General features: G+C 68.6%; 50 protein-coding genes (2 of these 50 cut by a window edge). 25 read left to right on the top strand and 25 right to left on the bottom strand.

Annotated features, from left to right (window positions below):
• A protein-coding gene (locus GQ57_RS00945; protein WP_034196790.1) for an aminotransferase-like domain-containing protein crosses the window boundary here: on the top strand, positions 1-953 show its 3' portion. It extends 532 nt beyond the left edge of the window; 953 of the gene's 1,485 nt are visible here — the last part of the coding sequence; its start codon lies beyond the left edge, outside the window; it ends in the stop codon at positions 951-953.
• Positions 954-1,035: 82 nt separating this feature from the next.
• On the opposite strand, the gene GQ57_RS00940 is transcribed toward GQ57_RS00945, so the two are convergent.
• The 3 genes from GQ57_RS00940 to GQ57_RS00930 form a co-directional block, all read right to left on the bottom strand.
• Complete coding sequence (locus GQ57_RS00940; RefSeq protein ID WP_031396917.1) at positions 1,036-1,314, bottom strand: hypothetical protein; 279 nt, start codon at positions 1,312-1,314, stop codon at positions 1,036-1,038.
• 97 nt (positions 1,315-1,411) lie between these two features.
• Positions 1,412-2,740, bottom strand: coding sequence for a cytochrome-c peroxidase (locus GQ57_RS00935; protein ID WP_081896549.1), 1,329 nt, complete (start codon positions 2,738-2,740; stop codon positions 1,412-1,414).
• 53 nt (positions 2,741-2,793) lie between these two features.
• Positions 2,794-4,257, bottom strand: a complete 1,464-nt coding sequence (locus tag GQ57_RS00930; protein ID WP_034196788.1) for a metallophosphoesterase family protein — start codon at positions 4,255-4,257, stop codon at positions 2,794-2,796.
• 189 nt (positions 4,258-4,446) lie between these two features.
• Here GQ57_RS00930 and GQ57_RS00925 point away from each other — a divergent pair, with 189 nt between their 5' ends.
• Positions 4,447-5,295, top strand: a complete 849-nt coding sequence (locus tag GQ57_RS00925; RefSeq protein ID WP_034196787.1) for a class I SAM-dependent methyltransferase — start codon at positions 4,447-4,449, stop codon at positions 5,293-5,295.
• Positions 5,296-5,385: 90 nt separating this feature from the next.
• On the opposite strand, the gene GQ57_RS00920 is transcribed toward GQ57_RS00925, so the two are convergent.
• From GQ57_RS00920 to GQ57_RS00900, 5 genes are all read right to left on the bottom strand, one after another.
• Positions 5,386-5,697, bottom strand: a complete 312-nt coding sequence (locus GQ57_RS00920; RefSeq protein WP_031396833.1) for a hypothetical protein — start codon at positions 5,695-5,697, stop codon at positions 5,386-5,388.
• Between the two features lie 58 nt (positions 5,698-5,755).
• Positions 5,756-7,777 carry a BCCT family transporter gene (locus tag GQ57_RS00915; protein ID WP_031396832.1) on the bottom strand — a complete coding sequence of 674 codons (2,022 nt, stop codon included), beginning with the start codon at positions 7,775-7,777 and terminating at the stop codon, positions 5,756-5,758.
• Between the two features lie 317 nt (positions 7,778-8,094).
• Positions 8,095-9,282 carry a porin gene (locus GQ57_RS00910; RefSeq protein ID WP_081896554.1) on the bottom strand — a complete coding sequence of 396 codons (1,188 nt, stop codon included), beginning with the start codon at positions 9,280-9,282 and terminating at the stop codon, positions 8,095-8,097.
• A gap of 107 nt (positions 9,283-9,389) precedes the next feature.
• A complete protein-coding gene (locus GQ57_RS00905; protein ID WP_034196785.1) occupies positions 9,390-11,819 on the bottom strand; it encodes a glycoside hydrolase family 31 protein in 2,430 nt (809 codons plus the stop codon).
• A 27-nt stretch (positions 11,820-11,846) separates the two neighbouring features.
• Positions 11,847-13,118: an MFS transporter gene (locus GQ57_RS00900; protein WP_031396829.1), complete on the bottom strand. Its 1,272-nt coding sequence runs from the start codon at positions 13,116-13,118 to the stop codon at positions 11,847-11,849.
• Between the two features lie 470 nt (positions 13,119-13,588).
• On the opposite strand from GQ57_RS00900, the gene GQ57_RS00895 reads away from it, so the two are divergent.
• The 8 genes from GQ57_RS00895 to GQ57_RS00860 all read left to right on the top strand — a co-directional run bounded on the left by GQ57_RS00895 (position 13,589) and on the right by GQ57_RS00860 (position 22,948).
• Positions 13,589-14,533 (top strand): MurR/RpiR family transcriptional regulator, encoded by a 945-nt coding sequence (locus tag GQ57_RS00895; protein ID WP_031396828.1) that lies wholly within the window; start codon positions 13,589-13,591, stop codon positions 14,531-14,533.
• A complete protein-coding gene (locus GQ57_RS00890; RefSeq protein ID WP_031396827.1) occupies positions 14,530-15,522 on the top strand; it encodes an isoaspartyl peptidase/L-asparaginase family protein in 993 nt (330 codons plus the stop codon). Before GQ57_RS00895 ends, GQ57_RS00890 begins: the two co-directional genes overlap by 4 nt.
• Positions 15,523-15,550: 28 nt before the next feature.
• Entirely contained in the window at positions 15,551-17,449 is a 1,899-nt protein-coding gene (locus tag GQ57_RS00885) for a dipeptide ABC transporter ATP-binding protein (RefSeq protein ID WP_034196784.1), read from the top strand.
• 129 nt (positions 17,450-17,578) lie between these two features.
• Positions 17,579-19,141, top strand: a complete 1,563-nt coding sequence (gene gsiB / locus GQ57_RS00880; protein ID WP_034196783.1) for a glutathione ABC transporter substrate-binding protein GsiB — start codon at positions 17,579-17,581, stop codon at positions 19,139-19,141.
• A gap of 79 nt (positions 19,142-19,220) precedes the next feature.
• Complete coding sequence (gene gsiC / locus GQ57_RS00875; RefSeq protein ID WP_031396824.1) at positions 19,221-20,141, top strand: glutathione ABC transporter permease GsiC; 921 nt, start codon at positions 19,221-19,223, stop codon at positions 20,139-20,141.
• A gap of 7 nt (positions 20,142-20,148) precedes the next feature.
• Positions 20,149-21,042, top strand: coding sequence for a glutathione ABC transporter permease GsiD (gsiD, locus tag GQ57_RS00870; RefSeq protein WP_031396823.1), 894 nt, complete (start codon positions 20,149-20,151; stop codon positions 21,040-21,042).
• A complete protein-coding gene (locus GQ57_RS00865) occupies positions 21,042-22,124 on the top strand; it encodes a DmpA family aminopeptidase (RefSeq protein ID WP_034196782.1) in 1,083 nt (360 codons plus the stop codon). The genes gsiD and GQ57_RS00865 overlap by 1 nt, the downstream gene beginning before the upstream one ends.
• Positions 22,121-22,948 carry a M55 family metallopeptidase gene (locus GQ57_RS00860; RefSeq protein WP_031396821.1) on the top strand — a complete coding sequence of 276 codons (828 nt, stop codon included), beginning with the start codon at positions 22,121-22,123 and terminating at the stop codon, positions 22,946-22,948. The genes GQ57_RS00865 and GQ57_RS00860 overlap by 4 nt, the downstream gene beginning before the upstream one ends.
• Positions 22,949-22,983: 35 nt before the next feature.
• Here the strand turns inward: GQ57_RS00860 and GQ57_RS00855 are convergent, their stop codons facing one another.
• A complete protein-coding gene (locus GQ57_RS00855; RefSeq protein ID WP_034196781.1) occupies positions 22,984-23,763 on the bottom strand; it encodes an alpha/beta fold hydrolase in 780 nt (259 codons plus the stop codon).
• A 142-nt stretch (positions 23,764-23,905) separates the two neighbouring features.
• Between GQ57_RS00855 and GQ57_RS00850 the strand changes: the two genes are divergently transcribed.
• Positions 23,906-24,685, top strand: coding sequence for an AraC family transcriptional regulator (locus GQ57_RS00850; protein ID WP_031396819.1), 780 nt, complete (start codon positions 23,906-23,908; stop codon positions 24,683-24,685).
• 139 nt (positions 24,686-24,824) lie between these two features.
• Here the strand turns inward: GQ57_RS00850 and GQ57_RS41240 are convergent, their stop codons facing one another.
• From GQ57_RS41240 to GQ57_RS00835, 4 genes are all read right to left on the bottom strand, one after another.
• Positions 24,825-25,118, bottom strand: coding sequence for a hypothetical protein (locus GQ57_RS41240; protein ID WP_152603156.1), 294 nt, complete (start codon positions 25,116-25,118; stop codon positions 24,825-24,827).
• A gap of 28 nt (positions 25,119-25,146) precedes the next feature.
• Positions 25,147-25,740 (bottom strand): protocatechuate 3,4-dioxygenase subunit alpha, encoded by a 594-nt coding sequence (gene pcaG, locus GQ57_RS00845; protein ID WP_031396818.1) that lies wholly within the window; start codon positions 25,738-25,740, stop codon positions 25,147-25,149.
• Between the two features lie 3 nt (positions 25,741-25,743).
• A complete protein-coding gene (gene pcaH / locus GQ57_RS00840; protein ID WP_031396817.1) occupies positions 25,744-26,451 on the bottom strand; it encodes a protocatechuate 3,4-dioxygenase subunit beta in 708 nt (235 codons plus the stop codon).
• Positions 26,452-26,725: 274 nt separating this feature from the next.
• Positions 26,726-27,292, bottom strand: a complete 567-nt coding sequence (locus GQ57_RS00835; protein WP_034196780.1) for a YiiX/YebB-like N1pC/P60 family cysteine hydrolase — start codon at positions 27,290-27,292, stop codon at positions 26,726-26,728.
• A 120-nt stretch (positions 27,293-27,412) separates the two neighbouring features.
• Between GQ57_RS00835 and GQ57_RS00830 the strand changes: the two genes are divergently transcribed.
• From GQ57_RS00830 to GQ57_RS00815, 4 genes are all read left to right on the top strand, one after another.
• The gene (locus GQ57_RS00830; protein ID WP_031396815.1) at positions 27,413-28,150 is read left to right on the top strand and encodes a helix-turn-helix domain-containing protein; all 738 of its coding nucleotides are present in this window, start codon (positions 27,413-27,415) and stop codon (positions 28,148-28,150) included.
• A gap of 81 nt (positions 28,151-28,231) precedes the next feature.
• Positions 28,232-29,218: a pca operon transcription factor PcaQ gene (gene pcaQ / locus GQ57_RS00825; protein ID WP_034196779.1), complete on the top strand. Its 987-nt coding sequence runs from the start codon at positions 28,232-28,234 to the stop codon at positions 29,216-29,218.
• Positions 29,219-29,340: 122 nt separating this feature from the next.
• Entirely contained in the window at positions 29,341-29,700 is a 360-nt protein-coding gene (locus GQ57_RS00820) for a type II toxin-antitoxin system RelE/ParE family toxin (RefSeq protein ID WP_031396813.1), read from the top strand.
• Positions 29,701-29,774: 74 nt separating this feature from the next.
• Positions 29,775-30,071, top strand: coding sequence for an XRE family transcriptional regulator (locus tag GQ57_RS00815; RefSeq protein ID WP_031396812.1), 297 nt, complete (start codon positions 29,775-29,777; stop codon positions 30,069-30,071).
• A gap of 322 nt (positions 30,072-30,393) precedes the next feature.
• Here GQ57_RS00815 and GQ57_RS00810 read toward each other — a convergent pair whose 3' ends face one another.
• A complete protein-coding gene (locus tag GQ57_RS00810) occupies positions 30,394-34,923 on the bottom strand; it encodes a DEAD/DEAH box helicase (RefSeq protein WP_034196778.1) in 4,530 nt (1,509 codons plus the stop codon).
• Positions 34,924-35,124: 201 nt separating this feature from the next.
• Positions 35,125-35,649, bottom strand: a complete 525-nt coding sequence (locus GQ57_RS00805; RefSeq protein WP_031396810.1) for a metal-dependent hydrolase — start codon at positions 35,647-35,649, stop codon at positions 35,125-35,127.
• Positions 35,650-36,023: 374 nt separating this feature from the next.
• Here GQ57_RS00805 and ggt point away from each other — a divergent pair, with 374 nt between their 5' ends.
• A complete protein-coding gene (gene ggt / locus GQ57_RS00800) occupies positions 36,024-37,745 on the top strand; it encodes a gamma-glutamyltransferase (RefSeq protein ID WP_034196777.1) in 1,722 nt (573 codons plus the stop codon).
• Positions 37,746-37,831: 86 nt separating this feature from the next.
• Here the strand turns inward: ggt and GQ57_RS00795 are convergent, their stop codons facing one another.
• Positions 37,832-38,755 carry an alpha/beta fold hydrolase gene (locus GQ57_RS00795; RefSeq protein ID WP_031396808.1) on the bottom strand — a complete coding sequence of 308 codons (924 nt, stop codon included), beginning with the start codon at positions 38,753-38,755 and terminating at the stop codon, positions 37,832-37,834.
• A gap of 323 nt (positions 38,756-39,078) precedes the next feature.
• Between GQ57_RS00795 and GQ57_RS00790 the strand changes: the two genes are divergently transcribed.
• On the top strand, positions 39,079-39,528 hold the full coding sequence (locus tag GQ57_RS00790) for a winged helix-turn-helix transcriptional regulator (RefSeq protein ID WP_031396807.1): 450 nt from the start codon (positions 39,079-39,081) through the stop codon (positions 39,526-39,528).
• Between the two features lie 21 nt (positions 39,529-39,549).
• On the opposite strand, the gene GQ57_RS00785 is transcribed toward GQ57_RS00790, so the two are convergent.
• The 7 genes from GQ57_RS00785 to GQ57_RS00755 all read right to left on the bottom strand — a co-directional run bounded on the left by GQ57_RS00785 (position 39,550) and on the right by GQ57_RS00755 (position 47,177).
• The gene (locus GQ57_RS00785; RefSeq protein WP_031396806.1) at positions 39,550-40,161 is read right to left on the bottom strand and encodes an ANTAR domain-containing response regulator; all 612 of its coding nucleotides are present in this window, start codon (positions 40,159-40,161) and stop codon (positions 39,550-39,552) included.
• Positions 40,162-40,167: 6 nt separating this feature from the next.
• Positions 40,168-41,310, bottom strand: coding sequence for a transporter substrate-binding domain-containing protein (locus GQ57_RS00780; RefSeq protein ID WP_034196776.1), 1,143 nt, complete (start codon positions 41,308-41,310; stop codon positions 40,168-40,170).
• Between the two features lie 32 nt (positions 41,311-41,342).
• Positions 41,343-42,902 carry a nitric oxide reductase activation protein gene (locus GQ57_RS00775; RefSeq protein WP_034196775.1) on the bottom strand — a complete coding sequence of 520 codons (1,560 nt, stop codon included), beginning with the start codon at positions 42,900-42,902 and terminating at the stop codon, positions 41,343-41,345.
• Positions 42,899-43,738, bottom strand: coding sequence for a CbbQ/NirQ/NorQ/GpvN family protein (locus GQ57_RS00770; RefSeq protein ID WP_034196774.1), 840 nt, complete (start codon positions 43,736-43,738; stop codon positions 42,899-42,901). Before GQ57_RS00770 ends, GQ57_RS00775 begins: the two co-directional genes overlap by 4 nt.
• Positions 43,738-44,220: an AmiS/UreI family transporter gene (locus GQ57_RS00765; protein ID WP_031396802.1), complete on the bottom strand. Its 483-nt coding sequence runs from the start codon at positions 44,218-44,220 to the stop codon at positions 43,738-43,740. The genes GQ57_RS00770 and GQ57_RS00765 overlap by 1 nt, the downstream gene beginning before the upstream one ends.
• A gap of 68 nt (positions 44,221-44,288) precedes the next feature.
• On the bottom strand, positions 44,289-45,326 hold the full coding sequence (locus GQ57_RS00760; RefSeq protein WP_034196773.1) for an aliphatic amidase: 1,038 nt from the start codon (positions 45,324-45,326) through the stop codon (positions 44,289-44,291).
• 435 nt (positions 45,327-45,761) lie between these two features.
• Positions 45,762-47,177, bottom strand: a complete 1,416-nt coding sequence (locus GQ57_RS00755; protein ID WP_034196853.1) for a TolC family protein — start codon at positions 47,175-47,177, stop codon at positions 45,762-45,764.
• A gap of 281 nt (positions 47,178-47,458) precedes the next feature.
• Between GQ57_RS00755 and GQ57_RS43250 the strand changes: the two genes are divergently transcribed.
• The 7 genes from GQ57_RS43250 (at position 47,459) to ppk2 (ending at position 55,035) form a co-directional block, all read left to right on the top strand.
• Positions 47,459-47,632: a hypothetical protein gene (locus tag GQ57_RS43250; RefSeq protein WP_006495012.1), complete on the top strand. Its 174-nt coding sequence runs from the start codon at positions 47,459-47,461 to the stop codon at positions 47,630-47,632.
• A gap of 225 nt (positions 47,633-47,857) precedes the next feature.
• Positions 47,858-48,043, top strand: a complete 186-nt coding sequence (locus GQ57_RS00750; RefSeq protein WP_031396799.1) for a hypothetical protein — start codon at positions 47,858-47,860, stop codon at positions 48,041-48,043.
• Between the two features lie 143 nt (positions 48,044-48,186).
• Positions 48,187-50,307, top strand: coding sequence for a peptidase domain-containing ABC transporter (locus GQ57_RS00745; protein ID WP_031396798.1), 2,121 nt, complete (start codon positions 48,187-48,189; stop codon positions 50,305-50,307).
• A complete protein-coding gene (locus GQ57_RS00740) occupies positions 50,304-51,308 on the top strand; it encodes a hypothetical protein (protein ID WP_031396797.1) in 1,005 nt (334 codons plus the stop codon). Before GQ57_RS00745 ends, GQ57_RS00740 begins: the two co-directional genes overlap by 4 nt.
• A gap of 12 nt (positions 51,309-51,320) precedes the next feature.
• A complete protein-coding gene (locus tag GQ57_RS00735) occupies positions 51,321-52,616 on the top strand; it encodes an HlyD family efflux transporter periplasmic adaptor subunit (RefSeq protein WP_031396796.1) in 1,296 nt (431 codons plus the stop codon).
• Positions 52,617-52,620: 4 nt separating this feature from the next.
• Entirely contained in the window at positions 52,621-53,997 is a 1,377-nt protein-coding gene (locus tag GQ57_RS00730; RefSeq protein ID WP_034196772.1) for an OmpW/AlkL family protein, read from the top strand.
• A gap of 87 nt (positions 53,998-54,084) precedes the next feature.
• The gene (ppk2, locus tag GQ57_RS00725; protein ID WP_031396794.1) at positions 54,085-55,035 is read left to right on the top strand and encodes a polyphosphate kinase 2; all 951 of its coding nucleotides are present in this window, start codon (positions 54,085-54,087) and stop codon (positions 55,033-55,035) included.
• Positions 55,036-55,312: 277 nt separating this feature from the next.
• Here the strand turns inward: ppk2 and GQ57_RS00720 are convergent, their stop codons facing one another.
• On the bottom strand, positions 55,313-55,900 hold the full coding sequence (locus GQ57_RS00720; RefSeq protein ID WP_034196771.1) for an IMPACT family protein: 588 nt from the start codon (positions 55,898-55,900) through the stop codon (positions 55,313-55,315).
• A 33-nt stretch (positions 55,901-55,933) separates the two neighbouring features.
• Here GQ57_RS00720 and GQ57_RS00715 point away from each other — a divergent pair, with 33 nt between their 5' ends.
• On the top strand, positions 55,934-56,137 hold the full coding sequence (locus GQ57_RS00715; RefSeq protein WP_034196770.1) for a hypothetical protein: 204 nt from the start codon (positions 55,934-55,936) through the stop codon (positions 56,135-56,137).
• 258 nt (positions 56,138-56,395) lie between these two features.
• Here the strand turns inward: GQ57_RS00715 and GQ57_RS00710 are convergent, their stop codons facing one another.
• Positions 56,396-56,904, bottom strand: the 3' end of a protein-coding gene (locus GQ57_RS00710; RefSeq protein ID WP_052000969.1) for a M48 family metallopeptidase. It continues 3,304 nt past the right edge of the window; 509 of the gene's 3,813 nt are visible here — the last part of the coding sequence; the start codon falls outside the window, past its right edge — the gene reads right to left on this strand; the stop codon is at positions 56,396-56,398.

The raw sequence follows: 56,904 nt of genomic DNA, 5'->3' as shown, positions 1-56,904 counted from the left end.
GGCGCGCGTTGTCCTACGGCGTGACGGTGACGCCGGACGACGTGCTGTCGACGAGCGGCGGCGTCGACGCGGTGAATCTCGCGCTGCGCGCGGTGGCGCGCCCCGGCGACACGATCGCGATCGAATCGCCGGCTTTCTTCGGCTTGATCCAGTTGCTCGAAAGCCTCGGCCTGCGCGCGCTCGAAATCCCGGCCAGCCCGACGACCGGCCTGTCGATCGAAGCGCTCGAAGTGGCGCTGGCCGCCTATCCGGATCTTCGGGCCGTGGTCGTCGTGCCGAACCTGCAGAACCCGCTCGGCTGCGTGATGCCCGATGCGCGCAAGGCCGCGCTCGTCTCGCTGTGCTCGCGCCACGGCGTGGCCGTGATCGAGGACGAGCCTTATCGCGAACTCGTGGAGGCGCAGCAGACGGTCAAGCCGGTCAAGGCGTGGGACCGGGACGGCACGGTGATCTACTGCCCGTCGTTCAACAAGGTGCTGGCGCCCGGGATGCGGCTCGGCTGGATGAGCGCGGGGCGCTGGCATGCGCGCGTGAGGATGCTGAAGTTCGCGCAAAGCCGGCACAATGCCGCGCTGCTGCAGGCCGTGGCGGCCGAATTCGTCGGTTCGGGGGCGTTCGATCGCCATCTGCGCAGGTTTCGCGAACAGTTGCGCGTGCAGCGCGACGGCACGATCGATGCGATTGCGCGCCATTTTCCGGCCGGAACCCGGCTGAACCAGCCGCCGGGCGGCATGCTGCTCTGGATCGCGTTGCCGGACGGCGTGCGCTCCGATGCGCTGTTCGACGCCGCGCTGGCGCACGGGATCAAGATCGCGCCCGGTTCGATCTTCTCGAATTCCGACCGCTTCGACGGCTATATCCGGCTCGCCTGCACGCGCGTGTTCGATGCCGGGCACGAGGCGGCGTTCGAGACGCTCGGCCGCCTGATCCGCGACGCCGCGGCGGCCGCATAGCGGCGACACCTGCCCGCCGGGTACGCGCACTGGCGAGCGGCGCCGGCTCGCCGCACCCTTGCGGCGGCCGGCCGCCACGCCTTCAGCGACTGGCCGAGTGTGTGGCGAGGTGCTGACGGATCAGCGACAGGTAGCGATCGCCGACCGAGAAATCGCGTGCGGCGCGCGGCCGCTCGGCCTGGCGCAGCAGCGTGGCCGGCGCGCTCATGCCCAGATACCGGCATACCGCGGACGGAAAGGGCTTGCGCGTATGCCCGAGCTGGCGAGCCGCGCGCTCGACGCGGGTATCGCCGACCTGGGCGCGAAGCCACGCCAGTACCTGGCGGTCGGTTTCGTTGACGATACGGACCAGATGTTCCATCGCGCACCTCACTGTTCATAAATACAGTACTGTAAATATAACCAGTGTTCGCGACAGCCGCAAGCAGGCGCGCATCCGGCTGGCCGTTCGGCCAGGGTCAGCGCGCCGGCGCGGCGGTTCGTGCGATCCGGGCGGCGGGGGCGGGCGGCGCGGCAGCACCCGCGGGACGCGCGTCGGTCAGCGTGCCCAGGAAGGCGACGATGTCGTCGATTTCCGCGTCGGTCAGCGCGGGCGGCGTGCCGGGCCGGCGGTTCATCGGCGTCGAGTTGACGTTGATGTTGCCGCGATAGGCGGCGGGCACGTCGTCGAACGTACTGGCCCCGTGATACCAGAAGCCGGGATCGGTCGAGCGCGTGTTGTAGAACGCGACCGCGTCGCGCAGCGTCGTGAACACGCCGTTGTGCATGAACGTCTGCTTGAGCGCGACGTTGCGCAGCCCCGGCGTGCGCAGGTAGCCGCACCATTGCGTCGGGTCGGGCCAGCGCAGGCGCCGCGCGGTGTCGCACAGCCCGTTGTCGAAATGGCGCGGATCGCGGTTCGCCGGCAGCGCGCGGTTGCGCGGCACGGCGATCGCGTCGTAGCCGAAATCGGTGAAGAGCGAGCGTTCCGGGCGGCTCGACGTTTCCGACAACGTGTGGCAGCTCATGCAGTTGCCCTTGTCGGGATTCCGGAACAGCGCAAGGCCGCGCATCTCGGCCGGTGCGAGCGGCGTGCGGGTGCGCAGGAACGTGTCGAAGCGCGACGTGAACGGCGCCATCTCGTCGCTCTGCAGGTAGGCCTCGACGGCCAGACCGAGCGCCCGCACCAGTTGCTCGGGATCGCGCCGCACCGGCGCGCCGAAGCGCGCGGCGAGATCGGGCGCGAGTTCGGTTGCGTCGATCTTGCGCAGCAGCGCGGCCGGCGACCGGTTGTTCATCTCGTCAGGATCGAACAGCGGCCCGCGGATCTGTTCGGCGAGCGTATCCGCGCGGCCGTCGCTGAACAGCCCGCCGAACGGCGACGGCGCGGGCGCATCGTCGTCCTGGTAGAAGTGGCGGCGCGGCACGTAGCGGACATAGAGCAGCGACGGCGCGTTGCGCCGGCTGAAGCGTCCGTGCCGGCTGCCTTCCGGTACGCCGGGGCCCGCGAGCGACGCGGCCGACAGCGTCGGCGCGAATGCGCGGCCCGGGTCGTGGCAGCCTGCGCACGACATGCCGCGCGGCTCGGACAATCGCTGGTCGAAGAAGATCCGCCGGCCGAGCGCGACGAGCGTCGGATCGGGCGCGAAGCGCGCGGTCGCCGCATCGATCTTGCCCGTGACCTGCGGCGTGCCGCTGCCGATCGTGGCGACGACGCGCGACGGCGGCGCGCCGGGAAGCAGCACCGTGTCGGCCGGCGCGGCGCGGGCCGCGAGCGTCAGGCCCGCAAGCGCGGCCGCGGCCAGCATGCGCCGCGTTCGCCGGCCGCGTGCACGGCCGGCGTCACATCGAACCTCGTCGTTCACGGTGCAATGAACCCCGTCTTGTCGCAAGCGAGCGTCGTGCCCGACTGGTTGCACGACGCGAGCAGCTTGCCCGCCGCCGAATACGCATGGAACACCCAGCCCGTGGCCGGCGCGGCGCGACGTTCCATGATCAGGAAACCGAAGCTGTTGTTGTGCGACAGCCGCTCGATCACGGCGCCCGGCGCGGGCGTCAGGCCGGCCGGAAACGGGTCGGGCAGCGCGACGTCGAGATTGTCGCCGCCGTTGCCGGACACGATCGTCGCCGGGTGCCCGGACGAGAAGTTGATCGCCTGGAAGTCATGCACGTGCCCGTGCAGCGCGACGTGCACGCCGGGCGGGTAGTACGCCTGTGCGTTGAGGCTCGACATCACCGACTGCAGCGCGAGGTTGCCCGGCGCGGGCGTGCTGCCGGCGATCGGCGCGAACGCCAGGATCGGGTGATGGTTCGTGAAGATCGTCGTCGTCATGCCGCCCTTCGACGCGAGCGAGGCGACCGTCTGGAACTGCTTCTGGTAAATGCCGAATTGCGCGTCGGTCGTCTTGAGCGGCGTGCGGCCGACCTTGGCGGTGTCGAACACGATCACCTGCGAGCCGCCGCCGAGCGATACCGCATAGGGTTCCGAATAGTTCGCGTTGTTGTCGTTGGCCGGATCGTCGCACGAGCGTGCGGCGGAATACGGGCGCGGATCGAGGAAACGGAACCAGCCCTGGCCCGCCCGCGCGCATTCCTCGTGGTTGCCGCGCACGACGATCCACGGCGCCTTCGCGAGCAGCGGCGCGGCCGGGCGGAACAGGTCGGCCTGCCACGTATCCCAGCCGTAGCCCCACGGGCTGTCCTTGCAGCCGGCGATGTCCGGCGGGCACGCGTTCTCGCGATAGTGGTAGTCGCCGATGTGCATCACCAGGTCGGGCGACAGCTTCGCGACGCTCGCCGCGATCGTGTCGAACGGCCAGACCGTCGCGTCGTTGCACGCCTGCCATGCGTTGTCCGCCTTCTTCATCCGGCAGCCCGTGTCGGCGATGATCGCGATGCGCTGCGGCTGCGCCTTCGGCAGCGGCAGCGTACGGCCCGCGACGCTTGCGGCCTGTGCGCCGGCCGGCAGCGTCGCTTCGCAGACGGACACCGGGAAACTCGACGGCTTCGAGTCGGACGGATCGCTGGCGGTCGGCCGCTGCGCGACGCTCGAGGCGCCCGAGCGCAGCGTCATGCGCGACAGCTTGCCGTCGACGGCAAGCTGCGGGCACGGCGGATCGCCGGCCGACGCGGGCGTGTAGTTCGTGATGACGCGCGCGATCGCCTGGTTCGTGTCGCCGATCTCGACCCACGCGGCCTGGACGTTGGCCGACGCACTGGCCGGGTCGGCCGGCGAATCGATGTGGTTCGAGCACGCGGCCAGCGCGGCAAGCGCAACAAGGGGGGCGCAGCGCACGAGCAGCGCGCGCGGGAGGAGTCGTCGCATTGGGGTGGGGCACCGTAGGAAAGTCGTCAACGATACGCAACGCGAATGTAAGAAATATGAAATGACGGTGCGCCTGGATCTCGGCGCGCTGCGCCTCGCGGCGGCGGATCGCAATCGAGGCCTTGACCTCAAGCCGGCTTGAAGTAGCACAGTGCGGTGCATGATCAACGAACCGGAAGGAGATCGACGATGGAAACCAGTCGGCCGAACGATGAACAATCCGCGCTGTGGAACGGCCCGTCGGGGCGCGCGTGGGTCGATACGCAGGCAACGATCGACCGGATGTTCGAGCCGCTGGAGCGGCTGCTCGCGGATGCGGCGGCCGCGTCGTTCGCGCGCAGCGTGCTCGATGTCGGTTGCGGCACGGGCGGGGTGACGCTCGCCATCGCGCGCCGGCTCGGCGCGGATGCTCAATGCACGGGTATCGATATCTCGGCCAGGATGATCGACGCGGCGCGGGCGCGTGTCGAACGCAGCGGCCCGGGCCCCCGTTTCGTGTGCGCGGACGTGCAGACGCATGCGTTCGAGCCCGAGAGCGTCGACCTGATCGTGTCGCGGCTTGGCGTGATGTTCTTCGACGATCCGGTCCGGGCCTTCGCGAACCTGCGGCGGGCGGCGCGGCCGAATGCGCAGTTGCGGTTCATCGCATGGCGCAGCGCGGCCGACAACCCGTTCATGACGACTGCCGAGCGGGCCGCCGCACCGTTGCTGCCGAACCTGCCCGCGCGGCGGCCCGGCGCGCCGGGGCAGTTCGGGTTCGGCGACCGGCAGCGGATCGCGTCGGTGCTGTCGGACAGCGGCTGGGCCGACACCGCGATCGAGCCGGTCGACCTGGCTTGCGCGCTGCCCGAGCCCGCGCTGAACGACTACTTCGCGCGGCTGGGGCCGGTCGGGCTCGCACTGCTGGAGGCGGACGACGCGACGCGGCGGCGCGTGGTCGACACCGTGCGTGCCGCGTTCGAGCGCTATGTGGACGGCGGCCAGGCGCGCTTCGACGCGGCGTGCTGGCTCGTCACGGCGCGCGCGCCCTCCGTGTAACGCGTGGCGACCGGGCAGGAGGTCGGGGAGCGGGCGGCTCGTGCGCTGCCGTTCGGGCGGGATGACGCCGGGCGGCGCGCCGCATGGGCGTCAGCGTTGCCGCGCGCGCAGCATCAGCCACGCGCAACCTGCGGCAACCAGCACGAGGCCGAGCAGGACGGCTTCGGTGCCGAACGCGAAGCCGGACGGCATTTCGTTGCTGCCCGGTTTCGGCGACAGGTTGAGGCCGATCGCGACGGCCCCGCCGGCGAGCAGCGCGGCGCAGACGATCCAGTAGGCCTTGCCGCGCGGCGCCGCCGCGCGGATCCGCCACAACGCGATGCCGACTCCGCCGAGATAGAGCACGGCGAGCGTGCCGAGCGCGATGACGTCGGAGGCCCGGCTTTGCAGGAGCCCGTTCATCGCGCGGCCCCGTCGGGCGTGGCGGACCGCCGCGGCCCGCTCGACGCGGCACGCAGGCTCATTCGGCCTCCGTCGCATGCCCCGGCGCGCGGCTCAGCAGATGCGTGCGCTTGTCGGCCGCGAGCGACACGTAGCGTTCGTACTGGCGCAGCACATCGGCGATCACTTCGTCGCCGCGCAGGTATTCGACGTCGTAGCCGAGCCGCCCGTCCTCGAAGAACGTGACGATCCCGTACACGTGTGCCCGCGCCGCATCGGGCTCGGCCGCTTCGCGCACGAGAAATGCGGCGGCGGACTTCACCGTCACGCGCACGCCGTAGACGAAATCGCGGTGTTCGGCGGTCGGCACGGTGAGCCGTACGGCGTCGTCGCTGTCGCGCTGCACGTTCGCATCGACGCCGCTCGCGCGCAGTTCGTCGGCAACCTTGCGCAGCGCGGGCTCGACCGTGTCGGCGACGAACTGGCGCGCCTCGGCCTCGGTCGTCTGCCGCAGGATGTGCGTCAGGCGATGGCGCCAGTGCTGGCCGGTCCAGAAACTCGTCGCGGGCGCGACGTCCTGCGAATAGTGCGCGCGGTCGGCCGCGAGCCCGCGCCACAGCCCGTAGCAGAGCGCGAGCATGATGATCGCGACCGGCAGCGCGGCGATCAGCGTCATCGCCTGCAACGCGCCAAGCCCGCCGGCGACGAGCAGCACCGCGGCCGTCACGCCGAGCAGCGCGGCCCAGAACAGCCGTTGCCACACGGGCGAGTGCGCGTTGCCGCGCGTCGCGATCTGGTCGATCACGAACGCGCCCGAATCGGCGGACGTGACGAAGAACACGGCGATCAGCACGATCGCGACGATCGACAGCAATTGCGGCAGCGGCAGGAAATCGAAGAAGCGGAACAGCAGCGCGTCGACGTTGGTGGCTGTTTGTGCGAGCGCGCCGGCCGCGCCGTGCGTATCGAGCCAGATGGCGCTGTTGCCGAACACGGTCATCCACACGAGGTTGAACGCGGTCGGCACGAGCAGCACGCCGATCACGAACTCGCGGATCGTGCGGCCGCGCGAGATGCGCGCGATGAACATGCCGACGAACGGCGACCACGATATCCACCACGCCCAGTAGAGGATCGTCCAGCCGCCGAACCAGCCTTCCTCGCGCGGCGGCGCGTAGGCGTAGGTGCGGAACGACAGGTCGACGAGGCTCGACAGGTACTGGCCGATGTTGTCGCCGAGCGCGCGCAGCAGGAAGGCGGTCGGGCCGGCGAAGACCACGAAGGCGAGCAGCAGGAACGCGAGCAGCAGGTTCAGTTCGGACAGCCGCCGCACGCCCTTGTCGAGGCCGGTGGCGGCAGACACGCCCGCGAGGATCACGACGACCGCGACGAGCCCGATGCGGAACACGTTGCCGGTCGTATCCCAGCCGGCGACCGTATGCAGGCCGGCGCTCAGCTGCATCACGCCGTAGCCGAGCGTCGTCGCGATGCCGGCAACCGTGCCGACCAGCGCGAACGCGTCGACCGTGTGGCCGATCCAGCCGTTGATGCGCTCGCGCAGCACCGGATACAGCCCGGAGCGCAGCGTGAGCGGCAGGTTGTAGCGGAACCCGAAGTACGCGAGCACGAGCCCCATCAGCCCGTAGATCGCCCACGCATGGAAACCCCAGTGGAAGAAGGTCATCAGCATCGCCTCGCGGGCGGCGGCGGGCGTGCCGGGGTCGACGGTCGGCGGCTTCAGGAAATGCTGCATCGGCTCGCCGACGCCGAAGTACATGAGGCCGATGCCCATGCCGGCCGCGAACAGCATGGCCGTCCACGACACGAAGCTGAATTCGGGCTCGGCGTCGTCGGGGCCGAGCCGGATGTTGCCGAAGCCGCTCGCGGCGATCAGCACGAGAAACACGAGGAAGCCGGTGACGGCGAGCACGTAGAACCAGTCGAAGTGCGCGATGACCCATTGCTGGCCGGCGGAGAACAGCGCGCCGGCTTCGCTCGGGCGCAGCGCGCACACGACGAGCAGCGCGCCGATGACCGCGAGCGCGGGCAGGACGACCTGCGGCTTGAATGTCGTGCGGGGCGAGGGGCGGGGATCTGGCATGGCTGGCATCCAGTTGTGGGCGCAACGAGGCGCGACGCCGCCCGGCGCGCGTGTCGCGCGTCGGACCCTGATACGGCGTGCGTCGAGTGTACCGCGGTGTCAGGACTGCAAAAAGGGGCATGCAGCAGGGAAGAACCTGACGAATTGTAAGGTATTGAGGAGATCGAGAAAACCCGCACGTCTCGCCGGGCGTGCGGAGCGCGTGCGGAGGATGGCGCGACGGCCATGCGCGGGAAGCCCGGACGACGCGCGCGGCATGCGTGAAATGCGTGTCGTCCGGGGCGGGTGCGGCGCGCCGAAAGCGCCGCCGCGCGGGTTCAGAACGTGACGGCGATCCCGGCCATGCCGACGAACTGGCCGTGTGTCGTCGAAGGCGTGAGCTGCTGCGAATCGCCGACGATCGGCGCTGCGTCGACGATTTGTCCCGCGCCTTGCGCGCCGAGGGTCTGCCCGCTCGAATGGGTGTAGGCCTGCAACGCGTAAAGCGTCGTGCGCTTGGACAGGCTGTAGGACTCCTTCAGCGAATACTGCTGGTAGCGGGCCGCGTTGTCGATGCCGTTCGCCTTCGACGCGAGCGTATACGAGAACGCGCCGGCCACCGAGAACGCCGGCGTGAAGCGGTACGCGGCGAGCGCGCCGTAAGTGTTGAACACGGCGGTGTCGGTGAATGCGGAGCCGTTGCCGGGCAGGTATTTCACGTTCGAATAGTTGAGGCCCATCGTCAGGTTGCCGAGCGTGTAGTTGCCGGCCGTCGCGAACTGCTCGACGGCTTTCGCGGTCAGGTAGCCCTGGTTCAGCACGGACACCGCGAAGCTGCCCGACGCGGCGGTCGCCGGATTCAGGAAGCCGGCCGATGAGCCCGAGCTGTTGATGCGCAGGTAGCCGGCCGCGACGCCGATCGGCCCGTTCGCGTAGCGCAGCGCGGCGCTGAACGTGTTGCCCTTGCCGGTTGCGCCGGCAATGCCGCCGAATGCGTACATCGCGCTCCCGGTCAGGCCGGCGAAGGTCGGCGACGTATAGGTAACCGAATTGTTCACGCGAGTCGTCGTGTCGAGGCCGTCGATGTCGCCCGGATGCGCGCCCGTCGCGCCGGTCAGCCAGCTGCTCGACGCGTACGGGCCGACGAGCAGGAAGTAGGGCGTGTACTGGCGGCCGGCGGTCATCGTGCCGTAGCGATCGTTGCGCAAGCCGACGAAGGCTTCGCGATTGAAGATCGTGCCGGCGGCGGACTGCGCGCCGCTGTTCAGGTTGAAGCCGGACTGCAGATCGAAGATCGCATGCGTGCCGCCGCCGAGATCCTCGTCGCCGCGCAGCCCGAACTTCGACGCATACAGGTTGCCGTCGCGCATGTAGATGTTCGAATGGCCCTGCTGGTTGTTCACGTAAGCGAGCGAATCGTCGACGACGCCGTACAGCGTCACGCTGCTCTGCGCGTGGGCGGTGGTCGTGCCGAACGAAGCGGCCGATAAAATAAGGATTACATAACGGTTGACGGGGGCTTTCACTTTCATTGTCGATCTCCAGATCTTTTCATCTTTGCAACGGGGCGGGAGGCTGAATCGCCTCCTCTGAAGTGCGAGGCGGGCCGCGCGAACGCCCCGCCTCGCCGGGCTTACGCGGTCGGGCGTTCGAACGCGACGACGAGGCGGCGCCAGGCGCCGTCCCGCGCATCCTGTTCGACGCGCGCGCCGCGCACGGCGAGCGGGCCTTGCAGCGACGCGGGCAGCAGGATCTCGATACGGTCGGCCGGGCGGCCCGGGCGGCCGTCCCAGCGCACCGACACGCCGAGCGCGCCCGACGCCTCGCGTCCGGTCTCGATGCGCCACAGCCCGTATTCGCCGTCGCGCCATGCTTCCGTTTCGCCGTCGTCCTCGACGCATTCGCCGTACGCGACGCCGTCCTCCAGGCGCGGCGCGACGAGGAAGCCGCGCGTGTCGGCGCGCGCGCCGAAATGCTGCGCCGCGACGTTCAGCGGCAGTGCGCGGCCCTCGCGCAGCAGCATCACCGGCGAATCGAGCGGCGCCGGCAGCGTCACGTGCGTGCCGCCGTCGAACGACTGCGCGCTCGTGCAGCACATCCAGCGCGCGCCCGACGGCAGGTAGACCTCGCGCGCCGTCTGGCCGGGCTCGACGACCGGCGCGACGAGCAGCGCGTCGCCGAGCATCATGTCGTCGCACGCATCGTGGCAGCGCGCGTCGCGGGGGAAATCGGCGAAGGTCGGCCGCAACACCGGCTCGTAGCGGGTCGTCGACAGCCACAGCAGGTGATAGAGGTAGGGCAGCAGCCGGTAGCGCTGCTTGATCAGCGACGCAACCTGCGCGGCGATCTCCGGATACATCCACGGTTCGTTGACGGTGCCGTCGTCGTTCCACGAGTGAATGCTGAAGCGCGGCATGAAGATGCCGAACTGCACCCAGCGCAACAGCAGCTCGGGCGAAGGCGCGGGGCCGGAGAACCCGCCGATGTCGTGCCCGGTGTTCGATACGCCGGACAGCGCGAGCCCGAGCCCCATCTTCAGGTTGTAGCGCAGCGTTTCCCACGACGTGTAGTTGTCGCCGGACCAGGTCTGCACGTAACGCTGCATGCCGGCGCCACCGGAACGGGACACGAGGAACGGCCGCCGCGCCGGCGCATGCGCGCGCTGCGCGTCGCGCGACGCGCGCATCATCAGCATCGTCTGCAGCACCTTCGCCTCGCGCGCGGGGAACGGCTGGCCGAAGCCGTGCGCGATCGCGTCGGGCGACCAGATCTCGTATTCGTTGTTGTCGTTCCAGGTCGACTCGATCCCGTATTCGAGCAGCGCCGACGTGACCTGTTCGCGCCACCAGCGGTATGCGTCCGGCTGCGTGAAGTCGAGGTAGGCGCCCACCTCGTCCCAGAACTGCACCCACGCGGGCTCGCCGGATGCCGAGCGGATCAGCAGCCCGCGTGCCGCCGCGTCGTCGAAGGCGGGGTGGTCGCGCAGCAGGCACGGCTTGATGTTCGCGCACAGGCGGATGCCGTGGTCGCGGTAGTGCTTCACGAAACCCTTCGCGTCGGGAAACTTGTCGCGGTTCCAGTTGAACACGTAGCGCTTCGCGCCGATCGACGTATAGCCCGACGACAGGTGGAACGAATCGCACAGGACGTCGTGCGCGTCGCACTGCTCGACGAAGCGGTTCATCTGCCGCTGCGCGTCCGGCGCATCGGTATAGCTCATCGTCGAGCCCGAGTAGCCGAGCCCCCATTTCGGCGTGCGCGCGGGGCGCCCGGTGAGCCACGTGAAGCGCCGTGCGGCCGCGAGCGGCGTATCGGGCGACGCGATGAAGTAGTAGTCGAGGTCGCCGTGCTCGGCGACGAAGTAGCGGTACGGGCCGTGATAGTTGTCGAGTTCGCGGCCCATGTCGAACGTGCAGTCGGACAGCGTGTCGTAGAACAGCCCGAACCCCTGGCAGGCGTCGGGCGACCACGTGATGTAGAACGGGATGTGCTTGTACAGCGGGTCGGTGTGCTTCGCGCTGTAGCCCATCGCGTCGATGTTGCGCATCTCGAAGCGCGCGCCGGTGCGGTCGAGGTCGCCCGCGCGTTCGCCGAGGCCGAACACCTTGTCGCCGCGTTCGCGGGCCACATAGTGATACGCACGGTCGTCCCACCAGCCGAAGTTGTACGCCTGCGTCGCGCGGTCGGCGAGCGCGATGCGCCACGCGCCGTCCGCGCCGCGCAGCGACCATGTGCAGCGGCCGCCTTGCCGGTGCACCGCGAGCCGGATCTGCGCGGTCTCGAGGTACAGGGCGTCGTCGTCTTCCGAGAATGCGTACGCGGGCAGCGCGAAGCCGTCCAGGTCGAGGCGGTCGCGACCGTCGAGCGGCACGTCGTCGAGGCCCGGCGCGATCGTCCAGGTGCGCGGGTTGCGCGCCGTCGCGTCGGGCAGCACGCGCACCCGCACGATGTCGTCTTCGAGGACGAAGATATCGAGGGTGGCGCCCGCATCGGACGCGAGCAGCACGCGGTTCGCGTGCCGGCCGGCGACGCGGAACACGGGAGGATGAAGAAGCGAGGTCATGAATGCGATTCCTGGTGAGGACGAGGGTCAGGCATGCCGTGCGAGCAGGCGTTCCTGCTTCGATTGTCCGCGGATCAGCACGGCGAGCAGCGTGACGCCGATGAGGTCGAACAGGCCGAGGCACGCGAACAGCGGTGCGTAACCGATCTTGTCGGCGAGCGCGCCGACCAGCAGCGAGAAGCCGAGCCCGCCGATCCACGCGGCCATTCCGGCGAAGCCGCTCGCGGTGCCGACCTCCTCGGGGTCGAACACGTCGGCGGACAGCGTGTTGACGAGCGCGGAGATCATCTGGTGCGCGAAGCCGCCGACGCAGAACAGCGCGATGGCCGTGTACGGCGACGACACGAGCCCGATCGTCGCGGGCCCGAGCATCAGCACCGCGCCGAGCGCGACGCCGGCGACCCGCGACCACACGAGCGGCAACTGGAAGCGCTTCGCCAGATACGGCGACAGGTAGCCGCCCGCGATGCCGCCGAGGTCGGCCGCGAGAAACGGCATCCACGCGAAGATCGCGATCTGCTTGAGCTCCATGTGGCGCTCGGTCGCGAGATACAGCGGAATCCAGAAGCTGAAGGTCTGCCACGCGGGTTCCGCGAAGAAGCGCGGCAGCGCGATGGCCCAGAAGCGCCGCGCGGTGACGACGTCGCGAATGCGGCGCGCCGACACGGGCGGCATCGTCGCCTGGCCGTCGCGGATCAGCGCGCGTTCCTGCGGCGTGATGCGCGGATGGTCGGCGGGCGACCGGTATTGCGTGTACCAGAGCGCGGCCCACACGAAGCCGAGCGCACCGGTGGCCATGAACGCGGCCTGCCAGCCGAAGCGCATCGACAGGAACACGACGAGCGGCGGCGCGATCGCCGCGCCGAGCGAGGTGCCGGCGTTGAAGTAGCCGACCGCGACGGATTTCTCGCGATCGGGAAACCATTCGGCGACGGCCTTCATCCCGGACGGAATCGCGGCCGCCTCGAACAGGCCCAGAAAGCCGCGCAGGACGCCGAGCGACAGCCAGCCCGACGCGAAGCCGTGTGCGACGCCGACCACCGACCACAGCATCGCGAACAGCGCGAACCCGAGCCGCAGCCCGATCAGGTCGACGATGAAGCCGCAGACGGGCTGCATGATCGTGTAGCCGATCTGGAACGCGCCGACGATGTACGAATACTGCTGCGTCGAGATCGCGAACACCTGCTTCAGCTCGGGCGCGAGCACCGCGAGGGAATTCCGTGCGAGGTAGTTGAGGATCGTGCCGAGACATACGAGCACGATGATCCACCAGCGCAACGCCTTGACTGTCTTCACTGCTGTCTCCTGTCGGGCAGGGCCGGCGCATGGCGCCGGCCCGATCCATGACGGCCATCCGTTCGGGACGGCCAATGTTGCTTTATTCGTACGATGTCATACCTTGAATCGCGCTCATTTCCCCGGGATTGGTCGGAAAAACGGCGTTCAAGCGAACATTTCGCCTTGATTGAATCGCAATGTTATCGGACAACTGATCATTTTCGAACATCCTATGTTCGAATGCGAATCCGGTCAACGTGAATTTGCATTCGAACGAACTTGCTCGGGGTTTTCCCGGGGACGGATGCGGGCGATGCGTGCGGCGAAACACGGCGGTAGCGAGCGGGAGGCCCGCGCGGCGGGGCTGTGCGGTCGTCGGACCAGCGGCGGGCGCGCGCGGAGGCGCAACAATCCCGATGAAAATTTATTTCTTTTCGGGATCGGGATTGTGTAAATTCATTTTCACCAATCTTGCAATCACCCTTCGCATGACGCCTCTCGTACCGCACGACGCCAGTCACGACGAACCCGCGATCGCCGAGCTGATCGCGGCGGCGATGCCGTTGATGACGCCGATTCACCGCCGCATGGGCGAATTCGTACTCGCGAATCCGTTCCGCGCGGCGACGATGCGCATCGACGAACTCGCGCAGGCCGTGAATGCGTCGATCGCGACCGCGAACCGCTTCGCGAAGGCGCTCGGCTTCGACGGCTACCCGGCGATGCGCGCGGCGCTCGTGCGCGGCTTCGAGGCGACCCTCGGGCCGGTCGAGCGGCTGCGTTCGGCGCAGGAGCAGGAGCCCGGCGTACGCGGCGCCGCGTGGATCGACACGGTATTCGACCAGGCCGTCGCGAACATCGAGAGCACGCGCGCGCAACTGGACGCGGCCGATGTCGAGGCGGCGGTCGAGGCGATCGTCGGCGCGCGGCGCGTGCTGATCCTCGGCGCGGGGTCGAGCGCGTTTCTCTCCGGACTGATGGAGCACGGCCTGTCCGCGTGTCACGACAACGTGCAGTCGCTCGCGCTGCTCGGCGGCCCGTCGCACGCGGCGCGGCGCCTGTACACGGCCGACGCGCGCGATCTGGTGATCGCGCTCGCGTTTCCTCGCTACGTGAAGGACACCGTCGAGCTGGCCCGCCGTGCGGCGGCGCGCGGCGCGCGCGTGCTGGGCATTTCCGACGGCCCGCAGTCGCCGCTTGCGCCGATCGCGTCGCTGAACCTGTACGTCAAGGCCGAACGGCGTTTCGCGGCCACGTCGGAAGCGGCCGTGCTCGCGATGATCGAGGCGCTGATCGATGCGGTCGCGCTGCGTACGCACCGTTCCGCGAAATCCGCGGTCGAGATGACCGAATTCCTGCTGCCGTGGCTCGTGCAGCCGCAAGCGGCGCTGCCGGCCGCCAACCCTTCTTCCCCCCGTCCGAAAAAATCATGACTTCATCCGCGATCGTAGCGATTCACGGCGGCGCAGGCACGATCCTGCGCGAGGCGATGGATACCGACACCGAGCGCCGTTACCGTGCCGAACTGACCGCCATCCTGACGGCGGCGCAGCAGGTACTGGCCGACGGCGGCAGCGCGCTCGACGCCGTCACCGTCGCGGTGCGGATGCTCGAGGACTGTCCGCTGTTCAACGCCGGGCGCGGCGCCGTCTATACGGCCGACGGCACGCACGAACTCGACGCGGCGGTGATGGATGGCGCGACGCTCGGCGCCGGCGCGATCTGCTGCGCGACTCGCGTGCGCAATCCCGTGCTCGCCGCGCGGCGCGTGATGGAGGCGAGCGAACACGTGATGTTCGCCGGCGCGGGCGCCGATGCGTTCGCGGCCGCGCAGGGGCTCGAACTCGTCGAGCCCGACTATTTCGGCACCGAAGCGCGTCACGCGCAATGGATCAAGGCGCGCGCGGCGGCGGGTGCGATGCTCGACCACGATGCGGCGACGTTCACGTTCGGCGCATCGGCGCAGCCGGCCGAGCCGCTCGATCCGGACCGCAAGCACGGCACGGTCGGCGCGGTCGCGTGCGACCGGCACGGCCACATCGCGGCGGCAACGTCGACGGGCGGCATCACGAACAAGCAGCCGGGGCGCGTCGGCGATTCGCCGATCGTCGGCGCGGGCTGCTACGCGGACGATGCGACCTGCGCGGTGTCGTCGACGGGCACCGGCGAGATGTTCATCCGGCTCGCGACCGCGCACGACGTCGCCGCGCAGATCGCCTATCGCGGCGCATCGCTGGCCGACGCCGCGCACGACGTCGTGATGAACAAGCTGCCGCGCCTGGCCGGGCGCGGCGGGATCATCGCGGTCGACGCGCACGGCAACGTCGCGATGCCGTTCAACACCGAAGGGATGTACCGCGGCTATGCGCGCGTCGGCGAAGCGCCGGTGGTCGGCATCTATCGCGACGACGACACCGCCTGATCGCGGTCGCACGAGGAGGAGATTCACGATGTCTACGAGCCGTAACCCGTCCGGCCTGGTGCTGCCCGAGCAGCGCGTGGTTGCCGTCGACGACCTGTCGGTCGCGTTCTGCCGCGAGGGCGCGACGTTCGACGCGGTGCGCAACGTGTCGTTTCACGTCGATCGCGGCGAGACGCTCGCGATCGTCGGCGAATCGGGTTCCGGCAAGTCGGTCACGTCGCTCGCGCTGATGCGGCTCGTCGAGCATGGCGGCGGCGCGATCACCGGCGGCCGGATCGCGTTCCGCCGACGCGGCGGTGCGCTCGTCGATCTTGCCCGGGCGAGCGGCGCGACGATGCGCGGCATCCGCGGCGCCGACATCGCGATGATCTTCCAGGAGCCGATGACGTCGCTGAACCCGGTGTTTACGGTCGGCGACCAGATCAGCGAGGCGATCGCGCTGCATCAGTCGAAGAGCGCGGCGCAAGCGCGCGCGGAGACGCTGCGGCTGCTCGATCTCGTGCGCATTCCGGAGGCGCGCCGCGTGTTCGCGCGCTATCCGCACCAGTTGTCGGGCGGGATGCGGCAGCGCGTGATGATCGCGATGGCGCTGTCGTGCCGGCCCGCGCTGCTGATCGCGGACGAGCCGACGACCGCGCTCGACGTGACGATCCAGGCGCAGATCCTGCAACTGGTGCGCGGGCTGCAGGACGAAATGAACATGGGCGTGATCTTCATCACGCACGACATGGGCGTGGTGGCCGAAGTGGCCGACCGCGTGCTCGTGATGTATCGCGGCGAGAAGGTCGAGGAGGGCGACTCGGATCGCCTCTTCGCGGCGCCCGCGCATCGCTATACGCGCGCGCTGCTCGCGGCCGTGCCGAAACTCGGTTCGATGCAGGGCACCGATACGCCCGAGAAATTCCCGTTGCTGAAGGTGGAGGGCGCGAGTGCGGCCCCGTCGCCCGCGCCCGCGGCGAACGACGATGCGCAGCCGCGCGTCGATCCGTCCGCGCCGCCGATCCTGCGCGTGCGCGATCTCGTGACGCGGTTTCCGGTGAAGAGCGGCATGTTCGGCCGCGTGTCGCAATACGTGCATGCGGTCGAGCGCGTGAGCTTCGAGCTGCGCGCGGGCGAGACGCTCGCGCTGGTCGGCGAATCGGGCTGCGGCAAGTCGACCACCGGCCGTTCGCTGCTGCGTCTCGTCGAATCGCAAAGCGGCTCGATCGAATTCGACGGCCGCGACATCGGCGCGCTGAAGGGCCCGGACCTGCAGGCGCTGCGCCGGAACATCCAGTTCATCTTCCAGGATCCGTTCGCGTCGCTGAACCCGCGCCTGACCGTGGGCTTCTCGATCATGGAGCCGCTGCTGGTGCACGGCGTCGCGAGCGGTCGCGACGCGCAGGCGCGGGTCGACTGGCTGCTCGACAAGGTCGGCCTGCCGCCGGAAGCCGCGCGCCGCTATCCGCACGAATTCTCGGGCGGCCAGCGCCAGCGGATCGCGATCGCGCGCGCGCTCGCGCTGAACCCGAAGGTCGTGATCGCCGACGAGTCGGTGTCGGCGCTCGACGTGTCGGTGCAGGCGCAGATCGTCAACCTGATGCTCGACCTGCAGCGCGAGCTCGGCGTCGCGTACCTGTTCATCTCGCACGACATGGCCGTGGTCGAGCGCATCAGCCATCGCGTCGCGGTGATGTATCTCGGCCAGATCGTCGAGATCGGCCCGCGCCGCGCGGTGTTCGAGGCGCCGCAGCACCCGTACACGAAGAAGCTGATGAGCGCGGTGCCGGTGGCCGACCCCGCGCGCCGGCATGCGCCGCGCCAGCTCGCGGCCGACGAGATCCCGAGCCCGATCCGCGCGGTGGGCGACGATCCGGTCGTCGCACCGCTGGTCGCGGTCGGCCCCGATCACTACGTCGCGACGCACCGCGTCGGCGGCGCGTATTGAGCGTGCGGGAGGCGGCATATGGACCGCAGCTGCGCACGAGCGAGACAACGGCGTCTTTACCCCGAGCGGGTGCAGTCACGCCGGGAATTCCACCACGCGTTACCGAATCATCCACAGGAGCCCAACAAGATGAACAAGTCGTATTCGTTCCCGATGTTCCGACCGCGCACGCTGCTCGCCGCGGCTGCAGGCGCTTTTGCGCTGTCGGCCGCGGTGCCCGCGTTCGCGCAGCAGACCGCGGTGATGGCGGTGGATTCGACCTTCACGACGATGGACCCGTACGACGCGAACGACACGGTGTCGCAGGCCGTTGTCAAGTCGTTCTACCAGGGCCTGTTCGGCCTGGACAAGGACATGAAGCTCGTCAACGTGCTGGCAACCAGCTACGACGCGAGCCCGGATGCGAAGACCTACACGATCAAGCTGCGCCAGGGCGTGAAGTTCCACGACGGCACCGATTTCAATGCGGCGGCCGTGAAGGCGAACTTCGACCGCGTGACCGATCCCGCGAACCACCTGAAGCGCTACAACATGTTCCGCGTGATCGAGAAGACCGAAGTGGTCGATCCGTACACGGTGAAGATCACGCTGCGCGAGCCGTTCTCGGCGCTGATCAACACGCTCGCGCACCCGTCGGCGGTGATGATCTCGCCGGCCGCGCTGAAGAAGTGGGGCCGCGACATCGCGCTGCATCCGGTCGGCACCGGCCCGTTCGAGTTCGTCGAGTGGAAGCAGACCGACGACCTGAAGGTCAAGAAGTTCGCCGGTTACTGGAAGAAGGGCTATCCGAAGATCGACGCGATCGACTGGAAGCCGGTGGTCGACAACAACACGCGTGCGGCGCTGATCAAGACGGGCGAGGCCGATTTCGCGTTCCGCATCCCGTTCGAGCAGGCGACCGACCTGAAGGGCAACCCGAAGGTCGATATCGTGGAGCGGCCGTCGATCGTGCAGCGCTACGTGTCGCTGAACCTGCAGCAAAAGCCGTTCGACAACCCGAAGGTGCGGCAGGCGCTGAACTATGCGGTGAACAAGGAGGCGCTCGCGAAGGTCGCGTTCGCCGGCTATGCGACGCCGTCCACCGGCGTGGTGCCGCAGGGCGTCGACTATGCGACGAAGCTGGGCCCGTGGCCGTACGACCCGGCGAAGGCGCGCGCGCTGCTGAAGGAGGCCGGCTATCCGAACGGCTTCGAGACGACGCTGTGGTCCGCGTATAACAACTCGACGTCGCAGAAGACCATCCAGTTCGTGCAGCAGCAGCTCGCGCAGGTCGGCGTGAAGGTGCAGGTGCAGGCGCTGGAAGCCGGCGAGCGCGTCGCGAAGGTCGAGAGCGCGCCGGATCCGGCGAAGGCGCCGGTGCGGATGTACTACGTCGGCTGGTCGTCGTCGACCGGCGAGGCGAACTGGGCGATCACGCCGCTGCTGGCCAGCTCGTCCGCGCCGCCGAAGCTCCTGAATACCGCGTACTACAAGAATGACGCGGTCGACGGCGATCTCGCGAAGGCGCTGGAGACGGTCGACCGCGCGAAGAAGACCGAACTCTACGCCGATGCGCAGAAGCAGGTCTGGGCCGATGCGCCGTGGATCTTCCTCGTGCAGGAGAAGATCGTGTATGCGCGCAGCAAGCGGCTGCAGGGCGCGTACGTGATGCCGGACGGCTCGTTCAACTTCGACGAAATCTCGCTGAAATGACAGCGATGACGACGGCGGTTCGTCCGCCATGCGGTGCCGGCGGCGTTCGCCGCCGGCACGCTGATTCGATCGGTGCCCCATGCTGAATTTTCTCGTCAAACGCCTGTTCGGCCTGCTGCCCACGCTCGCGATCGTCGCGGTGCTGGTGTTCCTGTTCGTCCATCTGCTGCCGGGCGATCCGGCGCGGCTCGCGGCAGGCCCCGAAGCCGACGATGCGACGGTCGCGCTCGTGCGCACCGATCTCGGCCTCGACCAGCCGCTGCCCGCGCAGTTCGTCAACTTCTTCGTGAAGATGGCGCACGGCGACTTCGGCCTGTCGACGCGCAGCAAGCGGCCGGTCTCGACCGAAATCGGCGAGCGCTTCATGCCGACGCTGATGCTGACGCTCGTCAGCATGGCGTGGGCGACGGCGTTCGGGATGGCGATCGGGATCGTGTCGGCGGTGTGGCGCAACCGCTGGCCCGACCGCCTCGGCATGACGCTCGCGGTGTCGGGCATCTCGTTCCCCGCGTTCGCGCTCGGCATGCTGCTGATGGAAGTCTTCTCGGTGAAGCTCGGCTGGCTGCCGGTCGTGCCGGACGGCTCGTGGCGAAGCTACGTGCTGCCGTCGCTGACGCTCGGCGCGGCGGTCGCGGCCGTGATGGCGCGCTTCACGCGCGCGTCGTTCGTCGAGGTGCTCAACGAGGATTTCGTGCGCACCGCGCGCGCGAAGGGCGTGCACGAGCCGATGGTCGTGCTCAAGCACTGCCTGCGCAACGCGATGATCCCGGTCGTCACGATGATGGGGCTGCAGTTCGGCTTCCTGCTCGGCGGCTCGATCGTCGTCGAGGTCGTGTTCAACTGGCCGGGGCTCGGGCGCCTGCTCGTCGACGCGGTGACGATGCGCGACTATCCCGTGATCCAGGCGATCGTGCTGCTGTTTTCGCTCGAATTCATCCTGATCAACCTGACCGTCGACGTGCTGTATGCGGTCATCAACCCGACCATCCGGTTCAAGTGAGGCGCGCATGAATGCGACTGTCCAGACCGCGGCGCCGGCCGCATCCACCGCGATCCGCACGCCGTGGCGCGAATTCTGGCGCAAGTTCCGCAAGCAGACCGTCGCGCTCGTCGCGGGCGGCTTCGTGCTGGCGCTCGTCGTGCTGGCCTTCGTCGGCCCGCACATCGTGCCGTTCGATCCGGAGAACTACTTCGACTACGACGCGCTGAACGCGGGGCCGTCGCTCGTGCACTGGTTCGGCGTCGATTCGCTCGGCCGCGACATCTTCAGCCGGATCGTCGCGGGCACGCGCATCTCGCTTGCGGCCGGCTTCTTCTCGGTCGCGCTCGGCGCGGTGATCGGCACCTTCTTCGGGCTGCTCGCCGGCTACTACGAAGGCTGGTGGGACCGCGTCACGATGCGCGTTGCCGACGTGCTGTTCGCGTTCCCCGGCATCCTGCTCGCGATCGGCGTGGTCGCGATCCTCGGCAACGGGATGGTCAACGTGATCTGCGCGGTCGCGATCTTCAGCATCCCGGCGTTCGCGCGGCTCGTGCGCGGCAATACGCTGATGCTCAAGCACATGACCTACGTCGAGGCCGCGCGCAGCATCGGCGCATCCGACTGGACGATCATCGTGCGGCACATCCTGCCGGGCACCGTGTCGTCGGTCGTCGTCTACTTCACGATGCGCATCGGCACGTCGATCATCACGGCCGCGAGCCTGTCGTTCCTCGGGCTCGGCGCGCAGCCGCCGACGCCGGAGTGGGGCGCGATGCTCAACGAGGCGCGCGCGGACATGGTGACGGCGCCGCACATCGCGATCTTCCCGAGCCTCGCGATCTTCCTGACCGTGCTCGCGTTCAACCTGCTCGGCGACGGGCTGCGCGACGCGCTCGATCCGAAGCTGGAGCGCCGCTGATGCGTATCGCTCCGATGTGGGCGGCGACGCTGCCGGCCGGGCCGCGCGGCACGATCGCCGACGTGCCGGGCGTGACGGTCGGCCATTGCACGCTCGATGCCGGCGGCGTGCAGACGGGCGTGACCGTCGTGAAGCCGCATCCGGGCGACGTGTACCGCAGCAAGGTGCCGGCCGGCGCGGCCGTGATCAACGGCTTCGGCAAGAGTGTCGGGCTCGTGCAGGTCGACGAACTCGGCACGCTCGATACGCCGGTCGCGCTGACCAATACGTTCGGTGTCGGCGCGGTCGCGCACGCGCAGATCCGCGCGGCGATCGCCGCGAATCCCCTGATCGGGCGCGACTGGCCGACGGTCAACCCGCTCGTGTTCGAGTGCAACGACGGCTATCTGAACGATATCCAGGCATTTGCGGTGACGGCCGCGCATTACGACGACGCGTGCCGCGCGGCGTCGCGCGATGTCGCCCGCGGTGCGGTAGGCGCCGGGCGCGGGATGTCGTGCTTCGACCTGAAGGGCGGGATCGGTTCGGCGTCGCGCGTCGCCGTGGCGGCCGGCCGGCCCTATACGGTCGGCGCGCTCGTGCTGGCGAATTTCGGCCGGTTGCCGATGCTGACGCTCGGCGGCGTGCCGCTCGGGCGCATCGTCGCGCAACGCCGTGCGGCGGGGGCCGCGCACGCGATGCCGCCGGAGCAGGGCTCGATCATCCTGTTGCTGGCCACCGACGCGCCGCTCGACGCGCGGCAACTGTCGCGCCTCGCGCGTCGCGCGGGCGCGGGGCTGGCCCGCACGGGCTCGGTATACGGGCACGGCAGCGGCGACATCGCGCTCGCTTTCTCGACCGCGTACACGATCATGCACGACGCATCGACCGTTGCGCTGCCCGCCCTCGTGGCCGATGCGGCGCTCGATCCGCTGTTCATGGCCGCGGCCGAGAGCGTCGAGCACGCGATTGCCGACGCGCTGCTGCAGGCCGTGACGGTCGCCGGGCGCGACGGCCATGTGCGGCAGGCGCTGCGCGAGGCGGTGCCCGATCTCGATCGGTTGTTCAACGAAGGCAACGAAGGACGTCCTACCCAGTCATGAAGATCCTGATTTCGACCGACATCGAAGGCGTCGCGGGCGTGTTCGCCACCGAGCAGACGCGTGCCGGCAATCCGGAATACGAGCGCGCGCGCCGCTGGATGACCGCCGAGGCGAACGCCGCGATCGAAGGCGCGTTCGCGGGCGGCGCGCAGTCCGTGTGGATCAACGATTCGCACGGCGGCTTTCGCAACCTGCTGCCCGACGGTCTCGATGCACGCGCGCGCGTCGTGCTCGGCAAGCCGCGCACGCTCGGAATGATGACGGGCCTCGAACAGCGGCCCGACCTCGTGTTCATGATCGGCTATCACGCGAAATCGCAGACGCGCGGCGTGCTCGCGCACACGATCAACAGCTTCGCGTTCACGCAGGTGTGGCTGAACGGTGTCGAACTCGGCGAAGCCGGGCTGTATGGCGCGCTGGCGCGCGAATATGGCGCGCACGTCGCGCTGGCGACGGGCGACGACGTATTCGCGGAGGAAACGCAGCCGCTGTTTCCGGAGGCGCGCTTCGAGACGGTCAAGACGGCCGGCGGCGCGTCGAGCGGCGATACGCTCACGCCCGCGGCGTCGTGCGCCCGGATCGCGAGCGCCGCGCGCGAAACGGTCGTGCAGGCGCTGTCGGCCGGCTGGTGCGCCGCCGCCCGCCGGCCCACGCCGGCCGCTTGCACGCTGCGCGTGCAGACGGCGGCGCTGGCCGACCTGTTCGGCGTGCTGCCGTCGCTCGAGCGTGTCGACGCGGTGACGCTGCGCTTCGACGGGCCGTCGGTCGAGCATGTGGTCCGCACGCTGAACAGCCTGTCGGCGATGTCGTTCATGCTGCGGTGATGCGTGCCGCAACGATGCCGCCGGCGTGCGGCCGGTCAGGCGACGGCGGCAGGGCTCTCCGTCACGGCGAACAGGAACGCCTCCATTGCCGCGGCCAGCGCGAGCGGCGTCTCGTTCATCGGATAATGGCCGGCATCGTGCAGGACGTCGACGGTGGTGAGCGGATAGCGTTGCAGGTAGGTGCGGGCCATCAGCGCCATGTCGAACGCGGAATCGTGTGCACCGATCAGCACTTTCACCGGATGGATGCCGGCGATTTCGCCGCTGAAATCCGTATCGGCCCACGCGCGAAAGTACGCGCCGAACGCATGCGGCGCCGAACGGGCGGCCGAATACGCGGCTTTCCACTCGACCCAGGCGGCGGGCAGCCGGCCGCCGGTGCTGCGATCGATGATGGTGCGGCGATCGGCAACATGGCCGGCGGCGCGCTCGAATAGCGCGCGCTTCTCCGGATCGAACGGCAGGCCGCCGCTAGGTACGGGCGTGATCGCCACCAGCGCACGCACGCGTTCGGGCGCCATGGCGGCGACTTTCTCGGCCGCCATGGCGCCCATCGAGTGGCCGACGACGCTGAAGGTCGGGAAATCGAGCGCGTCGGCCAGCGCGAGCGCGTCGGCGGCGATCTCGTCGATCGTGTAGTCGCCCGCCGCGTCGCGCATGCTGCCGTAGCCCCGGAAGTCCATGAACACGTAGCTGAAGTGCTCGCGCGACAGCCACGCCTCGACGGGTTCAAACGCGTGGGCGTCGCCGAACCAGCCGGGCAGTACAAGAACAGGGTGGGGGCCGTTCCCCACGCGATGAAACGTATTCGGCATATCCGCTCCGATGCAGTTGTAATCCGGCCGATCAGGCCGGCGGGTCTTGCGGCCGTCAGGTCGCGCAAGGGTGAAGCGGATCGTAGATCGACAGAAGGAGGCCCGCCTTCGATATCGGGTCATTGATGATGGAATTCGGGCCGTGAGAAATACGCTGGTGGATCCCTACGAACACATCCCGCGAAGCGTGGTCGTGACCGCCAACGACTATGGCGCGGGCACGACGTTTCCGGAGCACGCGCACGAGCGCGGGCAATTCGCGTTCGCGTCGCGCGGCACGATCAGCGTGTCGACGCCGCACGGGCGCTGGCTGGTGCCGCCGCAGCGCGCGTGCTGGGTGCCGGCCGGCGTGCGGCACGAAATGACGATGACCGGGCCGGTCACGATGCTCAACACGTTCGTGTCCGGCGACGCCGCCCGGGAGGCCGGCCTGCCCGGGCAGTGCGGCGTCTATGGCGTATCGGCGCTGCTGCGGCAACTGCTCGACGATGCGGTCGACCTGCCGGCCATGTACGACGTCGACGGGCGGGCGGGCAAGCTGATGGCGCTGCTGGTTGCGGAGATCGCGACGATGCCGCGGCTGTCGCTGCATGCGCCGCTGCCGGCCGACGCGCGGCTGGCGAGGGTGTGCCGGCACCTGCTGGCGTCGCCGTCGATCGAGGCCGATCTCGATCAGGTGGCCGCGAGTGCGGGCTTGAGCCGGCGCACGTTCACGCGGCAGTTCCGCGCGCAGACGGGCGTGAGCTTTGCCGCCTGGCGCCAGCAGGTGTGCATGCTCGCGGCGATTGCCCGGCTGAGCGACGGGCAACCGGTGACGCGCGTCGCGCTCGATCTCGGGTACGCGAGCGCGAGTGCGTTCACGTCGGCGTTCCGCCGCATCCTGGGCGACACGCCGAGCCGCTACCTGGAGATTCGGCGCTAGCCGGACGGCAGCCGTGCGCTCAACGGCGTGCGCCGGCCGCACCCGCCAAAAAATACGCGCCTGCCAACTTCGGTCAGACGCGTTTAAAGGCACTCGGTCAGAAAAAATGCGCGAACAGCCCGTCGGGCGATGTCGCGCATTACGTGTGTAATTGTTGCTTCTCTCGATGCAATTCCGTTGTCGGGTTGCGAATAACGAAGAATACGCCGCATAACGCGCAAACGAAATCCCGCCGGCACGCCGATTCATGTGCTGTTGCAGCATGCGTTTCAAGCGTGCGTTCCATCCAGACGGCGGCAGTCCCGCGCGGCAGGCATCGGCCGCCGTGGCCCGATGCGATGCGGCGCAGCATCGGACGACGACGATGGCCCACGAAAAACGCCGCGCGGCGCGATGCCTGCCGGTATCGCGCCACGCGGCGTGACGGTTGCATGCGAAGCCGGCGCGTGCCGGCACGCGCGTCACACGTCGAAGAACACCGTTTCGTCCGGCCCCTGCATGCGGATGTCGAAGCGGTAGACGACCGGGCGGCCCGGCTGCGCGTCGCGTTTTGCGACGAGCGTCGCGCGGCGTTCGGCCGGCACCGCGTTCAGCACGGGGTCGGCCGCGTTCGCGGCGGCTTCGTCGTCGAAGTACACGCGCGTGAACGCATGGGTGAGGATCCCGCGCATCATCACGGTCACGTTGATGTGCGGCGCTTCGCCGGCGGCGATGCGGCCCGGCTTCACCGTCTCGACGACGAAGCGCTGTTGCGCATCGGTGCCGGTGCCGACCCGCGCGAAGCCCGTGAAGCCGGATGTCGCGATGTCGCTGCGCGACGCGGGGTAGCGGCCCGCGCTATCGGCCTGCGTGAATTCGAGCACCGCGTCGCCGACCACGTTGCCGTCGCCGTCGAATACCTGGCCAACCAGCAGCACGTGTTCGCCTTCGGCATGCGCGGCGGCGATCGTCGGCGTGAACAGGCTTTTCAGGTCGTAGTCGTACTGCTGCGGGCACAGGCCGTAGGCGAAGTACGGGCCGACCGTCTGCGAGGGGGTTTGCTTCAGCGTCGTCATGGTTCAGCGCTCCATCGGGGTGGCGTCGCGGCCGCGCAGCACGATGTCGAATTCGTAGCCGAGCGCATAGCCTTCTTCGGTGATGTCCATCGAGAAGCGCGAGATCAGGCGATCGCGCGCGGCCTCGGGCGTGCCCTGGAAGATCGGGTCATACGCGAGCAGCGGATCGCCGGGGAAGTACATCTGCGTGACGAGACGCGAGCCGAAATAATCGCCGAACAGCGAGAAATGGATGTGATTCGGGCGCCACGCGTTCGGATGGTTGCCCCACGGATACGCGCCGGGCTTGATCGTCAGGAAGCGGTAGCGGCCTTCGTCGTCGGTCAGGCAGCGGCCCGCGCCGAGAAAGTTGGGGTCGAGCGGCGCATCGTGCTGATCGACCTTGTGCACGTAGCGGCCGGCCGCGTTCGCCTGCCATACCTCGACGAGCGTGTTGCGCACGGGCTTGCCGCCTTCGTCGAGCACGCGGCCCGTGACGATCATGCGCTCGCCGAGCGGCTCGCCGTTCTTCACGGCGTTCTTCGTCAGGTCGTGGTCGAGCGCGCCGAGATCTTCCGCGCCGTAGACGGGCGCGTACTGGTCGCGCAGCTTCTCCTTCAGCGGGATCAGCGGGCGGGTCGGGCCGCGCTTCACGGACGAACGGTACTCGGGGTGCACATAGGCCGGATGCGACGGCCAGTCGCGCGGCGTGAGGATCGTGGGGGAATCCATCGGGCGTCTCCTGATAGGTATTTCGCGAAGTGGATGGCAGGACTTTAGCCAATCCGGAAAGTTATGCAAAATGACCTTTTTTCGTGAATCGCATAACGGTTTGTTATGTTTGAGACGCCAATGAAAATACCGCCGGACAGGATGCCTGTCCGGCGGAGAAAGCGATCGGGCTTCGCGTCGTCGGTGACGACCCCGTGCACGGCCCTCCAGCCAGCCCGTCGCTGCTTTTTGTATTGTCGTTCTTATTGTTATCCGGTCTCCCCGAGCGTGCCCGTCATGACTGGCGGTCGGGATCCAGCACGATCCCGTCGAATTCGAGCGACAGCGTGCCGCCGCGCAGCAGTGCGGCCGGTGTCGCGGCCCGGTCGGCGCCGAGCACGTCGCTCACGTACCGCGCGCAGAACCCGCGTCGCGCCTGCGGGCTGAAGCGGTGGCCGAGCAGCGAGTCGATCTGCCGTTCGGCGGCCTCATGCACCTGGCGCTGCGCGTCGGCGCCCGGTGCCGCGACGCGGCGCGCCAGGGCGATACGGCCGCCCACGGTGCGGGCGACGAAGCGCGACAGCGGCGTGAGCGTCGTCCAGGCCCACGCGGATTCGGCGATCATGGGCTCGTCGCCCGACGTATCGACGACGATGCCGAAGCGATTGGCCCAGGCGCCTGCCGTGCCTGCGGTGTCGCGCGGCGCACGCGCCGGCACCCGGATGAACACGAGATCGCCGACGTGTGCGCTGGCGGCCAGCGTGCGGACCGTGGCGAGCGACATCGTGCGACCCGTGTCGCGTGCATCGCGCGGTGCGGTGTGCTGCGGTTCGTAAGCTGCGGTTTCGGTCCGGGTGGTCATTTCGGCTCCGTCGTTGGGTGACAGGACGGAACGAATTATGCAGACAAGTACCCGAAAGTGTTCATCTGCATGCGCAGGTAGCCTAATATCTGACCTTGAGCATCATTTTTCGATACCGGAATGACCGAAACCGCCCAACTCATCGAAACATTGAAGCGCCAGTTGAAGGCGCAGGGAATGACCTACCGCGATGTCGCACGTTCGCTGGACGTCTCCGAGACCAGCGTGAAGCGGCTGTTCGCCAGCGGGCGCTTTACGCTGGAACGCGTCGCGGAGATCGCGCAGCTGCTCGGCTATACGCTGGCCGAGCTCGTGCAGGAGGCCTCGGCGTCGGCGCCGAGGCTGCGTGTGCTGACCGATCAGCAGGAGGCGCTGCTCGTGTCGGACGAGAAGCTGCTGCTGGTCGCCGTCTGCGCGATCAACTACTGGACCGTGCAGGACATCGTGTCGGCCTACCGGGTGACGCAGGCCGAGTGCCTGAAATACCTGCTGATGCTCGACCGGATGAACGTCGTTGCGCTGCTGCCGGGCGACCGGATTCGCGTGCGCGTCGCGCGCGATTTCGACTGGCTGCCCGGCGGGCCGATCCGCCGTTATTTCCATGCGCACGCGCTCGGCGATTTCCTCGACAGCCGTTTCGACGGCGAGGGCGAGACGATGACGTTCTCGCAGGGGATGCTGACGGAGGCCGCGTCGGCCGAGCTCGAACTGGAGTTGCGGCGGCTGCGCAGCAAGGCGGCGGCGCTGCATGCGGAATCGTCGTCCGCGCCGCTCGCGCAGAAGCACGGGACCAGCCTGCTGATCGCGAAACGGATGTGGGAGCCGGCCGGCTTCCAGGCGCTGCGGCGCGACGCATGACGTATGCCGTACCGGGGGCTTGGGGTGCTCCGGAAAGTTATGCAAAATGGTATTTCTTCGTTCATCGCATAACTGCCCGTTATGAATAACCGTATCGCCGACGGCCGCGTCAAGTTCCGGCACCTGCAGTGTTTTCTCGCGGTCGCGCAGTCGGGCGGCGTGCAGAAGGCGGCCGAGAGCCTGTCGATCACGCAGCCCGCCGTCTCGAAGACGATCGCCGAGCTCGAGGCGATCCTCGGCGTGAAACTGTTCGAGCGCGGCCGGCAGGGCGCGCAGCCGACCCGCGAAGCGCAGCTGTTCCTGCCGCACGCGAATGCGTGCGTGCTGGCGCTGCGACAGGGCGTCGGGCTGCTGGCGCGCGAGGGCGGGGCGGCCGCGGCGACGCTGGAAATCGGCATGCTGCCGACCGTCGCGGCGTCGCTCGCGCCGGCCCTGATGAAGGCGCTGGCCGCGCGCTGGCCGCGCGTCGTCGTACGGATCGCAACGGCCGCGAACGCCGATCTGCTCGAGCGCCTGAAGTCCGGCGCGATCGAATGCGCGATCGGGCGGCTGTCGGAGCCGGAGCGGATGATCGGGCTCGCGTTCGAGCAGTTGTACAACGAGCCGCTCGTCGCGGTCGTGCGCGCCGGGCATCCGCTGCTGGCGAGCGGGGCGCCGGCAGCCGAGCTGGCGCGTTATCCGGTCGTGCTGCCGCCGTTCGGCACGCTGATCCGCCAGTCGGCCGAGCAACTGCTCCTCGCCTGCGGCGCGCCGCCGCTGGATGCGTTCATCGAGGTGCTGTCGGTATCGGTCGCGCGCGCACTGGCGCTCGAGAACGACGCGGTCTGGTTCGTGCCGCTCTATGCGGCCGAATACGACCTGTCGGCCGGCGCACTGGCCCGCCTGCCGCTGCCGTCTGCCGGTACCGACGAGCCGGTCGGGCTCGTGCTGCGCACCGATGCACAGCCGTCGCCGGTCGCCCGCACGCTGATCGATGCCGTGCGCGACATCGCGCGGTCGCGGTTCGGCGACACCCGCGCGCCGCGGCCGCCGCGCGCGGCACGCAAGCCGGCTCGCCGCGATCGGTGATCCATCGGGCCGGGCGTCGGCCCGCGCGCCTGCCGCGCGGCCGGATCGGCCATCCGGCCAGGTAGCGCGCCTCGTGGTGCTTGGCATATTGTACCGTTTTTGGTACGATTGGTGACAAGACGATGGCGAGACAGCAGATCCAGGCCACGCTCGGCGTGCGGTTCTTCCTGACGGCCCGGGGCAACGAGCCGGTGCGCGAATGGCTCCGGGCGCTCGGGCCAGTGGAGCGCCGGGCGATCGGCGAAGAGATCAAGACCGTTCAACTCGGCTGGCCGCTCGGCATGCCGCTGGTCCGGAAGATGGCGAGGGATCTGTGGGAGATCCGCGTGATGTTGCCGGGGCGGTGCGCCCGTGTGCTGTTTACGGTCGTCGGCGACACGATGGTCCTGCTGCATGCCTTCATCAAGCAGTCGCGGGCCACGCCGCCGGACGATCTCGAGGTCGCCGTCGCGCGCCTGAAAGCGCTGACGCACGCCATCTGACATTCCCGGTTGCGCCGGAACGCGCCGTCTTCGACGGTCGGGCCGCCGGCAACGCCATGCACTTGGAGCACGACATGACGACCACCCACAACCCGCATATCGGCAGCGATTTCGATGCCTTCCTCGAGGAGGACGGCAACCTCGAAGCCGCCACCGCCACCGCGATCAAGCGCGTGATCGCGTGGCAGATCGGGCAGGAAATGAAGGCGCAGCACATCACGAAGACCGCGATGGCCGCGCGCATGAAAACCAGCCGCGCCGCGCTCAACCGCCTGCTCGACGAAACCGACACGAGCCTCACGCTCGCGACGCTCGCGAGCGCGGCCGCCGCGCTCGGCAAGCGGCTCAGCTTCGAGCTGGTGCCCGCCTGACCGGCATGCCGAACCGGCGGGCGGCCGGTTCGGCGCATCGCTTCACATGATGCGCGCCGCGCTCGGGCCGGTTATCCGGCCAGCGGTTCGGCCGGCCATCCGCCGGTTCGGCGCCGCAAGCGGGCGGACGGCAGCCCGCTTGCACCTGCCGGGGCGTCGGCACAGCCCGGTCACTTGCAGATGGCGCGGCGCGCGCCGCCCGCGAGCAGCCCGGCTGCGCGATGTGCTCATGCGGCCAATCCGATCGCTCAAGGGTACCGAAGCGCTCGCGGCCGCACGGCCCGGCGATCGCCCGTCCCTGCCGCGTGCGTGTCGGCCGGTGTCAGCGGTGACGGGCGAGCCGCAGGCGTGCATCCTCGCGTGCGGCGGGCGACAGTTCGGGCGTGTAGTGGAACGTGCCCGATACCAGCGACGCGACGGGCACGCCGTCGCGGAACAGCACGCGGTTGCCGGCCAGCGCCGGTACCTTGTCGCCGGGCAGCAGCGTGCCGGCGAGATTCAGCGGGTCCGCGCCCGTCACGCACACGTACTGCCCGTCACCCGGTTGCCGCCGCAGCTCGCGCAGGATCGGGATCGCTTCGGGCAGCGCGAACTGTTCGCCCGCGAGCCCGGCGACGAAGCGTCCGCCGCGAATTTCGCCGCGCGCCTCGAGGCGCTGCAGCACGCGGACGAGTTCGCGCCAGCTCGGCAGCCAGTCGGCTTCGCGCTCGAGCAGCCGCCAGAACACGACGCCATAGCGGCGCAGCAGCGTCCACGCGATGTGGTCGAGCGCGTCGGGGTCGGTTGGTGCCGGGCCGCGTTTCGGCGCCGGCCTGTCGTCCGGCGGCGCGCGACGTTGCACGAGCGCCCAGCGGCCCGCGTCGTCCATCCCGCCGATCAGCGCGCCGCCGCGCCGCGTGCGTGGCGCATAGGTCGCGCTGCGCTTGACGGCGGGCTTCAGCAGCGCGCGCAGGCCCGCGTAGCTGTCCGCGTTGACGAGGCCGGCCGACACGAGTTCGCCGAGCGCCTGTTCGAGTTCGACGGGCAGCATGTGCAGGTCGTCGAGCAGCGCATCGAAGAACATCGCACCGTGCGCGGCAAGCGCGTCGCGCACCTGCGCGGCCCGCGCGGACAGCGCCGGCTGCGCATCGGGGTCGCGCAGCGCCTGCCACGCATCGAGGTGGCGGCGCGGCAGCAGCACGATCGGCGTCGTCTTCACGGGCGTGCCGGCCGCGCGCGCCGGCGCGCCGATGCGCGTCCAGACGAGCTTGCCCGAGCGGCACAGCTCGTCGAGGCCGCCCGCCGTGTAGTCGGTGAGCCGCGCGGGCAGCAATGCGTCTTCCCAGGCGCTCGCCGCGGCCTCGTAGCCTTCGAGTTGTTCGACCACGGCCGCGAGCGCGTCACGGTCCGAGCCGCGCGTATCGGGTGTCAGGTGCTGCCAGTGAAACAGGAAGCGCATGAAATCGGCGCGCTCGACCGGCTCGATCTCGCGCCGCAGCCGTTTCACCGTGTAGCGATGAATGCGGGCGAGCAGGTGGCGCTCGCACCATTGGTCCGTCGTCGCGTCCGGCGTGAAGCGTCCGCACATCACGTAGCCTTCGCGCTGCAGCGCCGCGAGCGCCGTCGCGACCGACGCGGGCGTCAGCCCGAGCGGTTTCGCGATCGCGTCGAGCGCAAGCGGCCCGAAGCCGGTGAGCCGGGCGCGGATCACGTCGATGCACGCGGCGTCCGCTTCCCACGGCTGCGCGCAGGCGGCCGGCACCTTGAGCGCCGGTGCCATGCGTGCGTCGGGATGCAGCGCGCGCACGCACACGAGCCGTTCGACCGGCACCCACAGCGCCGCGCCGCCCGGCGTGACGAGCTTCGTCGCGCGCCGGCGCTCGGCAAGTTCCGCGAGCCGGTCGGGCCAGCCTTCGTGCGCCCGCGCTTCGCTGTCGGCGATGCACGCGAGCGTGAGCAGTGCATCGTGCATTTCGTCGGCGTCGCGCACGAGCGGCCATGCTTCGTCGCGCACCGCGTCGATCGCGTCGGCGTCGAGTGCGCCGAGATCGTCGCCCGATTCGGGGTCGCTCCAGCGGCGCGACTGCACGGCCTGCGTGCGGCGCTCCTCGAGCGGCGCATCGTCGAGGAACGCGTAGGGTTTCGCGTTCAGGATTTCGGCCGCGAGCGGCGACGGCGCGGGCAGGTCGCGCGCGACCAGCTCGATCGCGCCGCTTTCGATCCGGCGCAGCAGCGCGAGCCAGCCGTCGGTGTCCATCGCGTCGTGCAGGCAATCGTCGAGCGTCTGGTCGACGAGCGGGTGATGCGGGATCTCGCGCTCGCCGACGATGTTCTCGAGGCATGCGACCTGATCGGGGAACACGGTCGCGAGCAGATCCTCGCTCTTCATCCGCTGCAATTGCGGCGCGGTGCGCCTGCCGCCGGTGAAGCGCGGCAGCGCGAGCGCGGTCGTCGCGTTCCAGCGCCAGCGCACGCCGAACATCGGCGCGTCGAGCAGCGCCTGGACCAGCACGTGCTCGGCGCTGGCGGAGCGCAGGTAGCGCCATACTTCGTCGAGCGCGAAGCTGTGCGCGAGCGACAGCGACAGGATGATCGCGTCGTCGGTCGCGGCCGCCTGCAGCTCGAAGTTGAAACTGCGGCAGAAGCGCTTGCGCAGCGCGAGCCCCCACGCGCGATTGATGCGGCTGCCGAACGGCGAATGGATCACCAGCTGGGTGCCGCCCGATTCGTCGAAGAAGCGTTCCATCACGAGCGTATCCTGCGTCGGCAGCGCGCCGAGCGCGGCGCGGGTGCGGGCGAGGTAGTCGGCGATCTGGCGCGCGGCGTCGGGCGACACGCGGAGATCGTCGACGAGCCAGCGCAACGCCGGCGCGAGGCGACTCTTGGCGGTGGCGGTGACAACGGTCTCGTGCTGCACGTCGAGCGAGGCATCTGTATCGGTCTCGGGCTTGATCCCGGACTTCGATGCCGCATTCGCGCCCGCTTTGGCGTCGGCCCGGGGCATGGACTTCCCGCCGGCCCCGTCGCCGATGCGTTCACGGTTCTTGCCCTGTGCCTGCCGGTCGCCTTCGGCGAACAGCCCGTCGAGCCGTGCGCGCAGCCGGCCGACCGCCGCCGACAGCTCGTCGCTGCGCCCCGGCGCCTCGCCGATCCAGAACGGAATGTTCGGCGACTGGCCCTGCGCGTCCTCGACGCGCACGCGGCCCGTCTCCACGCGGATGATCCGGTACGACTGGTTGCCCAGCTGGAACACGTCGCCGGCCAGGCTCTCGATCGCGAAATCCTCGTTGACGGTGCCGACCTGGATGCCCTGCGGTTCGAGCAGCACCGCGTAGTCGGCCATGTCGGGGATCGTGCCGCCCGAGGTCGTCGCGGTCATCATCGCGTTGCGGCGCCCGCGCACGATGCCGCCTACCACGTCGCGATGCAGGTATGCGCCGCGCACGCCGCGGCGGCTCGTGAAGCCTTCGGCGAGCATCTTCATCACTTCGTCGAAGCGTTCGCGCGTGAGCCGCGCATACGGCGCCGCACGCGTGAAGCTGGCGTATAGCGCGTCTTCCCGCCATTCGGCGCAGGCGACTTCGGCGACGATCTGCTGCGCGAGCACGTCGAGCGGCGCCTCGGGAATCCGCAACGCGTCGAGTTCGCCGCGCCGCACGCAATCGAGCAGCGCCGCGCATTCGACGAGCTCGTCGCGCGACAGCGGGAACAGCCGGCCCTTCGGCACGCCGCCGACATGGTGCCCCGAACGGCCGACGCGCTGCAGGAACGGCGCGATCCCGCGCGGCGAGCCGACCTGGCAGACGAGGTCGACGTCGCCGATGTCGATGCCGAGTTCGAGCGACGCGGTGGCGACCAGCAGCTTGAGTTCGCCGCGCTTCAGGCGCTGCTCGGCATCGAAGCGATGCTCCTTCGCGAGACTGCCGTGATGCGCGGCGATCGCATCCTTGCCGAGCCGGTCGGCGAGATGGCGCGCCATGCGCTCGGCGGTGCGCCGCGTGTTGACGAACACCAGCGTCGTGCGATGCGCGGTCGCGAGCCCGGCGATGCGGTCGTACACCTGCTCCCACACGTCGGTCGCCATCACGGGCTCGAGCGGCACGTTCGGCAGTTCGAGCGCGAGATCGCGTTCCCGCACGTGGCCGGTGTCGACGATCGTGCAGTCGCGCGGCGCATCGGCTGGCCCGCCGACCAGGAACCGCGCAACCGCATCGATCGGCTTCTGCGTTGCCGACAGCCCGATGCGCGGCAGCGCGCGGCCGGCGAGCGCGTCGAGACGTTCGAGCGACAGCGCGAGATGGCTGCCGCGCTTGGACGACGCGAGCGCATGGATTTCGTCGACGATCACCGAGCGCACGCTCGACAGCATCTGCCGCCCGGAGGTGGACGACAGCAGCACGTACAGCGATTCGGGCGTCGTGACGAGGATGTGCGGCGCGCGCTTGCGCAGTGCGGCGCGCTCCGCCTGCGTGGTGTCGCCGGTGCGTACGGCGGTACGGATCGCGGGCACCGGCAGGCCGAGCTGCGCGAGCGATTCGGCGATGCCGGCGAGCGGCGCGTCGAGGTTCACGTGGATGTCGTTCGACAGCGCCTTCAGCGGCGACACGTAGACGACGAGCGTCGCATCGGGCAGCGCGCCGTCGTGCGACAGCGCATCGCGCACCAGATCGTCGAGCGCGCACAGGAACGCGGTGAGCGTCTTGCCGGAGCCGGTCGGCGCGGCGACGAGCGTGGAGCGGCCGGCCTTGATGTGCGGCCACGCGAGCGCCTGCGCGCCGGTCGGCGCGGCGAACGTGCGCCGGAACCACGCGGCGACGGCCGGGTGGAACACGTCGAGCGCACGGGCGGCAGGGCGGGTAGCGGTAACGTCCATCGAAGCGTTGAAATGGGGGGCGAAGGCGCGAACGCAGCGCGCGCGAATCGAATCGCCAGTGTGCCAGACGCCGCGCGTGCGTGCCGGGCAAGTGCGGCGACCCTCCGCATCGAGATGGGGGCCGGCCGCGTACTTTCAACAGACGGAAAGTTGCGTGTGTGACGGCGTGCCGGGCGCACGCCGAAATGCGCCGAATTGCAACTAAACGCGATGCAGCCAGCCGAGCCAGTGTTCGAGCCGCGGCGCGCGCGAGCACAGCAACTGCGCAAGCCACAGCGTGCCGCCCCATGCGGCGGCCACGACGAGCAGGTCGCAACGCCCGCTCTTCCACAGGTTGAGCGAGTGACGCCGCCAGATCCACGGCACGCCGAGCGGGTTGGGCCAGTCGGCGAGCAGGTGCATCACGCCGCCGCAGGCGAAGCCGAACAGCGGCGCGGCCCAGAGCGGATGCGATCGATGAATGAGCCCGTGCCAGCCGAGCGCGAGCAGCGCGAGCCAGCCGATGCCCCAGTGCGTAAGGGTGCGGTGCGTGATCCACAGGCGGCGCTTGCGGCTCCACCATGCGACCTCGAGCCAGTCGGGCGCGGTGCCGCCCGCGACGCCCGCCGCGAACGCGGCGAACATGCCTGCATGCCACGGGCCGGTGGCGCCGGTCTGCGCGACGAGGACGGCGGCGGCGACGCCGGCCGCGAAGCCGGTCGCACGATGCGCATTGTGTGATGCCATAGCAACGGAGACGAGAAAACGTGAAGCGGCGCGAAAAGGGGCGCTATCTTCTCAGATCGATCCGCGCAGCGGGCGGTCCGTTTGCAGATTTTTTTTCGCATGCGATGCGGCATGCTTCGCAGTTCGCAACTTTCGGTTTTTGAGCATGACGTGAGGGCCGATCTCGCGTGTCATTCCGGCGGCGCGCGAGCGCGTATTCGGCGCCGCAGCATGACCGCGCGCAACGTGACCGATGCGCTTTCATCGCGGCGGCGTGTTCGACCCTTTTTGTCCCCCTATACTACGTAGCCGGCACGGGGCCGCCGATGTACCGGCGGCCCCGAACGGACCAGGCGCCTTTCCTGCCTGAAGGAGATCCACATGGGGGACATGCAATGACTACGCTGAATCGCTTCAAATCATCCGCTGTCGTGCTCGCGACGGTGGCCGGCGTCGGTTTCCTGCCGAACGCGCCCGTCTATGCGAAGGGGCCGCAGCCGGCCGTCCTGACCAGCTCCGCGGTCGCGGTGGCCGACAAGTACAGCGCGGATGCCGCGGAGCGGATCTTCAAGGAGGGCGGCAACGCGATCGACGCTGCGGTCGCGATCGCCTTCACGCTTGCCGTCACGTACCCGGAAGCCGGCAACATCGGCGGCGGCGGCTTCATGACGATCTACAAGGACGGCAAGCCGTACTTCATCGACTATCGCGAGCGCGCGCCGCTCGCCGCGACGAAGGACATGTATCTCGACAAGGACGGCAACGTCGTCAAGGGCATGAGCCTGTACGGCCCGCGCGCGGTCGGCGTGCCGGGGACGGTCGCGGGCATGTGGGAAGCGCAGAAGCGCTTCGGCAAGCTGAAGTGGAAGCAGGTGCTGGCGCCGGCGATCCACTATGCGCGCGACGGCTTCGTCGTCGACGAGCAGCTCGCGCAGCGCGGCGTCGACGCGTCGAAGGAGTTCGGCGGCAAGACCAACTTCGACAAGTACTTCTCCGGGCTGAAGGCCGGCGTGAACTTCAAGCAGCCCGACCTCGCCGACGTGTTGACGCGCATCTCGAACGACGGCGCGGAAGGTTTCTACAAGGGCAAGACGGCCGAGCTGATCGCCGCGTCGATGAAGACCGGCGACGGCAACGGGCTGATCACCACCGAGGATCTCGCGCAATACCGCGCGGTGTGGCGCGAGCCGGTGCAGGCCAGGTGGAACGGCTATGACGTGATCACCGCGCCGCCCCCGAGCTCGGGCGGCATCGGCCTCGTGCAGCTGCTGAAGATGAAGGCCGACCTCAAGCAGGACTTCGAGGGCGTGAAGCTCAATTCGCCGCAATACATCCACCTCGTCGCGGAAATCGAGAAGCGCGTGTTCGCCGATCGCGCGCAGTATCTCGGCGATCCCGATTTCTACAAGGTGCCGATCGCGCAGCTGACCGACGACGCCTACATCGCGAAGCGCGCGGCCGAGGTCAATCCGAAGGAGCCGTCGGACACCAAGAGCGTGCAGCCGGGCCTCGGCACGACGATGCCGGAGAAGGCCGAAACGACGCACTTCTCGGTGGTCGACAAGTGGGGCAACGCGGTGTCGAACACGTACACGATCAACGGCTATTTCGGCTCGGGCGTGATCGCCGACGGCACCGGCATCGTGCTGAACGACGAGATGGACGACTTCTCCGCGAAGCCGGGGGTGGCGAACATGTTCGGTGTGGTCGGCAGCGACGCGAACGCGATCGAACCGAAGAAGCGCCCGCTGTCGTCGATGTCGCCGACGATCATGACGAAGGACGGCAAGGTGTCGCTCGTGATCGGCACGCCGGGCGGCTCGCGGATCTTCACGTCGATCTTCCAGGTGATCAACAACATCTACGACTTCAGGATGCCGTTGAAGGAGGCCGTCGGCGCGATGCGCTTCCACCACCAGCTGCTGCCGCCGAACACGATCTTCTGGGAGCCGTACCACCCGATCGAGGGCGAACTCGCGAAGCAGATCGAGGCGCGCGGCTACACGCTGAAGGGGCAGGATTTCAGCGGCGACATCCAGGTGATCAAGATCGACGGCAAGACGCCGGAAGCGATGGCCGACCCGCGCGGGCGCGGCGTGACGCGGATCATTCGCTGACGTGAAGCGGCGCATGCGCGTGCGCGAAAGCGGCCGCGCATGCCGTGTTCCGCCGCCGGCGCCGGGATGCCGGCGGCGGAAACCGTTCAGCCGGTGGTCCGTAGGAACGCCGCGATGCGCGCCGCAACCGCGTCGGGCGCATCCTCGAAGCAGTAATGTCCGACGCCCGCGAGCCGCTCGACCGGCGCGGCCGGAAACAGCGCCGTGAAGAGCGGCAGGAAGTGTTCGGCGCCGAGCGTTCGGTCGGCGTCTCCCCAGATCGCGAGCGCGGGTTTTGCGCGGATCGCGCGTTGCGCCGCCGCATCGGGTTCCTCGAACCGGTGCGCGCCGGCGGCAAACCCGCGCGCCCATCCGATCGCGCCGAGACAGTCGGCCGGTTGCGCGAACGGCGCGCCGTATGCCGCGATCCACGTCTCGTCGATGATCGCGTGATTCTCGAAGCCGTTGAGTTTCAGCGTGCTGAGGATGTTGAAGCCGAGCTGCCCGAGCACGGTTTCGAGCGTATCGTCCGCCGCCGCGCGTGCGATCCACTGGAACCACGGCGCGTCGCGACCGTTCGCGGCCAGGCGCTCGCCAAGGTCCGGCTGGCCGAACGGCGTCGGTCCGTTCGCCGCCACGATGCGCCGGATGCGATCCGGATGCCGCGCGGCGAGCCCCATGCCGACCGGGCCGCCGAAGTCGTGCATCACGAGCGTGATGCGATCGAGGCCGAGGGCGAGGACGAAACGCTCCAGGTTGTCGATATGGTCCTGCAGCAGGTAGCTGCGGTCCTGCGGCGTCGCGCTTTTGCCGAATCCCATGTGATCGGGCACGACGACGCGATACGTCGGACTCAGCGCCGCCACCAGATGACGGAACAGATACCCCCAGGTGGGTTCGCCGTGCAGGCACAGGACGGTTTCGCCGTCGCGCGGGCCTTCGTCCACGTAGTGCATCCGGAAGCCGGCTGCGTCATCGAAATGCGGGGTGAATGGAAAGGTGCCGTCGAACGTGGCATCGGACCGGATCATCGAACGCTCCTTCGGGTAGTCGGACATTTTGGTTTCAATATGAAACCATGCGGCAGCGTAAGTCATGAGGTTTCAAATTGCAACCAAATAGTGATCCGGTCGTGCGCGGGGTGGCATTGCCGCGGGGGGCGCAATGGCCTACCAGGGAAGAAGGGGGTGCTGCCTGAATCCACGTGACAGTGTGCCGATCCGCGCTCTCGCGCATGCTTCGGCGATTCGTTCGTCGCCAGCGAACCACCGGGTTCGCATGATTGATCTTTTGCGATCGAGGTTTTATATTGCAACCATTCATGTCAGCCGGAACGGCATCGCCGCACGTATCGATGAACAGACGCACCACGCACGAGGATTCCCCCTGCGGCGTTGCCCGCCCGCTGGACGCGATCGGCGACTGGTGGTCGCTGCTGATCGTCCGCGACGCGTTCGACGGGCTGCGCCGGTTCGGCGAATTCCAGAAGAGCCTCGGGCTCGCGAAGAACATCCTGGCCGCGCGGCTGCGCAATCTGGTCGCGCACGGGATCATGGACATCGTGCCGGCTGCCGACGGCGGCGCGCATCGCGAATACGTGCTGACCGCGAAGGGGCGCGGCCTGTTTCCGTTGCTCGTCGCGCTGCGGCAGTGGGGGGAGGCGTTCTTCTTCGAGCCGGACGAGGCGCACGTGCTGCTGGTCGACCGGAAAGCCGGGCTGCCGGTCAGGACGCTCGAACTGCGTGCGCAGGACGGGCGCGTGCTCGGGCCGGAAGATACCGTCGTGCTGCCGCCGCCGGGCTGACGGGGCGCGCACGCGCCGGCGTCAGCGCTTCAGCAGCGCATGCGCGTGCACGATCTGCTCGGCGAGCTGGTTGATCGAGATGCGCCGCTCCATCGCCTGCGAGCGGATCTGCTGGTAGGCCTCGTCCTCGGTGATCGCGTTGTGCTGCATCAGCAGCGCCTTGGCTTCCTGCAGCGTGCGCGCGGACATCACGCGCTGTTCGAGCTGCGCGATGCGGCGCCGGTATTCGTCGTGCCGGTGGCGCTGGTGGCACGCGAGCGCCATCGCGCTCAACAGGCCGAACGAACGCACCGGGGTCGTGACCGCGCTCTGCGCATCGATGCGCAGCATCAGTTCGAGGATCGTCGGGCTTTCGTAGGTCGTGACGGCGATCAGCGGCGGCCGTGCGTCGTCCTCGAGCCACGGGATCGACAGGTGCAGCAGGTCGGGCCGAACCGCGAGAATCACGAGGTCGACGCTTTCCGGCAGCGCGGCGGGCGGCGGCCAGCGCTGCTCGCTCGGGCAGCCGATGCGCGAGAGCTGCTCGACGATCAGCAGGCCGTTGTCGTCGTCCGGGTAATACACCATCACGCGGAGCGAGCGCAGTTCGGCGAGCAGGCGAGGCGTCGAGCGGATCGGGGTGCGGGCGCGCATCGTCGGTTACGCCTTCTGTTCGTCGGGCGCGTGCACGCGGTCGCCGAGCGAATGCGTGACGAGGTACGGGTCGGGATGGACGCGCCGCGTCGCCTCGCGCACGATCGTGAAATTGCCGTCGGCGGTCGCGCAGCCGATGCGCGGGTAGAGGCACGTGTGCTGCGTGAGCCGGTCGATCTTCACGCGCCCCTGCGGCGCGTCGAATTCGGCGTCCACGAGATGTTCGACCAGGCGCTCGCGCCGGTCGCTGCCTGCCCGCGCGAGCGCGTTGGCGAACAGGTGCACCTGGAAATACGCGGCTTCCCACGGCGCGGAGGCGCTCGCGTCGTCGCCGAAGCGTGCCTTGAGCTGCGCGATGCAGCGCCGGTTCACGTCCGAGTCGATGGTCTGGAAATAGGGCGACGACGTGTAGTGGCCGGCCGCGGCCGCGCCCATCTGGCCGAGCTCGATCTCGGAGGTCGTCAGGCTCGCGATCGGCATCCTGCGCGCGTCGAGTCCGGCTTGCGCGTACGCGCGGTAGAACGCGGCCGTGCTGTCGCCGACGAGCGTGCTGAACACGAAGTCGGGCGCCTTCGCGCGGATGTCCTCGATCACCGCCGCGAAATCCTGCTCGGACGCGACGAGCGGCATGTACACCTCGCCGAGGATCTGGCCTTCCGGATGCTGCGTGACGAGGTCGATCATGATGCGGTTCGACTCGTACGGGTAGATGTAGTCGGAGCCGACCAGGTACACGCGCGCGCCGAACTGCGCGGTCATGAACGCGGCGAGCTGCACGCTGTTCTGGTTCGGCGCCGCGCCGGTGTAGATCACGTTCGGCGAGAACTCGAAGCCTTCGTAGAGCGTCGGGTAGAACAGCAGCTTGTCCCACTTCTCGACGATCGGAATCAGCGCCTTGCGGCTGCTCGACATGTACGCGCCGAACAGCACGTTCACGCGCTCGGTGGCGATCAGTTCTTCGGCGAGCTCCGCGTAGACGGCCGGGTCCGAACAGGCGTCGCGCACGACCGGCACGATCTCGCAGCCGTTCGCGCCGCCCGCTTCGTTGATCTCGGCGATGGCCTGCAGCGTGCCGCGCAACTGGCTCTGGCCGAGGCGCGACGTGCATCCGCTCTGCGAGAACAATACGCCAACCTTCACACTGTTCATTCGGTCTTTCCTGTCTCTTCCGGGTGGGGCCGTCATGCGGTCAGGCGCCCGGCCGCGTACGCGACGACGGCGGGCAGTGCGTCGTCGCTCGCCGCGTGGACGCAGCCCGGTCCGACGCCGAGTATTGTAGACAACCCGGGCGGCGCGCCGAACGACAGCCCCGCGATCGTAACGCCGCGCTGCCGGCCCTGGTGTGCCGCGCGGCGCGCGTCCTCGACGAGGTAGCGCGGATCGAATACGTCGATGTCGGCGGCTTCGCCATCGCCGATCATCAGCACGGCGGCGCGCGCGCCCGCGGCTTCGCGGCGCAGCAACGCGAGCGCATGCCGCAGCGCCGCGCCCGTGCGCGTGCTCATCCCGGTGTCGGCCGCGAGCAGCGCCGCGCGGCGGCCGGCGTCGAAGGTCTCGCCGAAATCCTTGAAGCGCGCGTAGTACACGCGATGTCGGCTGTCCGACGTGTAGCCGTGCACGGCCCAGCGCCGGCGCTGCCGGTCGAACAGGTCGCCGAGCACGAACGCCGCGCGTTTCTCGAGCGCGGCGACTTGCGCGGCCGTCGATGCGGACAGGTCGAGCAGCATCAGCACGGGCCCGCGCGCGGCGTGCGGCACGCGGCGCCGGAACACGCGCGGATCGGGCGCGTGCCCGGCGCGGCGCGCGATGCGTGCGGCGATCGCCGCATCGACGTCGAGCGCATGGCCGTCGAGCTGGCGGCCGACGCGCCGCTGCAACTCCGATGCGCGCGCGGCCGGCATCCGCTTCGCGGCGCGCCGGTCGGCGTCGATCAGCGCGGCAAGCGACGGCGGCGGCGTCGACGCGGCGGGCGCGCGTTCGACGATCGTCGTCCAGTCGCGGCGTTCGCGCTGCGTGTGGCAATTCCACTCGGGATAGCGCGGCGCATCGGGCGCGGGCGGCGGTTCGTCGTCGGGATCGTCGCCGCGGCCGCCGGTCGAAGCCGACATCTCGACGCCCGCGTCGCCTGCCTGTTCGGCCGCTGCCGCGGCCGGCTGCGCCCACAGCCATGCATTGTCGTCGCGATACGGCAGCCATGCGCCGTCGTCGGGTTCGAAGCGTACGCGCATCTGGCCGAGATCGTTCGCGAGCCGCGACGCGATCGCGCGGAACGCGCGATAGTCGTCGAGCGAGTCGCGGCGCTCGGCGAACAGCTGCGCGCCCTTGTCGACCCACGGGTTGCCGTCGCGATACGACGGATCGAACAGCGTCTTCGCGAGCCGTGCGCACAGGCGGCCGAACGTGAGCCCTTCGCGCTCGATGCCCGCGAACGCGGGCGCCCAGCAGGTCGCGAGCCCCGGCCAGGTGCGCGCGAGCAGCGCTTCGACCCGCGCGTCCTCGATCAGGCCGGCCACCGCGATCCCGATCGGCGTCAGCGTGTCGACCGGTTCGCCCGGCGGTGAATGCAGCCAGTGCGCGAGCGCGTGCGCGGCCGCCGCGACGCGGACGTCGGGCGGCAGCGCGCGCGGCACGCGCAGCGCGGCGTGGCCGAGCGTCGCGCGCGGCGCCGCATCGTCGAGCCGCACGTCGGTCTCGCGCGCGGTCATCCCGTGCAGGAAGCGGGCCAGCCGCAGCGCGCTCATGTCGCGAAGTGCGCAACGGCCATCGTCTGCAGCGCGGCGCGCGTGTCGGCATCGTCGGTCGCCGCGTCGCTGATCGCGATCCGGCACGCATCGAGCGGCGCGAGCCCCGCGACGATCAGCCGGGCCGCGTGGACGAGCAGCCGCGTCGATGCGCCTTCGTCGAGCCCGTTGCCGGTGAGCGCGAGCGTGCGCGTGCGCTGCGCGAGATCGACGAGCCGGTGCGCGGTGGCCCGGTCGGCGCCGCTCTCGCGCACGATGACGTCGGCCTCGTGCGCGGCCTCCGGGTAGCCGAAGTCGATCGCGACGAAGCGCTGTCGCGTCGACGGCTTCAGCCGCCGGTGTTCGCCGTGATAGCTGGGGTTGTACGAGATCACCAGATGGAAATCCGGATGCGCATGCACGACCTCGCCTAGCCGGTCGAGCGGCAGCACGCGCCGCGAGTCGGTCAGCGGGTGGATCACGACCGTCGCATCGGGGCGCGCCTCGACGATCTCGTCGAGATAGCAGATCGCGCCATGCCGCGCCGCGAGCGTGAGCGGCCCGTCGGCCCAGTAGGTGCCGTCGGCGTCGAGCAGGTGCCGGCCCGTCAGGTCGGCCGCGGACGTGTCGTCGTTGCAGGCGACCTGGATCAGCGGCAGGCCCATGCGCCACGCCATGTATTCGACGAAGCGGGTCTTGCCGCAGCCGGTCGGCCCTTTCAGCAGGACCGGCAGGTGCTGGCGGCAGGCCGTCTCGAACCAGTCGGCCTCGGCGCCGGCGGGCTGGTAGAACGGTGCGTCGGCGATGCGGTGCCCGGCGAGCGGATCGACGGCAAGCGGCGTATCGCGTGCGCTCATCACCACCTCCCCGTCATCATCAGCATGCCGGGCAGCCAGCAGGTGCCCACGCCGATCGCGATCGTGTAGCCGGGCAGGAAGCGCACGGGCCGCTTCAGCCCGAGCGCGACGAAGAACAGGAACCACAGGCTCGACCACAGCACCCACATGGTGCCGACGCGCACGTCGTGCGACGTGCCCGCATAGACGAGTGCGCTGATCGCGACGAACAGGCAGTACCAGCCGAGTCCCGCGCCTTGCAGCCCGCGCCACTGGACGGCGGCGAGATACAGGTACGTGAACGCGAACAGCAGGCCGCCCGCGCTCGAGAAATACTGCGGCGGCGCGGAGGCCTGCGCGAGGCCGGCGAGGTTGATCAGCAGCGCGAGCAAGCCGACGAGCAGGTTCAGGCCCGCCGCGTCGCGCGGCTCGATGCGGCCGGTGAGCGCGACGCCGTTGACGACCAGTACCGCGCCGATGAAGAAGAGAGCGACACCGAGCATGATGAAGGCTCCTGAGTGGGACGGCGCCGTTCGCGCAGGCGGCGCGAACGGCCGGGCGGGGCGCGTGCTCAACGGTGCGCGGGCGCTTCGGACGGAATGCCCTCGATCGGGCATTCGGGCGTGCCGGGCGTCGCGCGCGTGAGGCGCTCGACGGCCTGGCGCGTGCCGTCCGGGTCGTTCACCCAGTTCGCGTAGAACTCGAACGGGCATTGCGCGACGCCGTTCGGCGATTCGCCGGAACCGATCTTGCCCGTGTAGCCGCGGTGCAGCAGCTTGTACAGGTGGTTCTGCGACTGCATGTTGCGGCGCGCGTCGCGGATCAGGCTGACCGACAGCTCCGCATACTGCACGCCGTTTTCCTCCTCGCCGCATTCGCCGAGCGTGCGGCCGTCGAAGCCGACGATCGCCGAATGGCCGAAATACGAGTACACGCCGTCGAACCCGGACGCGTTCGCGACCGCGACGTAGCAGTTGTTCATGAACGCCATCGCCTTCGATACGAGCACCTGCTGGTCCTTCGCCGGGTACATGTAGCCCTGGCAGCGCACCACCAGTTCGGCGCCGCGCATCGCGCAGTCGCGCCAGATTTCCGGATAGTTGCCGTCGTCGCAGATGATCAGGCTGATCTTGAGCCCCTTCGGCCCCTCGGCGACGTACGTGCAGTCGCCCGGATACCAGCCTTCGACCGGCACCCACGGCATGATCTTGCGGTACTTCTGCACGATCTCGCCCTTGTTGTCGATCAGCACCAGCGTGTTGTACGGCGCCTTGTTCGGGTGTTCCTCGTGGCGTTCGCCGGTGAGCGAGAACACGCCCCACACGTTTGCCTTGCGGCACGCGGCCGCGAAGATGTCGGTTTCCTCGCCGGGGATCGTCGAGGCCGTGTCATACATCTCCTTCGCGTCGTACATGATCCCGTGCGTCGAATACTCGGGAAACACGATGAGATCCATGCCGGGCAGGCCGCGCTTGATGCCGACCACGCGCTCCGCGATTTCGCGGGCGTTGGCGATCACCTCGGCGCGCGTGTGCAGGCGCGGCATCTTGTACTGGACGACGGCGACGCCGACGGCGTCGTTGCTGCTGGAAATATCGCCATGACGCATGGTGTGCTCCTGGTTCGGGTGAAGACGTGCGTTTTCGAAAGGCAAAAAAAAGCCCTTGCCTCGACGCGCGAGGCAAGGGCTTCTTTGCCGGTCCGTTCATCCGACAACGCTGTCGGATAACGGGAATGCGGATGGGCGGCCGGATGCGGGGCCGGCGCGGCGCGGGCTATCGGGCGCGCGCTGCGCACGATCGTGGGACGTCTTTGTCCGCCGGATCGATGGGATGCACTCTATGCAAAGTTTTTTCTGGATGCAACATCGCGTATACCCCGGCACGTGACGGCGGCACCGCGCGCCGCGCTCGCGGCTGTGCGAGCGGACGAGGGCGCCGCGGGTTCGCGGGCATCGGCGAATCGACCGGCATGCCGGCCGACGCGATTCGTAAAGGTTGCGCGCACAACTTTCTATGATGTGCCGGCGGGAATCGAAGCGCGCTCAGCCCCGACCGCTCGACGCGTTGCTCTCGAGGAAGTTGTCCACCGCGACCAGCGACGCTTCGTCGAGCGTCCCCAGCACGCTTTTCAGCTTCAGTTGCAGCTTCAGCGCATCGAGATAGCTGTCGAACAGCTTCTGCCGGATGCCCGAGATGTCGCGCCGCAGGTTCAGCGTTTCGTACGTCGTGCTGTAGCCGACCTGGTGCGCCTTCATCGACGAGTCGTAGGCGAGCCGCGCGGCCTGCAGCGATTGCTGCAGCGCGCGGATGCGCGTGCCGACCGATTCGAGCGCGGACAGCGCCTCGCGATGGTCGGTGCCCAGTTGCTCCTCGACCTCGCGCAGCCGGTTGCGGTACTGCTCGGTCACGTGCTCGGCTTCCATCTGGCGGTAGTACACGCTGCCGCCGGAAAAGATCGGGATCGTCACCTGCACGCCGACCGCGCTCTGGTGGAAATCGGAGCGGTCGGTGAGCCCGCGCAGGTTCGGATTGAGCCCGCGCGAATACGAAGCGAACAGGTCGACGGTCGGCAGGTGCTCGGCGCCGACGCGTTTCGCGGCGAGCCGCGCAACCTGGACGTCGCGATACGCCTGCTGGTAGGCGGGGTTGTCCTGCGGCGCATATTCGCCGGACGGAATGCGCGGCGACGACCCGCGCATCGCGAGCCGCGGCCAGCGCGCGAAATCGATCGTCGAACCGAGCAGCGTCTCGTAGCGTGCGCGGCGCGCATCGACGTCGGTTTGCGCGAGCGCCTCGTCGGACTGCGCGAGGCTGCGGCGCGCCTCGATCTCGGCCGTATCGCCGATCGTTTTCATCCCGAGCTGCGCCATGCGTCGCGTATCGCTTTCGAGCCGCGTGAGCGCGCTGACTTCGTCGTCGGCCGACTGCAGTTTCTCGCGTGCGCTCAGCAGGTCGAAGCACGCGTTCGCGACCCGCAGGATCAGGTCCTGCTTCGCGACCTCGAGCTTCTGCCTGGCCGATTCCTCGTACTCGGTCGCGCGCCGCATGTCGTACAGGTAGGGCACGTTGAACAGCGCCTGCGTGATCTGCGCGGCGCCGTAGGCGGCGTTGTTCGAGCCGCTGACGTCGATGCCGAACAGGTTCGCGTGCGTGCCGTAACGCCCCCATTCGAGTTGCGCGGTGGCCTGCGGCAGCATCTGCGCGCGCGCCTCGGGAAATTTCTGGCGTGCCGCGTCGTATTCGTTGCGCGCCTGCAGGTAGCGCGGATCGTGCACGGCGGCGTACTGGTAGGCGGCGTCGAGGCAGAACGCGTGCGCGTTCGCCGACAGGGTTACTATCGTTACAGCCAACGATGTCACGGTTGCAAGTCGGGGATTCCACCTAGTCGAAAATCTTGATAGGGAAATACCCGCATTCCGCGCCGATGCTCCGCGATTCTCATACCTCGTTTCAAACATGGCCGTCTCCGTCTCCCGCCCGTGCCGCAACGCATGGCGGCGGGATTTAAACGTTTTGAAATTGAAATCCAAACAACCTGAATGCCGGCAATCCGTCGCGCATCGGAAAACGCACCCGTAAGAGTGTGTCCTCCATTGAATTCCGATGCGCTCGCATGATAGCCTGATTTCGGCTCGTAATCGCTGTGATTATTAGATTAACAAGTCGCTAGGGATTAAAAGCCGTTGGTATTTCAATGAAGGTTCTTTGCATCATCTTTATTTTTTACGAGGAGAGAATGATGAAGGTCATGACGACGGAACAGGTCAGGAATGTGCATGGCGGCGGTGCGATCAGCTCGCTGGGTAGCCTCGCCGTTGACGCCGCGCCGGTGGTGACCGCGCTCGGCCAGTTCCTGCCGAGCCTCGGCAATTACCTGCAGAACCCGAAGACGTTCAATAACACCGGCAAGTAACCGCCGTGCGCGGGGAGGCGCCCCCCGCGCGAGATGCTGCGAAACAGAAGGAAAAGAATCGATCGCCGCAGCGGCAATAAAGCGAATCCGAAATGCATGGTTTTCGGATCGGGCGATTATCAGGAGGCAGGAGTGCCGGATTATTGCCGTAATAAAGTAAACGGCCATTGAGTTTGCGATTGGCCGGCGGCTGAAGGCATTCCGACTATATAAAGGCCACAACAAATGCGAGACATCACGGAAGAACAGGCCCGCCAGATTCGCGGCGGCGCGTCGCTTTACTCGAATTCGGCCGCCTATACGGTCGATCTCGTCAACCAGTCGATCGGATCCACGCTGCAGGGCCTGATGACGCAGTACCAGACCCGCGCCGTCGAGCAGTTCCGGATGTCGCTCGGCTCGTCGCGCTGAGCGGCCCGCCGGGCTGCCGGCAACACCGATCTCCCGTCGCAGCCGGCACCCGCCGGCTGCGCCCTTGCTTATCGCGCACGACCTGCCGCGGGCCCGCACGGCCAGGCCCGGGCGGCGCGTCGTCGCGCCCCGGGTGCCCGACCATGCTCTTCAATACGCGTAAAGTCCGTCCGGTCCTGCAGGACGAGGTGACGGAGTGCGGCCTGGCCTGCCTCGCGATGATCGCGTCGTGGCACGGGCGCGAAACGACGTTGCGCACGCTGCGCAACCGCTATCCGGTCCGGATCGATTCCGGGCTGTCGTTCTTCGACCTGATGGAGATCGCGAACGATCTCGGCCTGCGTGCCCGCGGGCTGCAGTTCGACGCGGGCGAGCTCGACGCGCTCAAGACGCCGTGCATCCTGCACTGGGGGATGAACCACTATGTCGTGCTGACGAAGGTCGGCTACGGCAGCGTGCACATCGTCGATCCCGCGCTCGGCGAGACGAAGCTGCCGCTCGCGCAGGCGCTCACGCACATCACCGGCTACGCGCTCGAACTGAATCCGGACATCGGCTTCACGCGCGCGGGCCAGGCCGACCGGATCCGGCTGCGCGACTACCTCGAAGGGCTGACGGGCATCCGCAAGAGCCTGGCGATCGGCATCGCGGGCGGCGTCGCCGCGCAGCTCCTGCTGCTGCTCGGGCCGTCGTACGTGCAACTGACGATCGACGAGGCGCTGAAGAAAACCGACGTCGACATCCTGTACCTGCTGACGATCCTGTTCGCGATCGTGTTCCTGTTCGACACGCTGTACGCGAACCTCGTCGGCAACATCAAGAGCTACCTTCGCAATATCGTGTCGCAGCAGTTGTCCGCGAACATGGTCGGGCACCTTGCCCGGTTGCCGATCGGCTATTTCCTGTTCCACAACACCGGCGATTCGATCTCGCGGGTGTCGTCGGTGTCGGAGGTCGGGCGGTTTCTCGTCGACGGGCTGGTCGGCGGCCTGCTCAATCTCGTCACCTGTACGCTGACGCTCGTGCTGATGCTGTACTACAGCCCCGTGCTGGCGGGCATCAGCCTGGCCGGGATGGTGCTGTTCGCGCTGAGCCGGCTCGCGATCCAGCCGCAGCTCCAGGACGCGATGTCGCAGATCCTCACGCGCGGCGCCGAGGCCGATGCGCTGCTGATCGAAAACATCCGTTCCGCCCATTCGATCAAGCTGCTGTCGGCGGAGACCGCGCGCAGCAGCCTGTGGGTCAACGCGTTCACGCAGAAGCTGCAGGCGATGCGCCAGCAGGAGCGGCTGCAGTTGATGTTCGATTCGATCTCGAAGGGGATCGTGCACGTCGAGCAGCTCGTGATCGTCACCTACGGCGCATGGCTCGTGATGCACGGCCAGAGCACGATCGGCGTGATCTATGCGTTCATCCAGTACAAGAACCTGTTCGCGGACAAGTTCATCGATTCGATCCAGCTCTATGTGCGCCGCAAGGTGCTGCAGGTGCACATGGACCGCGTCGCGGACGTGCTGCAGACCGAAACCGAGGAGCCCGCGCCGGACGCCGTCGTGCGGCCGGTCGACGGGTTCGACGGCGCGCTGTCGATTCGCGCGCTGTCGTACACGCCGAAGGGCGGCAACCGCCCGATCCTGCGCGACATCGCGCTCGACGTGCCCGCGGGCGGCAAGATCGCGATCGTCGGCCGCACCGGCAGCGGCAAGACGACGCTGCTGAACCTGATCTGCGGCCTGGTGCGGCCCGAACCCGGCACGCTGTTCGTCGGCGGCGTCGATCTCGCGGACGTGAACCTGCGGCAGTACCGCAAGCATCTGGCGGCCGTCACGCAATCGGACCAGCTGTTTCGCGGCACGATCCGCGACAACATCACGAACTTCGCGCCCGCGCCGCGCATCGGCGCGATGTTCGATGCGGCGAAGCTCGCATGCATCCACGACGAGATCGAGCAGCTCGACCATCGTTACGACACGCCGCTCGGCGATACGCAGAAATTCCTGTCGGCCGGCCAGATGCAGCGCCTGCTGATCGCGCGGGCGCTGTATTGCGAGCCGCGCCTGCTGATCCTCGACGAGTTTTCGTCGAACCTCGACCAGGCGACGACGCACGAGATCTGCCGCAACGTGCTCACGCTGCCGTGCACGATCGTGCTGGTCACGCACGACGCGTCGATCCTGTCGAGGGTCGACCGGATCTACCGGATGCACGACGGCGTATTGACCGATGCGACCGACGAATGGCGCACGGTCGGGGAGACGCAGTGATGCTCGGGCGACTCTTCCTGCTCAATCCGTTCTCGTACGCGTTCCTGGTGCGCCGCGTCGTGCGCGCCGTCGCGCTGCGCACGTCGCCCGCGCGCGGGCTGCGGCTGATGCGCTGGTGCTCGGGCGCGTGCCTGCGCTGCTTTCCGTGCATTCGCGAATCGATCGAACGCGCGGTCGCGTACATGCTGAGCGCACACCTGAACGACGATCCGCGCCGCGTGCGGGACGTTTCGGCGGCGATCGTGCGCGAACTGTTCGAGGCCGAGTTCGCGGGGCTCAAGCTGCGCACGCACAGCCTCGCATCGATGAAGTCGATGATCGACGGGATGGCGTGCGAGGGCGACGCGCAACTGCGCGCGGCGCTCGCGCGAGGCGGCCCGCTGATGCTCGCGGGGCTGCACTTCGGCAACCTGATGCTGTTCGTCACGAAGCTGCGCTTCATGATTCCCGACGACCGCAAGCTGATGGTGATCCTGCACCGCGACGCGCCCGGTGCGTTCTTCGACGACGCGCTGCGGCTCGTCGCCGAATACGGCGCGGGCGAAGTCGATTTCATCGACATCGAGGAGCGCGTGCACCTGCGACGGCTGATCACGAGCCTGCGGCGCGAGGCGCCCGTGTTCCTGCTGTTCTCGGACCTGCACGGCAAGTTCGGCAAGACCAACCGCTGCCGGCTCGGCGGGCGCTGGGTGCGGATGGCCGGCGGCGGCGTGAAGCTCGCGGTCGAGCAGGGGATTCCGCTGCTCGTCGCGTATGCGACGGGCGTGCCGTTCCGCGATCGCTGCACCGTGCATTTCACCGAGCTTGCGGGCGGCCCGCTCGCGCCGATGCTCGGCGCGGACGACGATGCGTCGCCGGTGCGCGCGACGCACCAGCGCATCGTCGACCGTCTCGAACAGGCGCTGGTGCGCCAGCCCGAGCAATGGCACTTCTGGGAACACTTCACGCCTTACCTGATGCCGACGCCGCTGCTCGATGCGGCCGCGCGGCGTCGCTCCTGACGAGCCCGCCCCATGCCGACCTGGAACTCCGCCCTTCGAGAACAGAAGCCGTCGCGCAAGCTCGCGCGCGGCACGACCTTCGGCACCGTGATCCACGGCGTCGTCGACGTGCCGGTATCGATGCGGTTCTTCTGCTACCTGTCGCTGACGATGTTCGCGATGTTCGTGATCGCGCTCGTCCGGCTGAGCTACGCGAATACCGAGAGCGTGTCGGGCATGCTGACGCCGCGCTCGGGGCTGATCGGCGTCAGTGCGCCGCCGGGCTGGGCCGTGCGCGACATCTACGTCGGCAAGGACCAGTACGTGAAGGCCGGCCAGCGGCTGCTGGCGGTGGCGCGCGACACGAGCTTCGTCAGCCAGGCGAACAACGTGCAGGGCATGCGCGCGGCGCTCGACCGGCAGCGCGTCGAGGTGACGCAGCAGATCGACGCGGCGCGCCTGGAATACCGGTCGTCGGTGCAGCAGGTCAACCAGCAGATCGCCGCGCAGGGCGAGAGCCGCGGGCTGATCGACCGGCAGATCCAGGACCAGAAGCGCATCGTCGACGAGTACGGCGAACGGCGCGCGCGCGTGAAGCAGCTGCTCGACGAGCAGGTCGTGACGCTCGAACAGTACAACCAGGTCAACACGCAGTACCTGCAGGCCGGGCAGGCGTACCAGGACCTGCTGCTGCGCCGCGCCGAGCTCGCGAAGAACGCGATGCAGCTGCGCGGCGATCTCGACACGATGCAGAGCAAGTACGACGGCGCGAACGCGGAACTGAAGATCAAGCAGGAGGAGCTGAACGCGAAGGAATACAACATCGACGAGAACGTGAACCAGGTGCTGTACGCACCGGCCGACGGGCAGATCGTGCGGCTCGACGTCGTGCAGGGCGGCGTGATCGACCCGCCGGGCACGCGCGTCGTCGAGATCCTGCCCGCGAAGGCGGACGGGCTGATCGCCGAGGTCTACATTCCGTCGTCGAAGGCCGGTTTCGTGAAGAAGGGGCAGGAGGTGAAGGTTGCGTACGCAAGCTATCCGGTCGAGAAGTTCGGCACGTATCGCGGCAAGGTGCTGTCGATCTCGCCCGTCGCGTTTTCGGCGAAGGAGCTGAACCTGCCGGTCGACGCCGCCACGCCGCAGACCTATTTCAAGACCTGGGTCGAACTGGCCGACCGCACGCCCGCGTTCGAGGGGCGGCCGCTGTCGTTGCGGGCCGGGATGATGCTGAAGGCCGACATCGTGCTGGAGCGGCGCAGCCTGCTCGAATGGCTGTTCGAACCGCTGTACCGGATCCGCCGGCGCCTGTTCGGCGTGCCGGCCTGAGCCGATGACGGGTCGCGACACGTACCGCCGCCGGGCGCGGCCGGGCGCCGCTCGCCCGCTGTCACGCTGGCTCGGCATGACGCTGATCGCCTGCGCGGCCGCCGCGCACGGCGCGCCGCAGCCGGCCGGCGAGGCCGGGCCCCGCTGGCAGGCCGGCGCCGACGGGATCGGCTTCTGGCCGGGCGGCGACGCCGACGGGTTCGATGGCAGTGCGTGGGCGTCCGGAGACGAGCCCGCGCGTGCCGGCCCGGCCGACGGGGCGCAACCGGCCGCCGTGCCGCTGACCGCGCGCAAGATCACGCTCGGGCAGCGCACCGGCGACGCGGCGCGCCGGTGCGCGGCATCCCGCGACGATGGCGCCGACGGCATCGGTTTCGACGGTAACGATCCCGCCAACTGCGACCCGGCCGCCGGCCAGGGCGCGCCGGACGACGCGCCGTCGCGCGACGTCGTCCATGCCGACCGGATGCCGTACGAGCTGCATCCGGTCGACCCGTCGCGGCTGCCCGACCTGCCGGCCGCCCAGGCGCCGCCCCTGCTGCAGCAACTGATGGGCGACGACCGCAACATGGTCGGCCTCGGCTGGCATTTCGTCGCGACGACCGGCCGCTCGACCCCCGTGACGACCCAGACCGGCGCGCTCGGGCTGAACAGCTTCCAGAACCCGGGCTCGAGCCTGTCGCTCGGCAATACGAATACGCTGGCGTTCACATTTACCCACTTTCTCACGGAGAACTGGGCGGCCGAACTCGGCGCGGGCATTCCGCCGGTGCTGACGCTGCGCGGGCGCGGCAGCATCGCGCTGCCGCTCGACCGCGTTTTTCCCGGCGTCCAGGGGCGTTTTCCGCTGATCGATCTCGCGAACACGCAAAGCAACCCGCTCGCGACCACGCGCGCGTGGCTCGGGTCCGTCGTGTTCAAGTACTACCTCGGCGAGCGCGACGACCGTTTCCGCCCGTTCGCGGGTATCGGCCTCAGCTATACGCGCTTCACGAACACGAACCTGAATCCGGTGTTCCAGCGCAAGCTCGCGTCGCTCGGCGGGCTGCTCGCGGCGGGCTCGGACATCGGCAGCCTGCAGTCGCTGCTGCTCGACCCGACGCTGTTCCAGCGCATCTGGGATGCCGGCGGCGATCTGCTGCTGTCGGGGAAGACCAGCGTATCGGCGAAGGTCAAAAGCGTGTGGGAGCCGGTGTTTACCGTCGGCGCGAGCTACCAGATCACGCGCCAGGTGTGGATCACCGGAATGGTCACGTATATCCCGTTACGTACGAAGATTACGCTGGACATCGACCAGCCGAACCGCCAGCTCGCGTCGAATACCTTCGATATTTCGGCGAACCCCGTGCTGGCGAGCGTGCTGCTCGCGTTTCGCTTCTGACGGGCGCGGGCCCTTTTTTCATGAATTTGACGCGCGACACTGGGATAATGGTGGAGTTTGGCTGCGTCAACGATGGAAGGAGGCCCCATGGGCGACAACGATACCCGCACCGAGACCGACAACCCCACCGATAGCGCATCGATGGATGCGCGCCAGCGCCGCTTCGAGGAAGATCTCGTCGACGCGTACGACGAAGAGCTCGAGATGGAGCTCGACGATCGCCGCTTCGACAGCGACGAGGATCTGCTGTTCTCGCCGGAGCGCCGCGAGGCACGCAAGGCGTACTTCCGCGAACTGTTCCGTCTGCAGGGCGAGCTCGTGAAGCTGCAGGACTGGGTGGTGGCCACCGGCCATCGGCTCGTCGTCATTTTCGAAGGGCGCGACGCGGCCGGCAAGGGCGGCGCGATCAAGCGCATCACGCAGCGGCTGAACCCGCGCGTGTGCCGGGTCGCGGCATTGCCCGCGCCGAACAATCGCGAGCGCACGCAATGGTATTTCCAGCGCTACGTCGCGCACCTGCCGGCCGGCGGCGAGATCGTGCTGTTCGACCGCAGCTGGTACAACCGCGCGGGCGTCGAGCGCGTGATGAATTTCTGCACCGACGACGAGTACGAGGAGTTTTTCCGCTCGGTGCCCGAATTCGAGAAGATGCTGGTGCGCAGCGGGGTCCAGATCGTCAAGTACTGGTTCTCGATCACCGATCACGAGCAGGAGACACGCTTCCAGAGCCGGATCGAGGATCCGCTCAAGCAATGGAAGCTGAGCCCGATGGATCTCGAGAGCCGCCGCCGCTGGGAAGCCTATACGGCCGCGAAGGAAGAGATGCTGCTGCGCACGCATATTCCGGAAGCGCCGTGGTGGGTCGTGCAGGCCGTCGACAAGAAACGCGCGCGGTTGAACTGCATTCACCATCTGTTGCAGCAGGTGCCGTATCACGACGTGCCGCGCGCGACGATCGACCTGCCGCAGCGCGAGCATCACGAGGATTACATTCGCCGGCCGGTGCCGGACAACATGATCGTGCCGGACGTCTACTGAGCGGCCGGGGCGGCATCGATGCGATGAAGGGCGCGCCGTGCAACGCGGCGCGCGTCATTTCCGGGCCGGAAGTTCGGCGCGGCTCCGCCCGGCGATCGACGCACAGGGGCGGCCAGGTCGGCGCCATGTCGCGCCGCTTGCCCCGGTGCGTTATGTCACGCCGACAGTGAACAATTTCGCTTGATAGCCGTAACCCTGCCCGGAGACTGCACGCGCGGCAGGCGCGCAGCCGCTCACGGGCTCGCATGCCGGCATCGCACCGGGCGGTTGCCGTTCGTCACAGATCGGGAAAGCCCGATCGCCCCTGCGTCAGGTCGAACAGTTCGGTTCTCGCCGCGGCCTCGACGGCCTCCGGCAGCTTGATCACGAGTTTCACGGTCATCCCGTACGCACTGTCCGCCAGTTCATGGCCCGCCTGTTCGATCCACCGGCGCACGCGTGCTTCGTCGGGATAGCCGATCTCGATCGCAAGCCGCGTGTAACGCACGCGCTCGACGCGTTCGGCGTCGAGCAGCGTCGATGCGATGGCATCCGTATACGCGCGCACCAGCCCGCCCGCGCCGAGCTTCACGCCGCCGTAGTAACGCACGACCGCGCCGAGCACGCCGTCGAGATCGTGATGGCGCAACACTTCCAGGATCGGCCGGCCCGCGGTGCCCGAAGGCTCGCCGTCGTCCGACATGCCCGATTGCCCGCCCGCCAGCAAGGCCCAGCACACGTGCGTGGCCGCCGGATGTTCGTCGCGCAGGCGCTGCAGCACCTGCATCGCGGCGTCGCGGCCTTCGACGGGGATCGCGAACGCGATGAAGCGGCTCTTGCGGATCTCGAGTTCGCGGGTGTAAGTGGTGGCGAGCGAGTAACTCATGATCCTGGCCGCGATAAGGGTATAAAAATCAAGATGTTCCTGTTTGGCCTGCTCGGCTCGATGCTGATCGAGATGGATGCTCAGGCGCACAATTTGCCTGCATTACGCCTGCATTACGCCTGCATTACGCCTGCAGTGTGCCTGCATTGGCTGACCGGGATGAAGGGGGAGGATTTTACAGTGGTACGCGTCGGAGCATTTCGATGTCGCGCAGGCAGGACGCAGACGAACTTTTGACGCTTCACATCCAGCCTGTTCCGTTGCTCAAAACGTAGCCAGTCCCTTCAGGCCGGCCAGCCGACCTTGAAAACTCCCCGGTGCATATGGACTGGCGGCCGGCCGGTGAAGCATGGGTCGGTGCCGTGGCCGCGTCTTGTCTGGTCAGGCACCCGGGGCGGGCTTGCACGGGATGTCGCTGACGACGCCCGTACCCCGGGAGCCATTCCCGATACGCGTCTTCATGGCGTCGCGGCGACCTCGTCCTGCCTGCATTTCCTAACCCAAATACGGCCGTTCGGCGGCGAACAGTGCGCGCCGCGCAAAGGTGCGCCACGCTTCGGGCGCATGATCCTGCATCACGTAGATGCCGGCGACCAGCGCCTGCGCCCGCAACAGTACGGGCATGCCATCGAGTTCGCGGACGGCTTCCGTGACGTCGCCATGGCGAGCCAGCGCGAGGAAGCGGTTCAGGCGGGCCGACAGGTCGGGGATCTCGTATTGTGTCGCGAGCGTCGACAGGCGTGCCTGAACGGCCGGTGTGCTGGCAGGGGATCCCATCGCAAGCGCCAGTATCGCCGTGTACTGGTCGATGCCGTCGTTCGCCGCGAGGCGCTGCGCCTGCGTGCGCAACGCCGCAGAAGCCCCGGACGAGGCGGCCGCCATCCGCAGCACATGGGCCTGAGCGGGCGTGCCGGCGGAAGCCGCCACCGCATCGTCCAGCCGGCCGCGGGCGAGCAGCGCAAGCGGCTGATATGCGCCGGCAGGCGGTGTGTCGCCGGGTTCGT

This window comes from Burkholderia sp. MSh2 (assembly GCF_000731655.1).
GTDB lineage: Bacteria > Pseudomonadota > Gammaproteobacteria > Burkholderiales > Burkholderiaceae > Burkholderia > Burkholderia paludis.
Note: the sequence above shows the minus strand (reverse complement) of the source record. Positions and strands in the feature narration are given on the sequence as shown.

Bases quoted from the DNA above. Each gene is read 5' to 3' on its own strand.
- GQ57_RS00795 (WP_031396808.1), bottom strand. From the start codon at position 38,755: ATGATCCGGTCCGATGCCACGTTCGACGGCACCTTTCCATTCACCCCG.
- GQ57_RS00750 (WP_031396799.1), top strand. From the start codon at position 47,858: ATGCGAGACATCACGGAAGAACAGGCCCGCCAGATTCGCGGCGGCGCG.
- GQ57_RS00930 (WP_034196788.1), bottom strand. From the start codon at position 4,257: ATGCGACGACTCCTCCCGCGCGCGCTGCTCGTGCGCTGCGCCCCCCTT.
- GQ57_RS00730 (WP_034196772.1), top strand. From the start codon at position 52,621: ATGACGGGTCGCGACACGTACCGCCGCCGGGCGCGGCCGGGCGCCGCT.
- GQ57_RS00940 (WP_031396917.1), bottom strand. From the start codon at position 1,314: ATGGAACATCTGGTCCGTATCGTCAACGAAACCGACCGCCAGGTACTG.
- GQ57_RS00860 (WP_031396821.1), top strand. From the start codon at position 22,121: ATGAAGATCCTGATTTCGACCGACATCGAAGGCGTCGCGGGCGTGTTC.
- GQ57_RS00895 (WP_031396828.1), top strand. From the start codon at position 13,589: ATGACGCCTCTCGTACCGCACGACGCCAGTCACGACGAACCCGCGATC.
- GQ57_RS00745 (WP_031396798.1), top strand. From the start codon at position 48,187: ATGCTCTTCAATACGCGTAAAGTCCGTCCGGTCCTGCAGGACGAGGTG.
- gsiB (WP_034196783.1), top strand. From the start codon at position 17,579: ATGAACAAGTCGTATTCGTTCCCGATGTTCCGACCGCGCACGCTGCTC.
- GQ57_RS41240 (WP_152603156.1), bottom strand. From the start codon at position 25,118: ATGCAACCGTCACGCCGCGTGGCGCGATACCGGCAGGCATCGCGCCGC.
- GQ57_RS00815 (WP_031396812.1), top strand. From the start codon at position 29,775: ATGACGACCACCCACAACCCGCATATCGGCAGCGATTTCGATGCCTTC.
- GQ57_RS00830 (WP_031396815.1), top strand. From the start codon at position 27,413: ATGACCGAAACCGCCCAACTCATCGAAACATTGAAGCGCCAGTTGAAG.
- GQ57_RS00715 (WP_034196770.1), top strand. From the start codon at position 55,934: ATGTTCCTGTTTGGCCTGCTCGGCTCGATGCTGATCGAGATGGATGCT.
- GQ57_RS00865 (WP_034196782.1), top strand. From the start codon at position 21,042: ATGCGTATCGCTCCGATGTGGGCGGCGACGCTGCCGGCCGGGCCGCGC.
- GQ57_RS00735 (WP_031396796.1), top strand. From the start codon at position 51,321: ATGCCGACCTGGAACTCCGCCCTTCGAGAACAGAAGCCGTCGCGCAAG.
- GQ57_RS00920 (WP_031396833.1), bottom strand. From the start codon at position 5,697: ATGAACGGGCTCCTGCAAAGCCGGGCCTCCGACGTCATCGCGCTCGGC.
- GQ57_RS00760 (WP_034196773.1), bottom strand. From the start codon at position 45,326: ATGCGTCATGGCGATATTTCCAGCAGCAACGACGCCGTCGGCGTCGCC.
- GQ57_RS43250 (WP_006495012.1), top strand. From the start codon at position 47,459: ATGAAGGTCATGACGACGGAACAGGTCAGGAATGTGCATGGCGGCGGT.
- GQ57_RS00810 (WP_034196778.1), bottom strand. From the start codon at position 34,923: ATGGACGTTACCGCTACCCGCCCTGCCGCCCGTGCGCTCGACGTGTTC.
- GQ57_RS00755 (WP_034196853.1), bottom strand. From the start codon at position 47,177: ATGTTTGAAACGAGGTATGAGAATCGCGGAGCATCGGCGCGGAATGCG.
- GQ57_RS00775 (WP_034196775.1), bottom strand. From the start codon at position 42,902: ATGAGCGCGCTGCGGCTGGCCCGCTTCCTGCACGGGATGACCGCGCGC.
- pcaG (WP_031396818.1), bottom strand. From the start codon at position 25,740: ATGACGACGCTGAAGCAAACCCCCTCGCAGACGGTCGGCCCGTACTTC.
- GQ57_RS00885 (WP_034196784.1), top strand. From the start codon at position 15,551: ATGTCTACGAGCCGTAACCCGTCCGGCCTGGTGCTGCCCGAGCAGCGC.
- GQ57_RS00935 (WP_081896549.1), bottom strand. From the start codon at position 2,740: ATGCTGGCCGCGGCCGCGCTTGCGGGCCTGACGCTCGCGGCCCGCGCC.
- GQ57_RS00770 (WP_034196774.1), bottom strand. From the start codon at position 43,738: ATGAGCGCACGCGATACGCCGCTTGCCGTCGATCCGCTCGCCGGGCAC.
- GQ57_RS00765 (WP_031396802.1), bottom strand. From the start codon at position 44,220: ATGCTCGGTGTCGCTCTCTTCTTCATCGGCGCGGTACTGGTCGTCAAC.
- GQ57_RS00780 (WP_034196776.1), bottom strand. From the start codon at position 41,310: ATGAACAGTGTGAAGGTTGGCGTATTGTTCTCGCAGAGCGGATGCACG.
- GQ57_RS00915 (WP_031396832.1), bottom strand. From the start codon at position 7,777: ATGCCAGATCCCCGCCCCTCGCCCCGCACGACATTCAAGCCGCAGGTC.
- ggt (WP_034196777.1), top strand. From the start codon at position 36,024: ATGACTACGCTGAATCGCTTCAAATCATCCGCTGTCGTGCTCGCGACG.
- GQ57_RS00855 (WP_034196781.1), bottom strand. From the start codon at position 23,763: ATGCCGAATACGTTTCATCGCGTGGGGAACGGCCCCCACCCTGTTCTT.
- ppk2 (WP_031396794.1), top strand. From the start codon at position 54,085: ATGGGCGACAACGATACCCGCACCGAGACCGACAACCCCACCGATAGC.
- pcaH (WP_031396817.1), bottom strand. From the start codon at position 26,451: ATGGATTCCCCCACGATCCTCACGCCGCGCGACTGGCCGTCGCATCCG.
- GQ57_RS00790 (WP_031396807.1), top strand. From the start codon at position 39,079: ATGAACAGACGCACCACGCACGAGGATTCCCCCTGCGGCGTTGCCCGC.
- GQ57_RS00805 (WP_031396810.1), bottom strand. From the start codon at position 35,649: ATGGCATCACACAATGCGCATCGTGCGACCGGCTTCGCGGCCGGCGTC.
- GQ57_RS00905 (WP_034196785.1), bottom strand. From the start codon at position 11,819: ATGACCTCGCTTCTTCATCCTCCCGTGTTCCGCGTCGCCGGCCGGCAC.
- GQ57_RS00835 (WP_034196780.1), bottom strand. From the start codon at position 27,292: ATGACCACCCGGACCGAAACCGCAGCTTACGAACCGCAGCACACCGCA.
- GQ57_RS00820 (WP_031396813.1), top strand. From the start codon at position 29,341: ATGGCGAGACAGCAGATCCAGGCCACGCTCGGCGTGCGGTTCTTCCTG.
- GQ57_RS00890 (WP_031396827.1), top strand. From the start codon at position 14,530: ATGACTTCATCCGCGATCGTAGCGATTCACGGCGGCGCAGGCACGATC.
- gsiD (WP_031396823.1), top strand. From the start codon at position 20,149: ATGAATGCGACTGTCCAGACCGCGGCGCCGGCCGCATCCACCGCGATC.
- GQ57_RS00925 (WP_034196787.1), top strand. From the start codon at position 4,447: ATGGAAACCAGTCGGCCGAACGATGAACAATCCGCGCTGTGGAACGGC.
- GQ57_RS00785 (WP_031396806.1), bottom strand. From the start codon at position 40,161: ATGCGCGCCCGCACCCCGATCCGCTCGACGCCTCGCCTGCTCGCCGAA.
- gsiC (WP_031396824.1), top strand. From the start codon at position 19,221: ATGCTGAATTTTCTCGTCAAACGCCTGTTCGGCCTGCTGCCCACGCTC.
- pcaQ (WP_034196779.1), top strand. From the start codon at position 28,232: ATGAATAACCGTATCGCCGACGGCCGCGTCAAGTTCCGGCACCTGCAG.
- GQ57_RS00720 (WP_034196771.1), bottom strand. From the start codon at position 55,900: ATGAGTTACTCGCTCGCCACCACTTACACCCGCGAACTCGAGATCCGC.